Raw genomic sequence first — 42774 nt, forward strand, 5'->3', positions numbered from 1 at the left:
ATCAATAAAGAACTTAAACAGCTTAGCTATACAACTTCTCATGACCTCAGATCGCCAGTGAATAATTTAATTTCACTTTTCAGCCTTCTAGACGTTAACAAAATTTCCGATCCGGAAATTAGAGAGTATATTGAAGTTTTGAAAGTAACGACAGATAGCCTAAGCAACGTTTTAAATAATTCTGTTGATAATCTTATGCAGAGTGACCGGCTACCGGTTGAATCAGAAATTGTTAATATTTCGCAAAGCCTTAATTCTGTTCTGATCTCCATTAATTCTCTCATGGAAGTTTCCCGGGTTAAATTAACTACAGATTTTTCTGCGTTTGAAGAAATCAAATTTAACCGGGCTTATCTTGATAGTGTGTTCCTTAACCTCATAACCAACGCCGTCAAATATGCGCAACCGGCGGTAGAACCTGTAATATCTATTGTAACCGCGGATACGTTAGGAGTAAAACAACTTATAGTAGCTGACAAGGGTATGGGGTTCGATATGGCGCAAGTAAAAGATAAAATTTTCGGCCTGAATCAAAAATTTCATAATCATAATGATAGCAAAGGGATTGGACTTTACCTGGTGTACAACCACATTACTAATATGGGCGGAACCATTGAAGTTACAAGTCAGATCAATGAAGGGACGAAGTTTGTTATTTCCTTCAAAGAATAAATTAATTCATTCAAGGGCCTGGAAATCTAACCTCATCAAAAGGTCTTGAGACGTTCGCATCGCGCAGCTACGTCATTTTCTTTCAACCTATTCATAATATTAAATTCTGCGATGTATCAATTACACTAATAAAAAAATACAGCGTAATTTCTGTTAATTTTAGAATCAACTATTTTGATCTGCACGTATAATAATTGAATGAAAGAAATAAAATCGATAATTAAGGCATATGAAGGAATAAAACCTGGGACTGACGCAGCACTAGCAACGGTTGTACGGGTTGAAGGTTCTTCTTATCGCCGAACCGGTGCACGAATGCTTGTTCTGGATGATGGCTCCTGGACAGGAGGCATTAGCGGGGGCTGTCTGGAGGGCGACGCATTAAAGCGTGCGCGACTAGCTATAAATAATTCGAGGGCAACACTGATTACTTATGATACCACCGAAGATGATCCGCATCAAATAGGCGTTGGTTTAGGTTGCAATGGAATAATCGATGTACTCTTTACACCGTTGGATCGCCAGAACAAAAACAATCCCGTCGAGATTCTTAAATTATGTGTTGAGACAAGCCGGGAAGTACATATTTTACTAACAATTACCCATCTGGAGGGAGAATTTGCTGAAGTTCGAACAGGAAATGTTATAAAATACATTGGACCTGAAAGTCTGGCGGTTTTCAATTCAAAGGAGATCGAGAAAAAGATTTTTGATAAGGTCAGGGTTCAAATGTGTGAAAGCAAATCGGCGCCCGCACAATTTAAATCTGACAGCTGCCAGATTGAAATTTTCATAGAAATTCTTCCACCCGAGATCAACGTGATATTAATGGGCCATCAATATGACGTGTATCCAATTAGCCGATTGTTAAAAGAACTCGGCTGGCGGGTTAGTATTTGCGGTGATATTCTAAAAATAAATCCTCTAATTAGGTCATTTACAGATGAGATAGTGAGTAACTCTGAATTCCCTAACCTGACTATTGATGAACATACGGCCATAGTGCTAATGGCCCACGATTATAAAAGTGATAAGGGAAATTTATCCAGGGCACTGCTCACTTCTGCCCCAATCATAGGAATGCTTGGGCCAAAAGTGCGTTCAGAAAAAATATGGAAAGAGATAGCCGAAGAAGGAAATGCACTCAGCCAAACGGATATGGACCGAATTTACGCTCCGGTTGGACTGGACATAGGTGCAATTAATCCGGAGGAAATTGCCTTATCACTTGCGGCAGGTATTAAAGCTGCATTTTCAAAACGCGACGGCAGGTTTCTGAAACTCAGGGCCACTCCTATCCACCCAAGAATTTAAATTTATGAAAGCAAGCGAATTTCATTTCAAGGTTGAAAACTTCGCGATCATCATTCTGGCAGCAGGTAATTCCTCACGGCTAGGTAGTCCGAAACAGCTTTTAACTTATAATGGTCGGCCTCTTCTGCAACTCGCAATTGACAAAGCAAAAGAAAGCGGACCTGATAAAGTAATAGTGGTGCTGGGCTCCAGTAAGCAATTAATTGAAAGTAAAATTAGTAATGAGGGAATCATGATAGTGGAAAACCCGGATTGGGAGAGCGGCCTGGCCTCCTCGATAAAATCTGGGCTACGGGCTTTAAATAACATTCCAACCATCACTGATGCTATAATCCTGATGGTTTGTGATCAGCCTTTCGTAGATGCTAAGATTCTCAAAGAACTCCTATCCGAACAGGCTAAATCAGGACTTGCAATTGTTGGAAGCAGGTATGAAGACTGTATAGGCATCCCGGCTCTCTTTCATAAGTATATGTTCTCCGAGCTTCTCTCGCTGGAAGGTGACACCGGCGCAAAAAAACTATTTGAGAAATACAAAAAATTGACTTCTTTCGTTTCCTTTCAGCATGGTGGTATCGACATCGATACATCCGAAGATTATAAGAACTTGACTAAATAACCTAACTTTGTGTATGATTATAGATTCTTTCGGTAGGGCTCATAATTATCTGCGTATCTCACTTACGGATAATTGCAATCTACGCTGCTTTTATTGCATGCCGGAAGAAGATTACGAATTTACACCTGCTGCAAGACTTATGCAGCCGAAAGAAATAGAAACGATTGCTAGAATTTTTGTTCAGAATGGTGTCGATAAAATCCGGCTCACCGGCGGTGAACCGCTAGTCCGTAAGGATGCAGCTGAGATCATCGATCGACTATCCAAACTTCCAGTTGATCTTTCACTCACAACGAATGCAACAAGGCTACATGATTTTGCTGAAGTGTTAGTAAAAGCCAAAGTCAAATCCATAAATATTAGCCTCGATACACTTGACCCTGATAAATTTAACATTATAACCCGCAGAGACGGATTCCAAAAAGTGATAGATAATATACATTTAATGCTTAATCGTAACATCAAGGTTAAAATCAATGTGGTGGTAATGAAGGGCTTAAATGATAGTGAAATTTTCGATTTCGTTGCATGGACGAAGGAACTGCCCGTGCAGGTACGATTTATAGAATTCATGCCTTTTGATGGAAATCGCTGGAGCAGCAATCAGGTGTTTACCTGGAAGGATATGCTAAACAGGATCGAAGAGAAATATACACCGTTGCGTGTCCATGACGGTGTTCATGATACGGATAAGAAATATAGAATTGAAGGCCATAAAGGCAGTTTTTCGGTGATCAGCACCATGAGCTCCCCATTCTGCAGTGGCTGCAACCGCATGCGCTTAACTGCGGATGGGAAGATGAAGAATTGCCTGTTTTCCACTAGTGAAACTGACCTTCTTGCAGCACTGAGAAATAATGAAGACATTTTACCGCTTATCAGACTAAGTATTCATTCAAAAGCCAAAGAACTGGGCGGCCAGTTTACCAAAGATTTTGAAAAAATCCATACAGAAGACTTGAATAACCGGAGTATGATAAGCATTGGGGGATAAATCTTTGTTATGCCATTAGAGTTCATTTCAGTGACAGAAGCCCGGGAACTAATTCGCAAACACGTAATTCCCCTCATTCCTGCGAAAGTTGCACTAATTGACGCTGTAGGTCTTGTACTTTCTGAAGACATATATTCCAAAACCGACGTTCCGCCTTTTAATCAATCCTCGATGGACGGGTATGCTGTCAACTTCGACAGCTGGATCTATTTGGGAAAATTAAAAATTGAAGGGGAAGTACCTGCCGGGACATCTGAGAATAAAAGCCTGGAAGTTCAAAACGCCGTCAGGATATTTACAGGCGCCCCTGTTCCAGATGGTGCAGATACTGTTGTGATGCAGGAGAAAGTTACCTTGAGTGCAGGGAGCCTGATAATTGAAGATGAGAATTTGGTTAAAGGAATGAACTTCAGAGTAAAAGGGAGTGAAATAACAGCTGGAGCACTGGCATTGGAAAAGGACACAGTGATGAGCCCTGCGGCAATAGGTTACCTTGCTGGAGTCGGCATAAAAGATATAAATGTCTACCCTGCCCCATCTGTAAGCATTATTTTGACCGGTGATGAATTGCAAAATCCGGGAGAAACATTGGAGCACGGTCAGGTTTACGAATCTAATTCCTTTGCGTTAAACGCTGCTCTTAAACAAACAGGGATATCAAAAATTCAATTTTTTCGATCACAGGATAACCTCGAGACACTCACAGGCATTATTGCTGAAGCTCTATACAAAAGTGATGTTGTTTTACTAACTGGAGGCGTGAGTGTTGGTGATTATGATTTTGTAGTGCGCGCTGCGACAGCTAATGGGATAGAACAAGTCTTTCATAAAATACGGCAAAAGCCAGGCAAACCTTTGTATTTTGGTAAAAAAGGCAGACAGATAATATTTGGTTTGCCTGGGAATCCAGCCTCTGTATTAAACTGCTTTTATGAATACGTGCTGCCGGCATTGGGTCAGATGAGCGGACGGAAGACATTGTTAAAAAGCCTTAATGTTTTATTGAAGACTGCCTTGAAAAAGCCGGCGGGACTTACACAATTTCTTAAAGGATATTACGATGGGAATTCTGTAATTGATCTGAAAGCACCAGAGTCTTTTCGTCTCAGTTCTTTTGCAAAAGCAAATTGTATTATCAAAATGGAAGAGGGAAAGACAGAATTCGCGGAGAACGAGTTAATTGAAATCCATCTGCTGCCTGAATATTATGGATAACATATATCTATTCTATTGGCTGCTATTTGTTGTTGCGATGTTATACTCTTCTGTAGGACATGGCGGCGCAAGCGGCTACCTGGCTCTTATGGCTCTCTATGCATTTTCGCCGGAGATAATGAAACCTACAGCGCTTATTCTTAACCTTTTCGTTTCCCTGATTTCATTTATCCAATTCTATCGCGGTGAACATTTCAAATGGAAAATATTCCTCCCGCTGGCAATCGCATCTATACCTATGGCATTTATGGGCGGGCTAATCACCATGGAAGCGTTGGTATATAAAAGAATTCTAGGTACCCTTCTGTTTATCCCGGTAATAAGGTTTCTATTTTTTGCAAATATTCCCGATGAGGAGTTAAAGAAGTCCAATCTTATTTTGTCGGTTCTCATTGGATCTCTGATCGGCTTTATATCCGGTTTAATCGGTATAGGCGGCGGTATCATTTTATCACCTATACTTTTATTACTGAAATGGACCAATCAAAAGCAAACTGCAGCAATTAGTGCACTATTTATTTTTGTGAATTCCTTATCAGGATTAGCAGGCCAGATGACTAAGGGAATCAACTTGAGCCCGGATATGCTGACTTATGTCGCAGTAGCCTTCGCAGGAGGAATATGCGGTGCTTACCTGGGGGCTCTAAAATTTAATCAAAATATTTTAAAAAATACACTGGCCGTTGTTTTGATGTTGGCTGGCTGGAAGCTTATCTTTACATAAATGCGTGTAAAGATTTTAATATTTGGACAGTTAACGGATATCACTGGTGAATCGGAAATGTATTTAAATGAAGTTTCAGACATCGACGAGCTTATTAAAAACTTGGTTCAGAAATTTCCGACAATTGCAGATTCAAATTATGCAATCGCTGTTGACAATAAAGTGATTAGTCAGAACATCCAACTAAATGATAATTGTATTGTTGCACTTCTCCCACCTTTTTCAGGAGGATAATCGATGGCTCACAACCATAATCCACGTTATCAGCGTCAAACCACACTCAAGGAATTTGGTGAAATAAGCCAGGAAAAACTCACTTCTGCAAAGGTACTTGTTATAGGTGCAGGAGGATTAGGCTGCCCGGCTTTGCAATATCTCGCTGGTGCAGGAATCGGAACCCTTGGCCTGATTGATCACGATACCGTATCCTTGAACAATCTCCATCGTCAGGTATTATACTCTACAGATGATATCGGGCTTTCGAAAGCCGTCCGGGCCGCCGATATCTTAAGAGCGCTTAATCCGGAGATAGATATTATCCCATATAACGAGCAGCTGAATACCAGTAATGCGATTAACATTATAAGTCAATTTGATATTGTGTTAGACGGAACCGACAACTTCGCCAGCAGATATATGATTAACGATGCGTGTGTACTCACTAACAAAGCTCTGATATATGGCGCCATTTCAAGATTTGAAGGACAAATTGCCGTCTTTAATTGTGATAGTGGAGTAGAAATAGCAAAAACCAATTATCGAGATCTTTTTCCCGATCCCCCGGCAGAAAACGAGACCCCAAATTGCGCAGAAGCCGGTGTGATCGGTGTTTTGCCTGGAATTATTGGAACTATGATGGCAAATGAAGCGATTAAATTAATCACAGGGATAGGTACAACACTTATCAACCGTTTAATGACGTATAACTCATTGACCAATCAGGTTTATGAAATGGAGATTCTGCCGCGGGATAAATCACGTTCGCTTATTCCGGCGAATATAGCGGCATTTCAGAAGTGCAATTATGAATTGTTGTGTTTTACTCAAACCGCAGATCAGATTGATCTTAGTTTATTTGACCAAATGATGCAGGATCCTTCCGTATTATTCATCGACGTGAGAGAACTCAATGAAACACCTCTCGTTGAAGGGTTTAGTTACTTGAACCTTCCGCTAAGTAAGTTTGAAAGGACTTTAGATCAAATAAATGCTGAAACTGTGGTTCTATTTTGCCAATCCGGTAAACGAAGTTTAAACGCTGCCCGAATGATTTCAGAGCGCTACGGAAATTCAAAAAAAGTTTATAGCTTACAGGGTGGAATTCTCGCCTGGAAGAATCTAAGGAGAGTTTAGCATGTCAGACAGAAAACCAAAAAATATTTTTAAAGTCGGACCGATATCGGCATCGTTTATTGCTGAAAGCATCCAAAAACATAGCACGCAAACTACAATTGGTGGTCATAGCATTTTCCTGGGCCAGGTGCGCGCCGACGAAACAGAACAAGGAGTTGTATCGGCCATAGAATATACTGCATTTGAGGAAATGGCAATTGAGAAAATGCACCAGATCCGGGAAGATATATTTTTAAAATATCCGCTGACGTGTATGCATGTGCATCATAGTTTGGGTACAGTAGTCGCGGGTGAGATCTGTCTTTTCGTTTTTACTTCTTCAGCACACCGCCTGGCAGCTATAGATGCCTGCAGCGAGGCTGTTGAACGGCTAAAGGCTGAACTTCCTGTTTGGGGAAAAGAGATTATTGAGGGTGATAAATATAAGTGGAAAGTGAACAAATAGATCGGACAACTTATGAAAAAGTTTAGTGTCGAAGATTGGATCAAAACATATGAAAAATTTATAAAAGTTAGGTTTCTGTAAATAATCATTTATGTACCGCTCCCTGTACTACTTAATTGTATTACTATTTCCTCGCAAAGCTGATGTGTTCTTAATGAATCCTTGTTAGTAAACTGAGGGCTTCCACCAGATTTAACTGCGTGCAAAAAGTCAGCTGTAATCTGTTCAAAACCCCTTTTATAAAGCATAGAATCCCAGTCACCCGTCATTATATTCGTCTCGTCCCGATTAACATGGACACTCAGCGATGATAGGTTCAAAACAGTGCGTTTTTCATCAGAATTAAAAATTTCAACTCTTTCTTCGACAAGGCCCGAGTCCCTGTTCATAATTCCAATAGCAATATCCCCATTCTCGGCTATAATTTGAATCACAACATGATAAAGCATGCCCGCCTTTTTCATGCCCTTTACTGTAAGTTCTTTAACAGGATAAGGAAATAAATAGCTTAACGTATCTACAACATGAATAAAATCATCAAAAATAAAGGTTCGAATATCGCCGGGCAACGAAATTCTATTTTTCTGCATGATGACCATGTTAGGATTTGACAACTGCTTCAGATGGCGATAGGCCGGAGCATATCTTCTGTTGAAGCCTACCATGAGAATGAGCTTCCTGCTTTCAGCTAAATCAATTAACCGTTTTGAGGAAGCATAATCATAAGTGATCGGCTTATCAACATAAACATGGATATCTTGCATCAACAACATTTGAATTATTTCGACATGACTGCCGGTCGAAGTATGAACAAATGCAGCCTGAATACCGCTTTTCAAAATTGAATCAAAGTTCTGATGCAGATTCTGGATGCGGTATTGTCTGCCAATCCTGAAAAGTTTTTCGAGATCCCGGGTGTACAGGTGAAGCTCAAGTTCTCTGCTACATAATATTGGAAGATATGCCTTTTGTGCAATATCACCCAAACCTATAACGCCTATTTTTTGCAAAATTTCATAGTTTTAATTAAAAAAAATCACACACCAATACTCACTTTCGTAGGGTTTCCCGCTTTAGCACTTCCCAACCTTCCGGATCTTCACCACCAAGTACCCATACAGAAATACCCCTTAAATTATACTTTTTAAGGAGGTCAAGTTTTGGTTTTAGCGATTGTGCGTCCTCAATAAACAAATATTCAAATACCCCTTCGTTGTCCCACATGGCCCAATTTACCTGAGCTTTGTCGTGCCAAACTTTTTTCGCATTATTCTGTCCCAATAAGTGTTGGACCATCGGATATTTTGCGCTTCTGCCATTTGCAAAGCCCCCACGTTCTGTTGTGTAATCCGTAAACCAATGCACCGAATAATTTGGAATACCCATAGATAGCTTTTCTGGCTTTACACCTTGGGCAATGAGATATTTTATTACCTGCTCCATCCATTGAGGACTCGCAACGGGCCCGGGAGGGGTACGCCTGGTATGCTGATCATAAGTCATAATGGAGATGAAGTCGCCTATCTCCGATAAATCTTTAAAAGAATAACCGGCCCTCCAGTTCTCATAAAGGAAGAGGTGATAGGCACTGGGGCCACCAACATTTTCCGTAGCATGGACAAGGGCTGCAGATAGCTGAAGATTATTTTTATGAAGTGCTTCAGCTGTCTCTTTGAAATAAAGAGTAAAGTCAGCCATGTCCCGAATACTTAAACCTTCAAGGTCGAACTGCCAGCCATCCAGATCATATTTTTTAGCATATTCCAGCATCATTTCAATTGAACGTTTCCGTGCAACCGGGTTCGTTACAATATCGTGAAGCAACTTTTGATCAAACCCGCTATTAACAATAAGAGGCATAACTTTTACATTATTGGCCTTGGCCAGGGATAGCACCCTTGGATCAACCGATCCTGATAAGGTTCCTTCCTTACTAACTAAAAATGTTTGTGGACACACGATGGAAATCTGGCTCACATTAGTCCTGAAACTCTCAAAAGACTCAGGAGTGTTGACCATGTAAAACAAGTTCTCTGACCGGGTTTGCCCTTTAGCAGCATACACAGCGGTTAAGAAAACAGTAACGATAAGTAATTTTTTTAGCATGACAACAGGATTATTCTATAAATGTAATGATTGATGTTTATGTATACAATTGGGTTGGACGCTTGTGACCAATGGAGGCTTAAATGATTTTGGTTGCTCAGCCCAATCGAATATTTCGTATTAATTAGTTTAGATTATATTTGATCATTATTTCAGAAGACTGTAGCATTCAGAAGTATTTGGAGCGTAATTTTTAGTTAGCCAGACTGTACGTAGTTATTATGAATAATTACATTCCTGTATTGACTTATATGTTATTGAGTAATGACGGATAAACAGTAAATGCTCATTACCGGACTGGAGCGCTTAATTATTGTAAAGCCGGTCAAGTTATCGTAAATTGATAAAGAATAAGTTTAGTTATTATGGACACGGATTTTAACAGAATGGATTTAACGAAAGACCTAAGGCTGGCAGTGCTTATCGATGCCGACAACGTACCTTATTCGAACGTAAGACCTATGTTCCAGGAAATCGCAAAATACGGCACGCCAACATTTAAACGAATCTACGCCGATTGGACTAAACCCACGGTTTCAGGGTGGAAAAAAGTACTTCTGGAAAACGCAATTACACCAATTCAGCAATACAGCTATTCTACAGGAAAAAACGCGAGCGACAGTGCGATGATCATTGACGCGATGGATATATTGTATTCTGGAAAGGTTGATGGCTTCTGTATTGTTTCGAGCGACAGTGACTTTACCCGTCTTGCAACTCGGCTGAGAGAAGCAGGTATGAAGGTTATTGGCATTGGTGAAAAGAAAACCCTTATACCTTTTATAACAGCTTGTGATAAATTTATATACATCGAAATTCTCAAGGACAATGACTTATCTCCTGATGAAAGTCAACCTATAAAGAAATCAAAAAGCAATATCCGAAAAACTTCTGCGCCGTTGAACAACATTGATAAAGAGCTGATTAAACTTATCAGGGATAGCGTTTCCGATTTGGAAGATGAAAACGGATGGGCTTATTTAGGAAACCTGGGAAACTTAATATTGAAAAAAAAGCCAGACTTTGATTCCAGGAATTATAATTATCTCAAATTACTGCCTCTGATTAAAAGTCTGAATATGTTTGAGTTTGATGAGCGGGTAACCGGTAAGGGAAATATAAAGCATGTCTATATTAAGATCAAAGCTTAAGTTAAGAGGTATTATATATTAGCTGCTATTTCTAACGAGTAATTAATGACCTTAAACAAGTAGGTTATTTTTTACCGACAATTTTCCGACATTCACCGATAACTACAGTAAATTCGCCTAATATACATTTGCTTATGGCCTTTTATACATTAGTTTAGATACAAACTTATACAATATGCAAAATCTTAAAAGCTCCAGTCAAAAATCAGGCAAAGCTCTTGTGGGCATAATTTTACTTGGTGTGGGTTGTATATTACTACTCAGGACACTCGACATATTTTATATACCCGGATGGGTTCTGAGTTGGCCGGTATTGATGATTGTTATTGGCTGTTTTATAGGCTCCCGCCAAGGCTTTGATCATCCATCTGCATTCGTTCCGCTCATTATCGGAGTTATCTTTTTAAGCAACCGTATTCTTCCTGATATGGACTTAAGCAGATTTTTCTGGCCCTTATTAGTTATTGGTTTTGGTGTTTGGATGATCATGGGCAGGAAAACGCCTAAAATAAATAATTTAAGCTGGAACAAAAAAAGCCGTGAAGAATCATACTCTGTTTCTAATACGGAAACAGACACTGCTGGTGCGGGCCCTGGTGATCCCTTAAACCCTGATTTAGCTGCTTCTGCCCCATATCCCGAAGACCTGATAGAATCGGTTTCAATATTCGGCGGGGTTAAGAAGAATATAGTGTCCAAAAACTTCCGGGGCGGTGAAATCATAAATTTTTTCGGGGGCTCCGAGATTAATTTAATGCAGGCCGATATAAACGGCCGCATCAATCTCGAAGTAGTACAGGTATTTGGCGGTACTAAGATCATTGTACCTGCTAACTGGACAGTTCATTCCGAAATGGTGGCTATATTCGGAGGCATCGAGGACAAACGCCCTCCTCAATTAAATGTGGCGGCTGAGAAAGTTTTAGTAATTCAGGGGACATCAATTTTCGGAGGAATAGATATTAAAAGCTACTAAGGAATCCATACTATTTATCTACCAGGAAATTAAATATAAAAGAGGTGTCTCAGCATCAAGTAAGGCCGCTATCTAATTCCAGCTCTATTCTTTCAAGGAATAAAATCATCTTGATTGTACTTCAATGTATTGTGGTTTGTATAATAGCCCAGTCTGCAATATTATTTTGGTACGGCTTCACTCCTGCGACATCATTAATCGACGGATCAGTTAGCACGATACTGCTTGCTATTGCATGCTATCTAATTGGAAACAACCTTAAGTACTATAGGCCAGAGAAGAACCGATACTTGCTAATGCTGATGTACTGTGCGATATTAGCATCCATTTGGTTACTTGTTAACCACTGGATACTCGACTCACTTGTTTTAACTGATCCTCATTACGCTGAATTTCTCTACAATTCAATACCAGTAAGGTTTTTCCTAGGACTGTTAATCATAAGCTTAATGGCAATGATTAGTGTGGTTTATTACACCCAACAGGATCAAAAGGAAACTGAAAAACGCAAGATTGAAGCAGAAACTCTTGCCAGGGACGCTGAGCTTTATAATCTAAGACAGCAGCTTCAGCCCCATTTTCTTTTTAATAGCTTAAATTCCATTACAGCATTGATCGGAGGCCGGCCTGAGGAAGCGCGGAAAATGATCCACCAGCTTTCCGATTTTTTACGGGGAACATTGAAGAAAGAAGATCAGGCGCCAGTCACGCTGGAAGCTGAACTTGAACATCTTCAACTTTACCTTGATATTGAAAAGGTAAGATTCGGACATCGTTTATCTACAGAGATATCGTTTCATGAATCATGCAGATTAATGACCCTACCTCCTATGCTCCTGCAGCCGATTGTGGAAAACGCTATAAAGTTTGGCCTCTACGATACTACGGGGGTGGTTACGATAAGCATTTTTGCTGAATGTGTGGAAACTGAACTTCATGTTACTGTTCAGAATCCTTACGATCCGGATACTACCCGTCCGAAACATGGAACAGGGTTCGGACTGAGCGGAGTTAAGCGTAGATTACATTTATTATTTGGTCGTAACGACCTATTGGAAACTACATCATATACCCATATATTTACGACAATAGTAAAAATTCCTCAGGTATAAAAATGCGTGTTATTTTAATTGATGACGAACCACTGGCCCGTTCGGTGGTGATAGAATATCTGCAGTCGTGGCCGCAGATTGAAATCGTTCAGGAATGCAGCGATGGCTTTGAAGGCGTGAAAGCAATTGCGCAGCATGAACCAGACTTGATTTTCCTCGATATTCAAATGCCAAAGATTAATGGTTTTGAAATGTTGGAGCTTATCGACCAGCCACCATCGGTAATATTCACTACAGCTTTCGATGAATATGCGATCAAAGCCTTCGAAGAACACGCAATTGATTATCTCCTGAAACCATTTACTAAAGAACGGTTTGACAGGGCTGTCCAAAAATGGCTTGATACCAAACTTGGTAGTGAGGCCAAAAAGAACACCACTCAAATACTGGATAATATTCAAACTTCATCTCCAAAAAATGAGCGCGTTGTTGTAAAAACCGGTACTAAGATCAAGATTATTCCGGTTAACGATATTATTTTTCTTGCTGCTGACGACGATTATGTTAAGATTCATACTTCGGAAGGTTCATTTTTGAAAAACAAGACAATGGCCTATTTTGAAAAACTATTAGGCGAGGTTAACTTTGTACGCGTGCACCGTTCGTACATTGTGAAGATCGATGAGATAACCCGGATAGATCCCTATGAGAAGGAATCTCATTTAGCTATTTTGAAATCAGGTGAAAAGATTCCCGTGAGTAAAACGGGGTATCCAAAATTGAGGCACGTATTGGGTCTTTAATAAATTGACAATGGAGCTCAACACACAACTCACGATAGTAGTGTTTTCCACGCCTCGGCTACCTTCCCATCATCCAACAACTTGCGAGCATACTGATGCAGTTCTCGCTCGCGGTTAGTATAGTCTCCTATTGTAGCATCAAGGATTTGCTTGAGTTCCGGATCAGATTGGAATTGAGTTATCTCCTCATCTGAAGGTAAGTATTCAACATTTCCAAGCTGGCCTAAATTGTTTCCAGTCAGTATGGTGGAGTTTCGGATCGCGATGGGAATAGAGTCCACACCGATGCCAAGCGTTCTTACAGGCTTCTCAATCTGAAAAAGATTTTCTTTTGTAACCCGGCAGTACCAATCGCCCCCTAAACGGGCGACCAGATCTATTTTGGCCTGATCAATCTTGCCCTTATCGTCAAGAATTTTCCTTTGGATGTGAATGCGTTTTATTTCGGCAATCACGAGGTTTCCGGCTCCTGAATTTTCGCCCAGAGGGATAACCTGTTTTACGATACACTCCATCTGGACGGGAGATTCTGCCACCCTGGGAGGCCTAACAAGTTCGGACTTTAACTGAGTAAAGCCCGCTTTAATAAATTCATTTACTCCTTTCGGATATTCAACGCTTGCAAGGGATGTTTGCCTGACCATATCGTAGTTAACAATATTAACCACACACTCAGGTACCTCAAGAATGTTTTCAAGGCTATGTTTGGTCGTGTTGTCCCTCACTCTTCTCGCTGGAGAAAATATACAAACCGGTGGATTTGTGCTGAACAAATTGAAAAAACTAAATGGACTGAGATTAACATTCCCTTTTTTATCAATCGTAGAAACAAAACAGATTGGACGCGGCGCAATCGCATATTGCAGGTAGTTTTGCAATTCAAGAGTGGTAAGATCTGATGGGTTTAGGGACAGCATAGAAATGGATTAAGGAACAAGGATCAAAGAACAAAGACTGCCGATATCAAATATGAATATCGCTATAAGAACAATCTTCGATCTTTGCTCTTTATTCTTTGTTCTTCTTCAGTTTAAGTATTGACCAGTCCGTATCCACTTTACGAATTGTATTTGTCAGCCGTCCTAGTCCTGTAATTTCCATCTCAACGATGTCGCCGTCCTCAAGCCACTGTGGCTTATAAAACGGATCATTTAACAAGCCTGTACCATTCAATTCCAGAAAACAACCGGTACCAACCGTTCCGGATCCGATTACATCACCCGGCAAAATATCTACTCCATATGAACATCGTTCAATTATCTCTGCAAATGTCCAATCCATATCTCCCATAGACCCTGATGATACTTCTACCCCATTCACCCAGCACTTCATGGATAGATCATAGGCGTTGCCTGTGTGGCCAGGTTTTGGAGATATCCTAAATTTCTCAAGTTCATCCGGGGTTACCAGCCAGGGCCCAATGACCGTTGAAAAATCCTTTCCTTTTGCGGGGCCAAGGTTGAGAAGCATTTCTTCCATTTGTAAGGTACGAGCGCTAATGTCATTCATAATCATATATCCTGCAATATAGGAGTCAGCTTCAGTAGCCCGGATATTTCTCCCCTTTTTCCCAATTACAATAGCTGCTTCAAGTTCAAAATCCAGTTTTTCAAAATGGTCGGGCATGCATTCTATATCTCCAACTCCCTGTATCGCATTATGATTTGTAAAATAAAAAATGGGATACTGATCGAACTCCGGGATCATTTCCACCCTCCGGTTCTTCCTTGCTGAAGCAACATGCTGACGAAATGCATAGCCATCCCTGCAAGACGAAGGATGAGGAACTGGTGCTAGAATTTCGAAAAACACTTCTTGTTTAGCTTCCGCCTTGCCCGACTTTATATCTTCATTTACTTTTTTGGCCCTCACCATTAAATCATCACCACCACTCAAAAACTCATTCATATTATCGGGAATAATCTTATCACATGAATAAAGGTTATATATATGCCCTTTAATAAAAATACCAAGGTGTTCACGGTCTTCAGTTTTATAGGAAACAAGTTTCATAAATGCTCAATTTAATTAGCGGCTTAGTCAAAACTAATGATTTTGTAAGAAGGTTTAGGTGAAAAAGTCTTTTCGTAAGTAGTTTTTGGTTGTTTGTTGTTGATTATAACGTTGGATAGATAAGCCGTTTATAACGTGGGCCGGAAGTCTTTGCTTTTGATCATTGTTCATGGCTCTAAGAAAAAACTTTCATTAATAGAAAACGTTACCTTTACACTACCAATCATAACCAATCAATTCTAATCTATGCCTGTTTATCATACATTAGGATCCATTCCTCATAAAAGACACACCGTTTTTCGTAAACCGGACGGCAATCTTTATGCAGAGGAATTGGTCTCGACCGAAGGTTTTTCCAGTTTGTATTCCCTGGTGTATCATACTCATCCTCCGACTATTGTTAAGTCATTAGGCGAGTCATACTCCGTGGAACCGAAAATTGCACGGGAGAAGCATTTGAAACATACTAGTCTTATCGGCTTCAATATTAAGCCTGAAGATGATTATTTAGAAAGTCGTAAGCCAGTTTTGGTAAATAGCGACCTGCACATTTCTCTGGCGGCACCTCGTAATTCCATGGTCGATTATTTCTACAAAAATAGCCAGGCTGACGAGGTAATTTTCATTCACGAGGGTACAGGAACTCTTAAAACCGGCTTTGGTAAAATCAAATTTGCTTATGGTGATTACTTAGTTGTGCCCCGGGGCACCATATATCAACTAGAATTTAACGATGAAAATAACAGGCTCTTCATTATAGAGAGCTTTAGCCCTATAAGAACACCTAAACGTTATAGAAATGCCTGGGGCCAGTTAATGGAACACTCTCCTTTTTGTGAGCGTGACATTAAAAGGCCCGAAAACCTTGAAACAAACGATGAAATAGGAGATTTTAAAGTTCTAATTAAAAAACAGGGCCTGATGTACCCCTATGTCTATGGTACGCATCCTTTTGACTTTGTTGGTTGGGATGGATTCCACTACCCCTGGGCTTTTTCAATTCATGATTTCGAACCGATTACCGGAAGGGTGCATCAGCCACCACCCGTTCACCAAACCTTCGAAGGACATAATTTTGTAATCTGCTCATTTGTGCCACGTAAATATGATTATCATCCCCTGTCAATTCCGGCACCCTACAATCACAGCAATGTCGACAGCGACGAAGTGCTATACTATGTGGATGGTGATTTTATGAGCCGAAAAAGTGTTGTTAAAGGCCAAATAACATTGCATCCTGGCGGAATTCCTCACGGGCCACATCCGGGCACGGTGGAAAAATCGATTGGCAAAGAGTATACCGAAGAACTTGCTGTAATGGTGGATCCTTTTAAACCGTTAATGTTAACCGATTACGCGATAAGCATTGAAGATGAGTCTTACCACAAAAGCTGGCAGGAAAATGTAGAGTAGTATTTGCTTAAAAAACTTACGTTATGATAACTGAAAAATTAGAAAGTAAAGCCCATAATGCCGACTTTCTTCCTTTAAACGGAACTGATTATATTGAAATGTATGTAGGGAATGCAAAACAGGCCGCCCATTTCTACAAAACAGCATTTGGCTTCCAAAGTCTGGCATATGCCGGACCCGAAACAGGTGTGAAAGATCGCGCTTCATATGTGTTAATGCAAAATAAGATCAGGCTGGTCTTAACCACCCCCCTATTTCCAGAACATCCTATCTCTGAACAGCTCACAAAACACGGAGATGGTGTAAAAATTATCGCACTCTGGGTTGACGATGCCTACAAATCTTACCATGAGACAACTTCGCGAGGAGCCGAGAGTTATATGGAACCCCAAACCCTGGAGGACGAAAACGGTGTAGTCAAAATGAGTGGAATTTATACCTATGGTGAGACTGTGCATCTATTTATAGAAAGAAAGGATTACAGGGGTCTCTTCATCCCCGGATTTAAAAAATGGGAAAGCCATTATAATCCTGACGAGGCCGGCTTATTATATGTTGATCATTGTGTTGGTAATGTGGGTTGGAACCAAATGGACAAATGGGTTAAATTTTACGAGGACATTATGGGCTTCAAAAACATCCTTACTTTCGACGACAAGCAAATATCGACTGAATATTCTGCACTAATGAGCAAGGTGATGAGCAATGGAAACGGATATGTTAAATTTCCTATAAACGAACCTGCTGAAGGCAAAAAGAGATCCCAGGTCGAGGAGTATCTCGATTTTTATGGAGACGAAGGAGTTCAGCATATAGCGATCGCGACCAATGACATTGTTGACACCGTAACTAAACTACAGGATCGTGGCGTAGAATTCCTGAAGGTCCCTACGGTTTATTATGATGATCTGGAAGCTCGTGTTGGGAAGATAGAGGAAGATATTGAGCCTCTGAAACATCTCGGAATTCTGGTTGACAGAGATGAAGAAGGTTATCTTCTTCAAATATTTACAAAACCTGTTGAGGACAGACCCACTCTTTTCTTCGAGATAATTCAACGAAAAGGTGCTAAATCATTTGGAGCAGGTAATTTCAAGGCACTGTTCGAAGCTTTAGAAAGGGAGCAGGATTTGAGAGGGAATTTGTAATTCAGTTTTATTAGCTAACAGTGCTATCTTCTCCGTGTTTTAATCACGTATTTACCAAAATCATTTCTATAAAACCGTCAAAATAATATCTTTGTTAAAAACACACAGTTTGAAGAAACGAATAGCCATTTTTGCCTCAGGTTCCGGATCGAACGCACAAAAGATCATGGAGTATTTCAAAAAACATGATGAAGCAGAGGTTGCTATAGTGCTTACAAATAATCCGGAAGCATACGTTTTGCAACGCGCAGACAATTTTGAAATTCCATCGCATATCTTTGAGAAGCACGAGTTCACTAAAACAGATCATGTAGTCTTGTTACTGAGAAATCTTCAAATAGACTTAATAGTGCTTGCGGGTTTCCTTTGGCTAATTCCTCAAAATTTGCTTCAAGCTTTTCCCAATAAAATAATAAATATTCATCCGGCTCTTCTCCCCAAGTATGGCGGTAAAGGCATGTTTGGGGACAAAGTTCATCAATCTGTGCTCGATGCAAAAGATGAGGAATCAGGTGTTACTATTCATTTTGTGAACGAAAATTTTGATGATGGTGAAATTATTCATCAATCCCGTTTCCGTATTGAAAAGGGTGACGATATCGAAATGACGAAATTTAAAGGCCAACAACTGGAACACCTTCACTATCCGAGAGTAGTGGAAGGGTTGTTAAAGAAGATGAAGTCATAACTAATTGAGACTGGGGAATTACACCAGAATGCAATTTTCGTAGTTTAATACAGCAATCAATTTTCAACTCTCAATTTTCAACTCTCAATTCTCAACTCTCAATTAAAACTCTATCTTTGCGGCTCTACGTAAAATTTTTCAATGAGCCGCCCTGTTAAGATAAAAAACGCTTTAATTTCAGTCTATTACAAAGATAACTTAGAACCACTTATCCGTCAGTTGCATGCTGATGGAGTTAATTTTTACTCAACGGGTGGCACCGAAAACTTTATCCGTGATTTGGGCATTGACGTTATAGCTGTTGAAAACCTAACCGGCTATCCCTCTATTCTCGGCGGTCGCGTAAAGACACTTCATCCAAAGGTCTTCGGCGGCATTTTAAATCGCAGGGATAATAAAGAAGATAAAAACCAAATCGCGCAATATGAGATTCCTGAAATAGATCTTGTGATCGTCGACCTTTACCCCTTTGAGGAGACAGTTAGGTCGGGAGCAAAAGAGGAAGATATTATTGAGAAAATTGACATTGGCGGCATCTCCCTTATACGTGCTGCAGCTAAAAATTTTAACGACGTAGTTATTATCGCATCAAAAAACGATTATACAACTCTTAGCGATGTTTTAACAGAAAACGGGGGTTACACGATGTTATCGCATCGCAAATCATTCGCGCGCCAGGCTTTTAACACCTCATCTCATTACGATACCGCAATTTTTAATTATTTTAATCAGCAGGAGCCTCTCTCCGTTTTCAAATACAGTGAAACCAATGAAGTTTCTCTTCGTTACGGAGAAAACCCTCATCAAAAGGGTGTTTTCTTCGGCGACTTAAACGAGATGTTTGAAAAACTTAACGGAAAAGAGCTTTCTTACAATAATCTTGTTGATGTAGATGCTGCTGTTTCATTAGTTGATGAATTTGAAAAACCTACTTTCGCTATTTTGAAACATACTAATGCATGCGGCATTGCTTCAAGAGAGTCAATTCTCGAAGCATGGAAAACTGCCCTTGCATGCGATCCTGTTTCTGCATTTGGGGGTGTCCTGATTTGCAACCGCGGGATCGATGCAGTGACAGCTGCAGAAATTAACAATCTTTTCTTTGAAGTTTTAATTGCACCATCGTATAGTGTAGAGGCGCTTACCCTACTCACGGGCAAAAAGAACCGGATTATCTTGAAAAGAAACGAAATTAAACTCCCTTCGAAGCAATTCAAAACACTTTTGAATGGAATAATCGAACAAGATAAAGATCTGAAAATGGAGGGACCTGAAGAGATGATCCATGTAACGGAACGAAAACCAACTGAACAGCAACTTGAGGACCTGGTATTTGCGAATAAGATTGTAAAGCACACGAAGTCTAATACAATTGTTTTAGCTAAAAATGGTAGTCTAATTGCGAGCGGCATGGGTCAAACATCGCGCGTCGACGCTTTACAGCAAGCAATAGTAAAGGCTAAAGCATTTCATTTTAACCTTTCAGGTTGTGTAATGGCATCTGATGCTTTTTTCCCTTTTCCTGATTGCGTAGAAATAGCAGCAGATGCTGGTGTGGTGATGGTATTACAACCTGGCGGATCAATTAAAGACCAAGAATCAATAGATATGGCGAACAACAAAGGCATAGGGATGGTCACGACAGGAGTACGTCATTTTAAACATTAAATAGTAGCAAGTATCAGGTATCAGGTATCAAGACTCGGGGCCCGGACCGTTGCTGGTAACCGTCAACTAAAAACTAACCACCAACAACAAACAACTAAAAAAGAGTTTATCTTAGCATATATTTTCAGCATCTAACAATACAGCAATGGGTTTATTTAATTGGTTTACACAAGAGATCGCGATTGACTTGGGCACCGCAAATACTCTTATTATTCATAATGATAAGGTTGTTGTAGATGAGCCCTCGATAGTGGCTTTTGACCGCACTACAAATAAGGTTATCGCTATAGGTCGTCAGGCTATGCAAATGGAAGGCAAAACCCATGATAATATCCGAACTGTACGACCATTAAAGGATGGAGTAATTGCAGATTTCAATGCGGCCGAGTACATGATACGCGGTATGATTAAAATGATCAATAACGGCAAAGGATGGTTTTTCCCATCACTCCGTATGGTAATATGTATCCCTTCAGGCATTACGGAAGTAGAAAAACGAGCCGTTAGGGATTCCGCCGAAATTGCGGGCGCCAAAGAAGTTTATCTAATACACGAACCAATGGCTGCTGCAGTTGGCATCGGCATTGATGTTGAAGAGCCAATGGGAAATATGATTATCGATATAGGTGGAGGAACTACTGAAATCGCTGTTATTGCCCTCTCTGGAATTGTATGCGATCAATCTATTCGAGTTGCCGGTGATAATTTTGACAGTGATATAGTGCAATACATTCGCCGTCAACACAACATAATGATCGGAGACCGCACCGCTGAAAAAATAAAAATTGAAGTTGGTGCAGCCTTACCGGAATTGTCAGATCCTCCAGGTGACTATGCTGTGCAGGGACGGGATCTGATGACTGGCGTTCCTAAACAGATCACCGTTTCCTATACTGAAATTGCACATTGCCTTGATAAATCGATTTCAAAGATTGAAGAAGCTATTCTTAAAGCCCTCGAAATTACTCCTCCAGAGCTTTCTGCGGATATATATCAAACAGGAATCTATTTAACCGGAGGCGGCGCACTACTTCGCGGCCTTGATAAGCGCATCGCTGCCAAAACCAAACTGCCCGTTCACGTAGCTGAAGATCCCCTTCGTGCAGTAGTAAGAGGGACTGGGATCGCATTGAAAAATATTGGCAATTTCAAATTCTTAATGCAATAAGGTGTTGTGAGTGATAAGTCATAAGTACTAAGTTTGACTTCCCTGTTAAATTTGCTTACTTACAACTTATAACTTACCACCTATAACTCAACCATGCGTAACCTTTGGCTTTTCATAAGTAAGTACAACGCATTTTTTTTGCTAATCATTTTTTTTACCATTGCCCTTATATTGATGGTAAATAATAACTCTTATCAACGCGCTAGTGTATGGAATTCATCCAATCAGATAGTGGGAAGCACTTATGAACGGGTAAACAAATTTAGCAGTTACCTCGTGCTTGGAAAAACAAACGATAGCCTTGCTGCAGAAAATGCGAGGTTGAGAAACCTGTTAAAAGACTCGTTTTATAACGATAGTATTAAGAGGGTTACGGTCAGAGATACAGTTTTAAAACAACAATATACCTATACGGTTGCCAGAGTAATTAACCCTTCCATCCACCAAAAGAACAATTATATAACCATCAACCGGGGTAAAAAACATGGCATTGAAAAAGGAATGGGTGTTACTTCTGCTTCTGGAATAGTTGGGATAGTACTTAACGTGTCTGAAAATTTCGCAACTATCCGGTCTCTTCTGCACACTGAAACGAAGATCAGCGCCAGTGTGGATGGGAATATTGGCTCGCTTGTATGGGGCGAAGGAACCTTCAATCCCCGATTTGCCATACTGAAAGATATTCAAAGTCACCTTATTGTGAAAAAAGGTTCACAAGTAGTAACGTCAGAATTTTCTTTATTCCCTCCGGGAACTAATATCGGTACAGTTTCCAGAACCGGAGTAAAGGGCAATGACAGTTCTTTAGACATCGAAGTAAAGCTGGGTACCGATTTTTCTTCGCTACAATATGTATATGTTATCAATAACATGCTTTCCAATGAGCAATTGTCTCTTGAAGCTTCCAACAAAATTGAATGATGGGACGAGCATTAATTATCAATACCATACGGTTCATCCTCCTGATAGCCACCCAAGTTTTTCTCTTAAAAAATACAGGATACTACAATCTAAGCGTTCCTTATCTGTACATACTATTTATTTTACTCCTGCCTTTTAATATCCCCAACGGATTGCTCTTTCTACTTGCTTTTATATGCGGACTTACAGTAGATATATTTTATAACACCCTTGGTTTACATGCGCTTGCTTGCAGTGTGCTCGCCTTTGTGAGGGTCATATTTATAAGTGTAACCGTACAGCGGGATGGTTTTGATAATGAGCCGGAACCACGTCTTGGAATTATGGGATTCAGATGGTTCGTATTTTACACTGTTATACTCGCATTCTTTCATCACCTCGCATTGTTCACTTTCGAAGCTTTCAGAATTTCCGAATTTGGTTACACAATGATCAGGGTTCTACTGAGTACCTTACTAAGCTCTGTATTAATTCTCGTAGCAGAGTTTGTATTCTACCGGAAAAAAGTAAGATAGACTTACTTTGCTACCGATGATTTTCGATCTCTGCTCATTTCAGGAATATAGTTTAGTCCGGGCGTTAAATAATGCAGAAGAACCAGCCTCGAATAGCGGTAATTAAAAGGGGAAAGTATGATTACCGCCGGAAAGATTACAGCCATGTATAGCCAGGGGTTGGTCGTGTTTCCGGTAATAAGATATGCTAATAAACCCGCAGCGATCATTTGCAACACATTGAGGCCATAACTAACAAACATTGCGACGTAAAAATAACCCGGTTCCCGTTCAAATTTAAGGTTGCAATGCGGGCAGTTATCAAACATCTTCTGTGATTTAAAGCCATACATTGAATTTTGAAAAACGTCGCCCCTTCTGCAACGCGGACACTTCGAATTTACTAAGGCATACAATTGTGAGACTTTCTGAGTTGAATTATCCTCCGGCATTGATTTCATTAACATCCACAAAAGTAACTATAATAGATAATGCATGCGTATTGTTGTAAATATATGAGAGATAATTTGTGCTTTCACACTGAAAAGTTGGGAGGATTTAATGGGATCGAATGTTTTCGAAACCAAAAATGCTGTCTGACGTAGAAAATCATCACCATCCTATGCTTAATAACACTTTTCAACAATACTTTTACTATTTTTACAGGGTAATTCCAGGACTAAATCCCGCTCATTTTTTGTACGTTATTACTGATAATTACTCTCTTAAACCAAAGGATTAAGATATCGCAAAAATGAATAGTTTTTTCGCCAGAAAGTATGTTGTTCAGGGAATATTTATCGTTATAACGATTATTCTGCTAATGCGATTGTTTTATATACAAGTCATTAGCGATGAGTATATGCTTTCCGCTGAAAACAACGTTATTAGAAGATTGCCAATATATCCGGCCAGGGGGATAATTCTTGACAGAAAAGAACAGATTCTCGTGCAAAATGAGCCGGTTTACGATCTTATGGTAATACCGCGTGAAGTTACCGCCTTTGATACACTTGAGTTCTGCAAACTTATTGGAATCGACAAAGTGCGATTCAACCGACAATTCAAGAAGGCAAGGTCATATTCACCGTACAAAGCGTCAATCTTTGAAAAACAACTATCTGTACAGATCTATGCATCCTTTCAGGAAAAACTCTCGGACTTTCCAGGATTTTTCGTGCAAAATCGGACTGTTCGCCGGTATCCGGATAGCATAGGTGCCCATTTTCTGGGATATATCGGCGAAGTAAATCAAAATGCGATCGACAAATCGAACGGCTTCTACAATTTGGGTGATTATCTGGGAATTACCGGAGTAGAAAAATCATACGAAGACCTTTTACGAGGACAACGAGGAGTTCAGAATCTCATGGTTGATGCTCTTAACAGGCCCAAAGGCCATTATGCCGATGGTAAATATGATACACTTGCTGTCGCTGGAGAACACATGATTTCATCCCTTGACAAGGAACTTCAGAAACTTGGCGAGAAGCTAATGATTAATAAAATAGGGAGTATAGTAGCGATCGAGCCGTCCACCGGAGAAATACTTTCTTTTGTCAGCAGCCCGGGATATGATCCTAATTTAATGGTAGGGCGACAAAGAGGCAATAATTACATGGCACTGCTTGGGGATACATATAAGCCAATGTTCGTTCGCCCTATACAAGCTGAATATCCTCCGGGCTCAATCTTTAAAGTTGTGAACGCCCTGGTTGCACAACAATTTGGCTTAATCAATGAGAAAACTTTTTTCTTTTGTCCGGGAGGTTACAGATATGGAAGACGGGGGTGGATGCGTTGTACGCACGTCCACCGATCGATCGACCTTCGAGGATCCATTAGGGAATCGTGCAATACATATTATGGATACACCTACAGCCGGATGATTGATGATGCAGGAATGAGGCCCGTAAATGCTTACAAGAGATGGCGTAATGCTGTCTCTAAGTTCGGGATTGGAAGTCCGCTTGGAATTGACCTCCCAGGAGAGCGTAAGGGTTTGATACCCACTGATGAGTTTCATTCTAAGGCCTTCAAAAGCGATCGCTGGGGTTCACCCTTTACGATCTCCTTATCAATTGGCCAGGGACAATTGGGTATCACGCCCCTTCAAATGGCAAATATTATGGCTATTGTTGCTAACCGGGGTTTCTTTTATAAACCGCACCTTATAAAAGCTATCGGCGACAAAAAAGTGATAAAAGAAGAATATACCGTAAAAAATAGTGCTGGTATTGATTCGAAGTACTTTGAAGTAGTAATTCAAGGTATGAGCGAAGTCGTTAATCAGGGGTGGGGTACTGCTTATTACTCTAAAATTAATAGTATTGAAATGTGCGGAAAAACTGGCACAGTTCAGAATCCTCACGGAAAAGACCATTCTGTATTTGTAGCGTTTGCACCACGAAACAACCCAAAAATTGCAATTGCAGTTGTAGTGGAAAATGCTGGTTTCGGAGCAACCTGGTCTGCACCAATAGCAAGTTTAATGGTCGAAAAATATCTTAAAGATTCTATTTCAAGGCCCAGGGCTTACATGGACAGGCTGATTGAAGCAAACCTTTTACCAGGATTCACTATTAAGCCAAAGAATCCCAAAAAAGTTTCTTCCGACAGCGTAAAGAATAAGGGGCAAACTCCGAAACAAGTTTTGCCAGTAAAAACGACAAGATGAACAATCAGCGGAGTCTATTCTTCAACGTCGACTGGTTCATTATATTGACCTACCTTGCATTGTGCATTATTGGCTGGTTCAACATCCATGCTGCAGTATATGATGCAGATAATCCAAGTATTGTCGATCTTGATACTAATTATGGAAAACAATTAATTTTTATTGTATCAGCTGTAATTATTGGCTTCATCATATTATTATTGGATGGAAAATTCTTTAATGCCTTTTCGCCTATCTTTTATGGCATAACACTCCTATTACTTGTATTGGTTTTAATCATAGGGAGAAACGTGGGTGGAAACCAGGCCTGGATTCCGATAGGCAATTTCAGGTTACAACCGTCCGAGTTTGCGAAGTTTGCAACCTGTTTATTGCTTGCACGATACCTTAGCTCAAGTACGGTTAAAGTTCAAGAAATCCGGACTCAAGTGGTTGCTGCATTTATCATTTTAATTCCTACTGCTCTAATCTTATTCCAGCCGGATGCCGGTTCTGCGCTAACATTCAGCTCGCTGATCCTGGTTCTCTACAGGGAAGGGCTTTCAGGTTATTTTCTGGTTATCGAAGGTCTCTCGATTTTACTTTTTATCCTGACCGTTCTTTACAATAAATATTATGTTATTATAGGTGTAGTGGCTTTCGCAGGATTTCTTATCTATCTTTTCCGGAAAAATCGAAAGATGATAACTGTTTTTAGCATCGGACTTTTGTTTTCAATTGTTTTTGTATTCTCAGTTGATTTTGCATACAACAGCATACTCAAACCTCATCAAAAGAACCGCATAGATGTTATTTTGGGTAAAGTAAATGATCCCCGCGGAGTCGGATATAATCTAAACCAATCAAAAATAGCCATTGGTTCCGGTGGACTATGGGGCAAAGGATATCTTCAGGGTACTCAAACAAAGTATAATTTTGTCCCTGAGCAAAGTACTGATTTCATATTCTGCACAGTCGGCGAGGAATGGGGATTCGCTGGATGTTTTGTTGTTATCAGCCTCTACCTGTTTCTACTTTTACGGCTGGTTATTATTGCAGAACGACAACGCTCTCCTTTTTCAAGGATATATGGGTATGGTGTGGCATCTATTCTGTTCTTCCACTTCTTCATCAATGTAGGCATGACTATCGGACTTATTCCTGTAATTGGAATTCCTCTTCCGTTTTTAAGTTATGGCGGTTCCTCGCTATGGAGTTTTACAATACTGTTATTTATTCTGCTTAAGCTGGATTCGAACAGGATGGGAATTATTTAACAAAACGGATATTAAGTATCTCATAAAACTTGTCTGTAACGTCCTGCTTATCAGCCCAATTATTTTTCACGGCATAGTTTTGCTGAAGAAAATTATCAGCCGCTTCAAAACTGTCAAAACGGTTTAAAAGCTCCAGTGCTTCACTATATGCCAGGCTATAACCATTAAAAAGGTCCCGCACGAACAAAAGCTTATCGTTAAGGCTGATCATAGCTTTTAGATCTTTAGCTTTTGTTAAATTAAATTGTCCTGCAACAGTCTGGTGGGAGATATTCCTGGAAAGCAAATCGTTAACAGTTGGTGCCAGATTATCCTCCATGTTTACCTTCACTGGGATGTCGATTGTTTGTTCAGATATCATCACTTCTTTCAGATAAATATCGTCTTCCTGAGATTCTAAACTTACAATATCTAAGTCTTTTATGTTTTTATCGTCAGCTTCTTTAACGTTCGTAGAATCAGCCAGGTCTTCCTCAACTGGTATCTTAAGCCTTGTCTTCTCGTCGATCACCCTTTTCTCGTCATCAGTTAACGGCTGGTCAAAAAGTTTATTAGATTGTTCTTCCTGAACTTCAAATCTTAGTTCGGGTTCCGTCGTCGTCTCAACCTCTAACTTCCAGTCTATTATATTCTTCACTTGTTGTCTTTCGGGCAACGGATTGACTATTTCTGAGTCAGATTGATCGCTTCTTACTTCAGGCTCTTCATCTGATATATTTTGATTTTCTACCTTTGTATCATTCAATTTAACCAAAATAGCGAGGTGATCAGAAAGGAAATTCGCATTAGCCGAAAAAAGCTCTAACTCTAACTTGTTAAGATTATCCGGACTTTGTGAGAGATACTCAAATTGTTCGTTCAACTCAGAAAGTATTCCCCCCACTTTTTTTAAGATTTCTTTCTTGTTCATCATTTTAATATTGCTGATCAGATCTAAAATTTGCTTAACCAAGCCTGAGTTCACCATTTCAAAGATAAATACAATAATTAATAAAGGTTAGTAATTTTTAATCCCTAATAGTTTGAAAACATCTTATCCAGCGACTGGAACTGCATTCATATCCTACGCATTATAGGCCAATAAAACCTAAATTAGCTAGCACTTAACAAAAGTCGTAATCCACTTATAATTGCTTTGCCTTGCGTCAGATAGGTTCATAGCATTTAAAAACAAGTTAAATTCAAATGAAATTCAGATATTAGACCACATAAACTAAGGGGATAAAGAATACGATGTTATTCAGTGAGCACAATTTTAAACGAAGAAAAGAACTCGGCGGAAGTATAGAAGTTATTTGTGGGTCCATGTTCTCAGGAAAGACAGAAGAGTTGATCAGAAGACTCAGAAGAGCCCAGATTGCAAAACTGAATGTGGAAATTTTTAAACCGAAAACCGACACTCGTTACAACGAGATGTCAGTAGTGTCTCATGATCTAAATTCGATACACTCTACCCCGGTCGAGAGTGCACATTCCATCCTTCTTTTAGGTGCAAATACGGAAGTAGTCGGAATTGATGAGGCTCAATTTTTTGATGAAGAACTTCCCGATGTATGCAATAAACTTGCTAACCGGGGTATACGTGTTGTAATTGCCGGATTAGACATGGACTTTCAGGGAAAACCTTTCGGCCCTATGCCCGCGTTGATGTCAATAGCCGAACTAGTAACCAAGGTTCATGCAGTTTGTGTTCAATGCGGAGGCCCTGCTACTTATTCCTATAGAACTGCTGCCAGTGATGCTAAGATATTGCTTGGTGAAAAGGAAAGTTATGAGCCCAGGTGCAGAATATGTTATAATTCTACGTCAGAAATTTAAGTAATAAGAACTTTCCGGTTTTTACTCTATTTCGCTACAATCAGTTTAAGTGATTTCTCTTTACCCTTAAATCTCATTCTGTATAAATATATCCCAGCCTCAAGATTCGAAGAGCTAATATTTATACTATAGGAACCCGTTGGTAAATTTGCATTAACCAGTTCCTGTAATTGTTGGCCTGCCGTATTGTAAAGTATTATGGAGGTAATACCAGTTTCGGCAATGCTAAAATTGACTGTAGTAAAATTAGTTGAGGGATTGGGAAAATTCTGTTCAAGAACAAATCCCTCTGTAGGTATTAAGGTGCTCCCCTGAATAGCTTGGTCGTATTTTTTCTGAGCAGCCTGGGCACTTGTCTCAATATCTGCCTGACTGTCTCCTGCAATAAATGCAAAACCTAATTTAACGGAGCCGTTAACTGGAATGGTAAGCGGGCCGTAACCACTAACAAAAAAAACATTAGTACCGTTTGTAGTCGACTCACCCAGGGATAATGCTTTAATTCCGCTTGAAATTGTTTCATATTTCTCAGCAATATTAAGCCCCCCCCCGCTCTGCGCGGGGTCTCCAATTATCTGATCTGACAGGGGATAATAGGCTGTTCCAAACTCTGAATTTAAAAGCTTCACCCCAGCATAAATTCCATTTCCAATCTTAGGATATACTAACCCCAGCCGGTTCGTGGGATCAAACTTCGTAACGTCTCTTCCGGACACATCAACATCCCAATCGGTGAGCAAACCAGCGTAAACACCACTCAGTATTGCACTACCAGTATTTCTAATTTCATATTCCGCTATAATGTACTTATCGTCTGGCACCGTGGCGAATGCTGTTTGGCTATGTCTTACCAAAAGGTTTAGCCTGAGGGGGTTGGCAGAATCATCAAATTCGGATCGTCCCTTAAATGCTACCAGATTATCATCCACTTTTGCAACTCTTACCGTCTTAACGAAGTGTTCATCTGAACCACCCCGATCGTTTCGAGCATTGTTGGAAACCTTTACAGATGAGCTCCCTATCATTAGCGAGGCTTCATTTAACAGTTGCTCGTTCAAATACATAAAGCCAAGGCCATTTGTGCCTTCAGGGCCGCTAAATCCGATCCGGCCATTACTGCTTATAGTTGTTGCAATTTTATTTACTGTAATATTCAAATAATCCAATGCAACCCGGATAATAAATGATTCGGCATCATTATATCCTCCAGCGGCAGTGTAAGTCAGTTTAAAAGCAACCTGTTCATTATCTGAAATTCCAGGTTTAATAAATACTCTAAATGCACCCACCATTGTCTGAATCTGTGATGTGCCTAATGTTGCAATATTGATCTGCTCATTGATAACTTGGACGTCGGGGTTATCAGAACTAAGTTTTACGATAATTCCAGACGCAGGTGAGAGGAAATTCTTAAGGTCAAGAAATATTCGTAATGTATCACCTGGGGGAATTGAGCCACGGCCTTTATCAAGAAGTGTTATTTTTTGCTGACGGATAGAGGGCGGAGTTTCAGTTACCGCTCGAAAAACATTTAACCTTCCTTTTCCAAGTAACCCTTGAAAATTTGTGTTCAACGCATCAATATTGTCCGTTGTAACCCTTATCTGTTCCCTAACCTGGCTCATGTCAAATTGAGGAAACCGACTTTTGACCAGAGCCGCCGTACCAGACACTAAGGGAACTGAAAAGGAAGTTCCCCGTGCTATTGTATAATTGTTGCGATTACCTGTAGAAAATGTTTCCCCTGGTGCAGTGAGAGCAATATGGGGGCCGTAATTAGAAAAATTGCTCTTCCTATCTGAGTTATCAACGCTAGCCACGGCCATTACTCCGGAGTAAAAAGCAGGATAATCAGCATCAAGGGATCCTTCGTTTCCGGCTGCAACAATAACCAAACAACCTTTTGCTATTGCGTAATTTATAATATCTTGTCCATAAGCTCCCCCGGCAGGGCCACCCCAAGAACAATTAATTATATTTGCACCGTTATCGGCCGCATACTTAATTCCTTCATAGCCCCGGTAGATTGCAGTTGCATTATTATCTGCCCCAGCCTTTACAATAAGCAATTTTGCATTAAATGCAACGCCGCTTATTCCAATTCCGTTATCAGAAACGGCTGACGCCAGACCACTTACCCGCACGCCATGGTCTGTTGAATCACTTTTAACATCCGGATCGTTATCTTCAATCATTGTAGTGAAGCTGGCCCCTACCAAATCCTTCCCAGGGAGCAGAAGGTTCGCTCTAAGATCCTCATGGTCCAGATCAGATCCGGAATCGACAATAGCAATAATAATCCCTGAAGAATTTCTGACCACGTCCCAGGCGAGGTCTGCTTTTATTTGCCTCAGATAATTCTGCGATGAATTATAGAGCGGATCATTGGGAACATAAGAAGTATGATAAATATAACTTGGTTCGGCATAATCTATAATGGGACTAAGTAAGATTTCATTTATAACGGTCTCTATGCCAACGTTACCACTAAACTTAAATTCATAAATACGATCAATTCCTACCGTAACACTATTGTCTGTTGGTAGTATCTGCCTGTTTGATGAAAGTACAGAACCTTTGAACAATTGCCTGACCTCTTTGAGGTTAGCCGACTTTATACCAAGTGTGTTAGAATTTAGGGTTCTGGTTGCAGCTTTTATCTGACTTAAGGTACTACCTTCCCTAAACTTGATAATAACAGTGTTCGGTAAATAGTTTGCAGCTGAAGTTCCTTTCGGGAAATTGAATCTCCTAGCGACGGTACCCGTATGTCCTTGTCCTTGAACTGCTAAAACAGAAGAGCAAAATATTAGCAGTAAAAGTATTTTCATATAGAGTCGTTTCTCAAAAATAGTAAAAACACCTCAAAAGTAAATATAGATAACAAGCTTCGCCGCCATTTATGATTAAGCATTGTAAGTATTTATCGAAAGAGTAAGATTTATGAAACTTTAAAAGTAGCTATATCGTATAGCTATGTATTAGCTACAAAAATTAGGTGGTACTTGAAAAACTGAACAGAGTGTTATGCGTAAATGATAATGATATCACATTATTTATACTAAAGCGCGCCCTGACCAAGTCTAATTTTGCAGAAAAGATTAACGAAAAAAAGGACGGTCTTGGAGCGCTTAAATATTGTGAGCAATTGATTGCTGATAATGCACACAGCACTGGAGATTATCCCAAAGTGATTTTTCTTGACCTTCACATGCCGGTGATGGATGGCTGGGAGTTTCTGGACAGGTTTGCAAGTGATATTTGGCCCTATTTCATAGATACAAAAATTATTATTACTTCTCAATCCATTGATGCTCAAGATTGCTTAAGGGCAAAAGAACATCCGTTTATTGCTGATTTTATGAAACAACCAATTACGATAGAATATCTCACCAGGCTTCATGAAAGCCTGGCAGAAATAATCTAGCGAATCCAATAATAAGTCTTAGTGGGAAATACTGGGTTCGAACCAGCGACCCCTACCTTGTCGAGGTAGTGCTCTAAACCAGCTGAGCTAATTTCCCGTGTTATCCAATTTTCCGATATACCTTCGTTCAAAATCTCTGCAATATAACAGTATATTTCTCAAGTTCTAAGCGCCAGCCCAATTTATGTCGTGCCCAAACTAAACTTTTACGAAGGCTTATTGTTGGTTATTTTATCGACTAAACCACTAAAGTTTCACAGCATGACCCTAGAGAAATATGTTAAAAAGAGAGATTTCACCAGGACCTCTGAACCAAAAGCAGGTAAAAGCGAAGACAAGGAAAAGCTACGTTTTGTAATCCAGAAACATGACGCGAGCCGTCTGCACTATGATTTCAGGCTCGAGATGGAAGGTGTACTGAAAAGTTGGGCGGTACCAAAAGGTCCATCTACCGATCCAAAAACCAAGCGGCTTGCTATGATGGTAGAAGATCATCCCTATGATTATAGATTGTTTGAAGGTACAATACCCCAGGGTGAATATGGAGGGGGTACCGTAATTGTTTGGGACGAGGGGACTTATGAACCAATAGAAAACATAACAGGGAAAAATAAGCAGGAAAAACATCTTCTAAAGCAGTTAAAGGATGGGTCGCTAAAAATCAAATTGCACGGAACAAAACTACAAGGAGAGTACGCCTTGGTTAAGACAAATGGTATGGGAGAAAACGGCTGGCTCCTTATCAAACACAAAGATGACTTTGCCTCTACAGCTGATATTACCAAAAAAGATAAATCCATATTATCGGGTAAGACTATCGAAGTCATGGAGAAAACCAGCGAAAAGGTATGGAACGAAGGGCATGAAAAGCTTACTGAAAAATCCAGTGTAAATTCGAGCAAGAACGAAAACAAAAATACGGATGTAATTTCAGATAATCCAGGGCTCAGCACTGAAAGTATTTTAAAGAAGGCGAAAAAAATACGGATACCAACAGGAATTAAACCTATGCTTGCCACATTGGTTGAAGAGCCCTTCGACGATCCTGATTGGGTGTATGAGGTAAAATGGGATGGCTATCGTACTTTGGGGTTTATAAATAATGGTGAGGTAGATCTTCTATCAAGAAATAATAAAAGCTTTAATGATAAGTTCTATCCAATCGTAAAGAGTCTCCAAGCCTGGAACATTGACGCGGTGGTGGATGGTGAAATAATTGTTTTAAACGCAAAAGGAATATCTGATTTTGAAAAGCTCCAGAATTGGCGGAGTGAAGCAGATGGAGAAATAGTTTTCTACGTGTTTGACCTCTTATGGTATCATGGGAAAAGCTTGATAAATATGCCCTTAAGTCAAAGACAACAAGTCCTTAGGGACGTACTACCCGTCGAAGACGACAGTATCAGGCTAAGTAAGGTTTTTAAAGCAAACGGCGTTGATTTTTTCAACGCTGCTGAAAAAATGGGCCTTGAAGGTATTATTGCCAAAAAAGCTGAAAGTACCTACTCGCTAAACGTCCGTTCCAGGGAGTGGCTTAAGATTAAGGTCAGTAAGCGGCAGGAAGTAGTTATAGGTGGGTATACCAAAAACGAAGATACCACTAAATTGTTTAGTTCCTTATTATTAGGGGTCTATGAACAAGGTAAGTTTCAGTATGTTGGAAAGGTGGGGACCGGGTTTTCGTCAAAATTGCAAAAAGAAATGCTTGACGAGTTCAAGCCGCTGATTCAAAACAAAAGTCCATTTTCGGCAGAGCCTGATTATAACAAGGCTTCCCGATTCCGCCCAAATCCTCCTAAGGCTAAAGCAACCTGGCTTAAGCCGGAATTGGTTTGTGAAGTAGCTTTCACCGAAGTAACAAGTGATGGAGTGTTCCGCCATCCCTCATTTCAGGGGATGCGTTCAGATAAAAAAGCTAAAGACGTAGTTCGTGAAATTGCTCAGCACACAGAATCGATAGTTCATGAAGAACGAGGGTCGGTTCACCGGGAGGCTGTAAAACCTCCTCAGAACAGCGCTAGAAAAACCCTCCTTAATCCTAAAGATGAAACTCAGGTCAGGAAAATATGCGGGCATGAACTGAAATTTACTAGTCTTAGCAAGTTGTACTGGCCCGAAGATGGGGTTACAAAGCGGGACATGTTTAATTTTTACTACCAAATCTCAGAATACATTTTGCCCTACCTTAAAGACAGGCCACAGTCCCTGAATCGCTTTCCGGGAGGCATTCATGGGAAAAGCTTTTATCAAAAAGATGTAAAAGGCAAATCACCCGATTGGGTTAAGACTTTCCCATACGTTAACGGAGAGGGCGAACACAAAAAATATCTCGTGGGCGACGATGAGGCAACTCTACTTTGGATGGCTTCTCTGGGCTGCATCGAAATGAACCCCTGGTTCAGTAGGATTCAATCGCCTGACCAGCCGGACTATTGCGTTATTGATCTGGATCCAGACAAGAACACATTTGATCAGGTTATTGAAGCCGCGCTGGAAGTTAAAAAAGTTTGCGATGCTATAGATGTGCCCTGTTTTTGTAAAACATCCGGTTCAACTGGTATACACATTTACATTCCCCTATCCGCAAAATATTCTTACGATCAATCACAGATGTTCGCCCGGATAATTGTTAATATTGTACACAAGCAACTTCCAAAATTTACAAGTCTGGAACGAATGATCGCTAAACGAAATGGGAAAATGTATCTTGACTTTCTTCAAAATCGCCCGGGAGCTACTATTGCAGGACCATATTCCCTCCGTCCGAAACCGGGAGCAACTGTTTCAATGCCCTTACATTGGGATGAAGTGAAACCTGGGCTAACCATGAGAGATTTTACCATATTCAACTCTCTTAGTCGCGTTAAAGTTGAAGGAGATCTCTTCAAAGGTGTGCTGGGAAAAGGAATTGACCTTGAAAAGGTAATTGAGAAAGCCCAAAGCATATTTGATATATAACCCGCTACTTTCTCTGAGCTTTCAAAAGCTCCTCATATACATAGTCTAAAACTCTTGCTCTTAGATTGACTTTTGAAACACCATAAGTCTTGTTATCATCCGGGTATACCCTGTTTGTTAAACAGATATAAACCAGATTATACATCGGGTCTACCCAAACGTATGTTCCGGTATAGCCGCTATGCCCATATGCTAACTCTGATGGATATCCTTTGTCTGCTTTTTGCTCTGCATCGGTCATTCGTGCAAAACCATAACCCCTTGGGCTAACTTTCGACTGCTGTGACGTAAATAAGTCTACCGTAGCCGGATCAAAAAACTTCTCGCCGCCATAAATACCCTTATTCAAAAGCATCTGGTAGTAAATCGCCAAGTCGTTCGCATTTGCGAATAAGCCAGCATGTCCTTGAACTCCACCTGCCATAGCCGCGCCCGGATCGTTTACATAACCTTGTACAAGCATATTTCTGAACCAGTTGTCATTTTCTGTTGTTGGCACAATCCTGGACTTTTCAAAACGATTGCGAGGCAAATAACCTGTGGACTGCATCCCTAAAGGAAGATAAAACTCATTCAGAACATACTCATTCAATCTCCTGTGAGTCACCTGCTCGATTACTTCCTTTAACATATACATGCTCACATCGCTGTATACAAATTTTCCCCGCGTACCGCCATGAGAATTGAGCGTAACTGGCCAAATCACATCTTCAAAATAATTTGCACGCAGAAAATAACCATCGGCCACCTTAACGGGATGGGCATCTGATGAATCTCTACTCATATCACCCGGTTTCAGCAATTCAAAAAATTTAATGTAGGGGTAAAATCCCGCCTCGTGAAGTAATGCTTCTTTGATTTTGATATCCTTTTTATCAGGGATATTTCGCGTCGTTGCTACATATTTACTAATTAGTGTGTCTAGTCCAATTATCTTTCGGTCGTACAAACGCATAATTGAAGGGGTTGTAGCGGTGACTTTTGTTACGGAAGCTAAATCATAAATATCGTCCAACCTTGCTGGACTAGCGCCTCCGTAAGTGTGTGACCCATAGGCTTTGTTGAAGATGACTTTACCCTCTTTAGCAACCAGTATTACTGCTGAAGGTGCTGAGTAGGCAGCTATGCCTTCTTTGACAATAGCATCAATTCCAGCAGTAAAATTGTTGTTTAAAGCCACTGCTTCAGGGCTTGAGTAGCCCAGACGGATCTTCTTTGTTTCAAAGCCTGTTCCCTTCTTAAATACTGTACTGTAATTGGTGTCAAGCTTTCCCTTTGCTTCGACTCCCCCAAACAAAACTTGTGCACTTACCGAGGCAGATTCGTTTGTCTGCCATTTATTCCATATTATCGGCGATTTCAGCTTTTCTAATTTGGCTAATTCAGACCCCATTCCAGAGAAAACTAATACAACATTGCTTTGCTTTTCCAGATCAGCTAGAAAACCCATCAACGCTTGATTGAAGTAGCTTCGATCTGACAATTTCAGAATCACCGTATCAAAAAACTTGAGTTTCATATGCAAGACATTCAGTTCTGCGGGAGAATTAATGATGTCGGCACGAAACGAAGTAATATTCCAGTACTTGCGGGCAATACTGTCAAAAACAGCTGAACTTCCATATCCTAAGTCGACGCTGGCAATTTTGAGCTTACTCACGTTTTTAAGTGGGATCACTCCCTTGCTATTATTCAATAACACAGTACTGTTTTCGGTGGCATTCCAACTGGCGGAATTACCTTGATCCTGGGCTTTAACTGTGTAAATGGCGAAAACACAAACAAGAATTAAAATCTTTCTCATAATTATCGGTCAAAAAAAGAGAGGAACTTTTGCTCCTCTCTTTCTGGTATCTAAGATAATTAAATTGCTGGATCTGCCGGAGTATTCGGATTATTTATCCGCTCCTGATCAGGATACGGATAGAATACCCGATTGCGCTCCGAGTTATTGGCTGGGGGAGCTGGACGATTAAATCGTCGTGTATCTTCCCACTTCAATCCGCTGAGATACAATTCAGCACAACGCTGTCTGTAAACTTCTAAAAGGAGATCCTCTTTGGTAACAGGTCCTGAATAGTTTGGAAGACCGGCATTTACTCCGAAAAGATCACCAGCTGCCTGAGTCCTAACTTCATTGATCAATCCAAGAGCAGTAGCCAAAGAACCGTCTGTTCTTAACGTAGCCTCCGCTTTGATTAATTTGATTTCATCAGGCAGATAAACTGGAATTGTAGTTGTCTGTGCCGCGGCAAATCCTGCTAAGGTGACGACCGGATCTGAGTTAATAACAGACCGTGGAGTAGTAAAATAAAAAGTTAAGCGTTTATCGGATGCATCAAATAATCCAGCTGGAAGCCCAAAATTTTCCCTCGGGCTATACGATCTGGTTACATTATAAATTGTGTTTAATGGATTCGGACTTAAAGTAGTGTAGGTGAAACTCGACTTTTTAGTCAAATCTACCATATTGGCACTGCTCAAAGCTTGCGCATAATTACCGGCTATTAAGTTTATTCTTGCCTGCACAGCGTACAAGGTATTTCTTATATCGAAATCAGGTCCGGCAACCAATGTTGTAAAAGACGCTGAAGGAGCATTTGCGGAAATGCTCGTTATTCCCAGCCCAATTAGTCTCAAGGCCTCAGCAAAGACTTGCGCCCTGGGAACAAAAACTACCGCCGCTGTTGTGCTGCTATTCAGGTTAGCTTGCTCGAATGTGGTTGCCAAATTTGTCAAAGCCATTGCTTTGAAAAGGTACGCTTGAGCCATAATACCACTAAGTAATCCCGGTTCCAGACCTGCAACCGACGGCGCATTGGCTACCAGGTTTTCGCTCATTTGCATTTGGCGCTGCATGGAAGACCAGTAACCAAGTATATTACCGTTCGCACTCGGAAGCGCTGTACCTCCAGCTTCGAGCTCCAGCGTATTCGTAAAGGTTGCTACACCTTTGGTCTCTCGGGCTGTTACAGTAGGTGCAAGCATGACGTTGCTAAGTCCATTTGTAGAATAGTTTTGTCTTATCCCTATACTCAGGGCGATTATACCTTCTCTTGTATTCAGCACCTGCTTATCAGTTGCCGAATTAGGGTTGGTTTGATCAAGCTCACAAGAAGATACAATCAAAACCAATGAAGGAAAGAGATACTTATATATAAAATTCGTTTTCATCTCAATTCAGTTTATTTAACGTTAAAAAGTATAATTTAATCCAACAGCGATAGTTCTCGGGATTGGAACCTCCACAAAGTCGAATCCACGAACTGCCGTGCTTTGTCCGGCTGCATTAGTTTCTGGATCCCATCCTTTGTACTTGTCGATTGACAATAGATTTCTCCCTGACACGGTTACGCGTAATGGTCTATTATTCAAGGCCTTTAGGCGAACATCGTAGGTAGCTGAAAGCTCTCTGAATTTCAGGTAAGATCCATCTTCTATCCAATTTTCCATGATACCGAATACAGCAGCTGAAGTACCTTTTTTAACTTCGCCCCTTAATTCTGGTTCATAACCTTTTAGTCCGCCATAAAAATCACGATCTCCAACGCGTCTTGTAAAATTGAAAACGTCATTACCATAGGACGCATCCCATTGCATTCTTAATGAAAGGCTATTGCCTATAGAAAACTCATTAGTAAATGAGCCTGTCCAATCCGGGTTAGGATCGCCAATTACCCGAGGCTTATTTCCGCCTGTAGGCTGTCCGGCAGTATTACGGCTCCTTTGTTCTGGTTGCGGGAAACCAGCAGTGTTCAGCAGTAAGTTACCTGATGCATCCCGGGCAAATGCCGTTGCGTAAAACGCTCCCAAAGCAAACCCGTTAACAGCAGCAACCTGACCAAAGCCACCTGGGAATGTAACCACACCACCAGGAACATCAGTAACTCTGTTTTTCACTTTGGAAAATATCAAGGTTGAATTCCATTTGAAGTTGGAACTTTGAACAGGAACACCTCTTAGCATAATCTCAAGTCCCTTATTGGTCATGTTACCAATATTCTGGAACTGAGTTAGATAACCTGAGGAAGGCCTCAAAGTAACTGGAAGGAGCAGATCCTGAACTGCTTTATCGTATACAGATATTTCAAGTCCTAATCTGTCGTTCAGGAAGCTAGCATCTAAACCAACCTCTTTCTCGGTCTGACGCTCTGGTTTAACATCCGGATTACCGAACTGGGATGGTGCCGAAAGACCAGGCAGGCCTGCAAGTGAAACGTTGACGTAATTACTAAAACGGTCATAAGCACCAATCGCAGTTAAGTTCCCTGATTGTCCATATGACGCACGGATTTTCAGGCTTGGAATAATTGATCCTATAGAAGAATTTTTCCAAAAGTTTTCTTCAGAAAGGATGTAGGACCCACTCAATTTTGGATAGGTCTGCCACCTGTTCGCTTCACCAAATGATGAAGAACCATCTCTTCTTATTGCTCCAGTTAAATACAACTTATTGGCAAATCCGAAGGTTTGTTGTACATAAAATCCCTGAATGTTCAGTGTTGATTGAGCATCGCCTGTAACTATTGCTGCTCCACTTGAGGCAGATTGGCTCACCGGACTTAGTTGTCTACCGGTAATACTATTCGAATTAATCCGTTCAGTTTGAAGAGTTCCTCCCAACGAGGTGGTTGATTCTAACCATGAACCAACTTTCGCCCGGTAAGCCAGATTCAGGTCATTGTTTAATAAAAGGCTTATCCTGTCTGCTTTTCTAGCATATCCCGTTGTGTTTTCTGGCGTGGTGTTGCCAATCGGAATAAATGCGGTAGCTAGTTGGGTGGCATTATCGAAACCCAGAGTATAATTAATCGACAAATTTTTTGTGGGTTCGGCTGACAAAGTAACATCGCCAATAAAGCGGTTTGTCTGTTGATCGAAATCAAAACGATTAATAGCTTCTAAAGGATTGGTCCTTAACAGGAATGAAGGAGCCAATGATGGATATACACCTGTTGTTGCGTCCGGTTGGGGATTAATAAAGTTGTTTCCGAAAATAAAGCCAGTTAGCGCACCCCATGCAGAATTTATACCACCATTTGGAAGCTCAGAACTCGTGCTTCTGCTGTAACTAATTCCAGTACTTAATTTAAACACATTGTTAAACCTTTGATCGAATCTCATACGTGTAGTAGTTCTTTTGAAATCCGTATTTTTAATAATACCGTCGTTGCCGAGATAGCCGGCACTTACAAAAAACTGACTGTTATCTGATCCGCCAGACACTGAGACGTTTGTTTCCGAACCATATGCAGTTTCGAAGATCTGCTCCTGGAGATCATAGCGGGTTACCGGCACCTGGCTTAGATCTGATGCGATGGTATTGGTAAAACGAAAAGGATATTCGTTAAACTCAAGTTTCTTTCGTAATGAATTGCTGCGGAACTGGGTGGAAACATTAATGACCGGAGCGCCCGATTTTCCTTTTTTAGTGAAAATCTGAACTACGCCGTTACTTGCTCTTGAACCATAGATCGCCGCTCCCGCTGCACCCTTTATAATCTCTATACGATCGATATCAGCAGGATTAATATCTACAAGTCTGTTTTGACTGTAACCTCCTAAATCAACAAGTTCGGCCGAACTATTATTAATAATGACTCCATCTATAATATACAATGGGTCACTTGATCCCGAGATTGTACTGTTTCCACGTAAACGAACACTTATACCGCCCGCAGGGTTGCCTGAGTTCTGTGAAATTTGCGCACCCGAAACCTTACCAGCCAAAGCTTGGTCGATTGAGGTTGCGGCACTTCCCTCAAGTTCTTTTGCTGATACCGTGGAAATTGCATTTCCTAATTGCCTTTTACTTGTTGCAACTGTGGTTCCTGTAACAACAACTTCGTCGAGGTTTAATGCATCCTCACTCAATTCTACGTCAAGAACTACAGGACCTTGATTTAACGAAATTGTACGAGCCACGGACTTGTACCCGGCATAACTAACAGAAATTGGATATGTTCCCTGGCTGAGTTCAACATTTAACGTGTAGGGACCATTTACATCAGTTGATGTTCCCTGATTGGTACCCGTAAGTCTGACTGCTGCCCCAATTAAAGGCTCCTTGTTTCGTGCATCCGTGATTACGCCCTTTATGGTGTATCTGGGAGTCTGTGCTACTGCAATCTGGCAACACATAATGGCCAAAACCACGAGCAATTTAGGCCGTTTTCTTAATGTTTGTAACAGTTTTTTCATTCTTACGATTTTAAGTGATTATTCTTAATTAACACTTTTATTTAGGGAAACTAACTTTTCCCATTGATACTGTAGGTACACCCGGCGTATTTCCAAAAGGCGTAGTTCCTCCTGCCACTGCTTCATTTGCGAGCAGGGCAAATAATACGGCCTCTTTTGCATCCGGATCAATTCCCAGATCTGATGTGAATTTCAGCTTTCTACCAAAGTACTCTTCCACATATTTTACAAGCAAAGGATTATACATTCCTCCCCCGCTTAGGTATATTTCGAAATCACCGCGCCCTTCTACTGATTTCGCTATGGCCATTATAATACCTTTCGCAGAGAAAAGTGCAAGGGTTGCCAGCACATCTTCATTTAGCAGGTCTTTACGCCCCGAGTGCTCTATGGCTTTATTTAAATACTCCATACTGAAAAGTTCAGGACCGGTAGTTTTAGGGAAATCAGACTTATAAAATGGATGATCAAGCAATTTCTCTAAAAGTTTCTCATTTACTTTACCACTTGAAGCGATCTCTGCATTTTTATCGAAATACTTCCCGGGATAATTGAGCTGTATAAATTGATCCATTAATGTATTTCCCGGGCCAACATCCGACGAGAAAAACCCTGTTGAATGACTTGATGGAAGAAAAGTAAAATTTGCAATGCCTCCAATATTCAACATAATTCGGTTCTCAGTAGCACTTGAAAAAATCAGATAATCGCCGTATACCGCCAGTGGCGCACCTTCTCCGCCAGCGGCTATGTGCTTCTGCCGGAAATCACTTAAAGTAATGATGCCGGTTTTCATAGCCAGATGATCTGCATCCCCAATCTGCAGCGTCGCGTTTGGATAGCCCGAAATTTGATGCTGACTTGAGGGAGCGTGGTAAATGGTTTGACCATGACTAGCGATCAAGTCAACTTCATCCGCAGAGATTTCCCAGTCATTCAAACACTCTATTATTAACTCAGCATAGTAGGTCCCTATCACTGCATTGAGCAATGTAATACGCTCAAGGTCGGCAAACTTTTTAGCGAAAATCGACTTTAGGTTTTCTTTGAATTCAGGTTTATACTCCCGGGTAGTAAAATTCTCAACTCTAACAATTGTTTCAAGGCCACTACCCTTGAACTCACACAATGCAATATCTAAACCGTCAAACGAAGTTCCTGACATTAAGCCGATGATTTTTCTGCTTGGCTTACCTGCAATATGATAGAGGTTCTGAATGTTAGTGTTCATCGCCTTGATAGTTAAAAGGAAAGACTTTATTCACGCAAAAATGATGATTTTCAGTTGTAAGTAAATTGAAACTCACCTCATGCCCGGTGAATACCTAAATATAGCAAATTACGGTAAATTCAAAACAAGATCCTCGATTCTTATCAAAAAATATCGTACCTTACTAGGTCATTTCCTCCAAGCTCCAAGCTCCAAGCTCCAAGCTCCAAGCTCCAAGCTCCAAGCTCCAAGCTCCAAGCTCCAAGCTCCAAGCTCCAAGCTCCAAGCTC

36 protein-coding genes and 1 tRNA gene are annotated in these 42774 nt (G+C 40.5%); 25 read left to right on the forward strand and 12 right to left on the reverse strand.

Features of this window, described 5'->3' with window-relative positions:
- The 9 genes from ACLL8Z_RS03185 to ACLL8Z_RS03225 form a co-directional block, all read left to right on the forward strand.
- On the forward strand, positions 1 to 672 hold a 672-nt coding region (locus ACLL8Z_RS03185; protein WP_411273308.1), incomplete at its 5' end, for a sensor histidine kinase.
- A 198-nt stretch (positions 673 to 870) separates the two neighbouring features.
- Positions 871 to 1986: an XdhC family protein gene (locus tag ACLL8Z_RS03190; RefSeq protein ID WP_411273309.1), complete on the forward strand. Its 1116-nt coding sequence runs from the start codon at positions 871 to 873 to the stop codon at positions 1984 to 1986.
- A gap of 4 nt (positions 1987 to 1990) precedes the next feature.
- Complete coding sequence (locus ACLL8Z_RS03195; RefSeq protein WP_411273310.1) at positions 1991 to 2605, forward strand: NTP transferase domain-containing protein; 615 nt, start codon at positions 1991 to 1993, stop codon at positions 2603 to 2605.
- Positions 2606 to 2618: 13 nt separating this feature from the next.
- Complete coding sequence (gene moaA / locus ACLL8Z_RS03200) at positions 2619 to 3599, forward strand: GTP 3',8-cyclase MoaA (protein WP_411273311.1); 981 nt, start codon at positions 2619 to 2621, stop codon at positions 3597 to 3599.
- A gap of 9 nt (positions 3600 to 3608) precedes the next feature.
- Complete coding sequence (gene glp / locus ACLL8Z_RS03205; RefSeq protein ID WP_411273312.1) at positions 3609 to 4814, forward strand: gephyrin-like molybdotransferase Glp; 1206 nt, start codon at positions 3609 to 3611, stop codon at positions 4812 to 4814.
- Complete coding sequence (locus ACLL8Z_RS03210) at positions 4807 to 5538, forward strand: sulfite exporter TauE/SafE family protein (protein WP_411273313.1); 732 nt, start codon at positions 4807 to 4809, stop codon at positions 5536 to 5538. The genes glp and ACLL8Z_RS03210 overlap by 8 nt, the downstream gene beginning before the upstream one ends.
- The gene (locus ACLL8Z_RS03215; RefSeq protein WP_411273314.1) at positions 5539 to 5772 is read left to right on the forward strand and encodes a MoaD/ThiS family protein; all 234 of its coding nucleotides are present in this window, start codon (positions 5539 to 5541) and stop codon (positions 5770 to 5772) included.
- Positions 5773 to 5775: 3 nt separating this feature from the next.
- Entirely contained in the window at positions 5776 to 6891 is a 1116-nt protein-coding gene (gene moeB, locus ACLL8Z_RS03220; RefSeq protein WP_411273315.1) for a molybdopterin-synthase adenylyltransferase MoeB, read from the forward strand.
- Position 6892: 1 nt separating this feature from the next.
- Positions 6893 to 7336, forward strand: coding sequence for a molybdenum cofactor biosynthesis protein MoaE (locus ACLL8Z_RS03225; RefSeq protein WP_411273316.1), 444 nt, complete (start codon positions 6893 to 6895; stop codon positions 7334 to 7336).
- Between the two features lie 89 nt (positions 7337 to 7425).
- On the opposite strand, the gene ACLL8Z_RS03230 is transcribed toward ACLL8Z_RS03225, so the two are convergent.
- Both ACLL8Z_RS03230 and ACLL8Z_RS03235 read right to left on the reverse strand, forming a co-directional pair.
- Positions 7426 to 8346 carry a Gfo/Idh/MocA family protein gene (locus tag ACLL8Z_RS03230; RefSeq protein WP_411273317.1) on the reverse strand — a complete coding sequence of 307 codons (921 nt, stop codon included), beginning with the start codon at positions 8344 to 8346 and terminating at the stop codon, positions 7426 to 7428.
- A 40-nt stretch (positions 8347 to 8386) separates the two neighbouring features.
- Positions 8387 to 9442, reverse strand: coding sequence for a glycosyl hydrolase family 18 protein (locus ACLL8Z_RS03235; RefSeq protein WP_411273318.1), 1056 nt, complete (start codon positions 9440 to 9442; stop codon positions 8387 to 8389).
- Between the two features lie 365 nt (positions 9443 to 9807).
- On the opposite strand from ACLL8Z_RS03235, the gene ACLL8Z_RS03240 reads away from it, so the two are divergent.
- The 4 genes from ACLL8Z_RS03240 to ACLL8Z_RS03255 all read left to right on the forward strand — a co-directional run bounded on the left by ACLL8Z_RS03240 (position 9808) and on the right by ACLL8Z_RS03255 (position 13424).
- Positions 9808 to 10593: an NYN domain-containing protein gene (locus ACLL8Z_RS03240; RefSeq protein ID WP_411273319.1), complete on the forward strand. Its 786-nt coding sequence runs from the start codon at positions 9808 to 9810 to the stop codon at positions 10591 to 10593.
- A 175-nt stretch (positions 10594 to 10768) separates the two neighbouring features.
- Positions 10769 to 11569 (forward strand): LiaF transmembrane domain-containing protein, encoded by an 801-nt coding sequence (locus ACLL8Z_RS03245; RefSeq protein WP_411273320.1) that lies wholly within the window; start codon positions 10769 to 10771, stop codon positions 11567 to 11569.
- Positions 11570 to 12018: 449 nt separating this feature from the next.
- Positions 12019 to 12681, forward strand: a complete 663-nt coding sequence (locus ACLL8Z_RS03250) for a sensor histidine kinase (RefSeq protein WP_411273321.1) — start codon at positions 12019 to 12021, stop codon at positions 12679 to 12681.
- A 2-nt stretch (positions 12682 to 12683) separates the two neighbouring features.
- Positions 12684 to 13424, forward strand: a complete 741-nt coding sequence (locus ACLL8Z_RS03255; RefSeq protein WP_411273322.1) for a LytR/AlgR family response regulator transcription factor — start codon at positions 12684 to 12686, stop codon at positions 13422 to 13424.
- A gap of 29 nt (positions 13425 to 13453) precedes the next feature.
- On the opposite strand, the gene ACLL8Z_RS03260 is transcribed toward ACLL8Z_RS03255, so the two are convergent.
- Positions 13454 to 14341: a flavin reductase family protein gene (locus ACLL8Z_RS03260; protein WP_411273323.1), complete on the reverse strand. Its 888-nt coding sequence runs from the start codon at positions 14339 to 14341 to the stop codon at positions 13454 to 13456.
- Positions 14342 to 14432: 91 nt separating this feature from the next.
- Positions 14433 to 15437, reverse strand: a complete 1005-nt coding sequence (locus tag ACLL8Z_RS03265) for a fumarylacetoacetate hydrolase family protein (RefSeq protein ID WP_411273324.1) — start codon at positions 15435 to 15437, stop codon at positions 14433 to 14435.
- 246 nt (positions 15438 to 15683) lie between these two features.
- Between ACLL8Z_RS03265 and ACLL8Z_RS03270 the strand changes: the two genes are divergently transcribed.
- The 7 genes from ACLL8Z_RS03270 (at position 15684) to ACLL8Z_RS03300 (ending at position 22958) form a co-directional block, all read left to right on the forward strand.
- Complete coding sequence (locus tag ACLL8Z_RS03270) at positions 15684 to 16850, forward strand: homogentisate 1,2-dioxygenase (RefSeq protein WP_411273325.1); 1167 nt, start codon at positions 15684 to 15686, stop codon at positions 16848 to 16850.
- Between the two features lie 23 nt (positions 16851 to 16873).
- Positions 16874 to 17998, forward strand: coding sequence for a 4-hydroxyphenylpyruvate dioxygenase (gene hppD / locus ACLL8Z_RS03275; RefSeq protein ID WP_411273326.1), 1125 nt, complete (start codon positions 16874 to 16876; stop codon positions 17996 to 17998).
- Between the two features lie 109 nt (positions 17999 to 18107).
- Complete coding sequence (purN, locus tag ACLL8Z_RS03280; protein WP_411273327.1) at positions 18108 to 18686, forward strand: phosphoribosylglycinamide formyltransferase; 579 nt, start codon at positions 18108 to 18110, stop codon at positions 18684 to 18686.
- 141 nt (positions 18687 to 18827) lie between these two features.
- Entirely contained in the window at positions 18828 to 20354 is a 1527-nt protein-coding gene (purH, locus tag ACLL8Z_RS03285) for a bifunctional phosphoribosylaminoimidazolecarboxamide formyltransferase/IMP cyclohydrolase (protein ID WP_411273328.1), read from the forward strand.
- 145 nt (positions 20355 to 20499) lie between these two features.
- Positions 20500 to 21522, forward strand: coding sequence for a rod shape-determining protein (locus ACLL8Z_RS03290; protein WP_411273329.1), 1023 nt, complete (start codon positions 20500 to 20502; stop codon positions 21520 to 21522).
- A gap of 93 nt (positions 21523 to 21615) precedes the next feature.
- Complete coding sequence (gene mreC, locus ACLL8Z_RS03295; protein ID WP_411273330.1) at positions 21616 to 22443, forward strand: rod shape-determining protein MreC; 828 nt, start codon at positions 21616 to 21618, stop codon at positions 22441 to 22443.
- The gene (locus ACLL8Z_RS03300; protein WP_411273331.1) at positions 22440 to 22958 is read left to right on the forward strand and encodes a rod shape-determining protein MreD; all 519 of its coding nucleotides are present in this window, start codon (positions 22440 to 22442) and stop codon (positions 22956 to 22958) included. The genes mreC and ACLL8Z_RS03300 overlap by 4 nt, the downstream gene beginning before the upstream one ends.
- 2 nt (positions 22959 to 22960) lie before the next feature.
- Here ACLL8Z_RS03300 and ACLL8Z_RS03305 read toward each other — a convergent pair whose 3' ends face one another.
- Complete coding sequence (locus ACLL8Z_RS03305; RefSeq protein ID WP_411273332.1) at positions 22961 to 23266, reverse strand: DUF983 domain-containing protein; 306 nt, start codon at positions 23264 to 23266, stop codon at positions 22961 to 22963.
- 425 nt (positions 23267 to 23691) lie between these two features.
- Here ACLL8Z_RS03305 and mrdA point away from each other — a divergent pair, with 425 nt between their 5' ends.
- Both mrdA and rodA read left to right on the forward strand, forming a co-directional pair.
- Positions 23692 to 25614 (forward strand): penicillin-binding protein 2, encoded by a 1923-nt coding sequence (gene mrdA / locus ACLL8Z_RS03310; protein WP_411273333.1) that lies wholly within the window; start codon positions 23692 to 23694, stop codon positions 25612 to 25614.
- On the forward strand, positions 25611 to 26870 hold the full coding sequence (rodA, locus tag ACLL8Z_RS03315) for a rod shape-determining protein RodA (RefSeq protein WP_411273334.1): 1260 nt from the start codon (positions 25611 to 25613) through the stop codon (positions 26868 to 26870). The genes mrdA and rodA overlap by 4 nt, the downstream gene beginning before the upstream one ends.
- Here rodA and ACLL8Z_RS03320 read toward each other — a convergent pair.
- A complete protein-coding gene (locus ACLL8Z_RS03320) occupies positions 26863 to 27837 on the reverse strand; it encodes a hypothetical protein (RefSeq protein ID WP_411273335.1) in 975 nt (324 codons plus the stop codon). The two genes, rodA and ACLL8Z_RS03320, sit on opposite strands and share 8 nt — an antisense overlap.
- A 266-nt stretch (positions 27838 to 28103) precedes the next feature.
- Here ACLL8Z_RS03320 and ACLL8Z_RS03325 point away from each other — a divergent pair, with 266 nt between their 5' ends.
- The gene (locus ACLL8Z_RS03325) at positions 28104 to 28688 is read left to right on the forward strand and encodes a thymidine kinase (protein WP_411273336.1); all 585 of its coding nucleotides are present in this window, start codon (positions 28104 to 28106) and stop codon (positions 28686 to 28688) included.
- Between the two features lie 26 nt (positions 28689 to 28714).
- Here the strand turns inward: ACLL8Z_RS03325 and ACLL8Z_RS03330 are convergent, their stop codons facing one another.
- The gene (locus ACLL8Z_RS03330) at positions 28715 to 31519 is read right to left on the reverse strand and encodes a S8 family peptidase (RefSeq protein WP_411273337.1); all 2805 of its coding nucleotides are present in this window, start codon (positions 31517 to 31519) and stop codon (positions 28715 to 28717) included.
- Between the two features lie 167 nt (positions 31520 to 31686).
- Between ACLL8Z_RS03330 and ACLL8Z_RS03335 the strand changes: the two genes are divergently transcribed.
- Complete coding sequence (locus tag ACLL8Z_RS03335) at positions 31687 to 32115, forward strand: two-component system response regulator (protein WP_411273338.1); 429 nt, start codon at positions 31687 to 31689, stop codon at positions 32113 to 32115.
- A gap of 22 nt (positions 32116 to 32137) precedes the next feature.
- Here the strand turns inward: ACLL8Z_RS03335 and ACLL8Z_RS03340 are convergent.
- Positions 32138 to 32212: transfer RNA gene (locus tag ACLL8Z_RS03340), tRNA-Val, on the reverse strand.
- 164 nt (positions 32213 to 32376) lie between these two features.
- Between ACLL8Z_RS03340 and ligD the strand changes: the two genes are divergently transcribed.
- Complete coding sequence (gene ligD / locus ACLL8Z_RS03345) at positions 32377 to 35073, forward strand: DNA ligase D (protein WP_411273339.1); 2697 nt, start codon at positions 32377 to 32379, stop codon at positions 35071 to 35073.
- Between the two features lie 4 nt (positions 35074 to 35077).
- On the opposite strand, the gene ACLL8Z_RS03350 is transcribed toward ligD, so the two are convergent.
- The 4 genes from ACLL8Z_RS03350 to ACLL8Z_RS03365 are packed head-to-tail and all read right to left on the reverse strand — an operon-like array spanning position 35078 to position 42505.
- Entirely contained in the window at positions 35078 to 36877 is a 1800-nt protein-coding gene (locus ACLL8Z_RS03350; RefSeq protein WP_411273340.1) for a serine hydrolase domain-containing protein, read from the reverse strand.
- A 59-nt stretch (positions 36878 to 36936) separates the two neighbouring features.
- The gene (locus ACLL8Z_RS03355) at positions 36937 to 38247 is read right to left on the reverse strand and encodes a RagB/SusD family nutrient uptake outer membrane protein (RefSeq protein WP_411273341.1); all 1311 of its coding nucleotides are present in this window, start codon (positions 38245 to 38247) and stop codon (positions 36937 to 36939) included.
- A 21-nt stretch (positions 38248 to 38268) separates the two neighbouring features.
- Entirely contained in the window at positions 38269 to 41274 is a 3006-nt protein-coding gene (locus ACLL8Z_RS03360) for a SusC/RagA family TonB-linked outer membrane protein (RefSeq protein ID WP_411273342.1), read from the reverse strand.
- A gap of 37 nt (positions 41275 to 41311) precedes the next feature.
- On the reverse strand, positions 41312 to 42505 hold the full coding sequence (locus tag ACLL8Z_RS03365) for an anhydro-N-acetylmuramic acid kinase (protein ID WP_411273343.1): 1194 nt from the start codon (positions 42503 to 42505) through the stop codon (positions 41312 to 41314).
- Between the last annotated feature and the right edge of the window lie 269 nt (positions 42506 to 42774).

It is taken from the genome of Daejeonella sp. (assembly GCF_046590655.1).
Classification (GTDB): Bacteria; Bacteroidota; Bacteroidia; order Sphingobacteriales; family Sphingobacteriaceae; genus Daejeonella.

Excerpts from the sequence above, each read along its gene's own strand:
- ligD (WP_411273339.1), top strand. The coding sequence starts at position 32,377 with ATGACCCTAGAGAAATATGTTAAAAAGAGAGATTTCACCAGGACCTCT.
- ACLL8Z_RS03305 (WP_411273332.1), bottom strand. The coding sequence starts at position 23,266 with ATGTTTGATAACTGCCCGCATTGCAACCTTAAATTTGAACGGGAACCG.
- ACLL8Z_RS03355 (WP_411273341.1), bottom strand. The coding sequence starts at position 38,247 with ATGAAAACGAATTTTATATATAAGTATCTCTTTCCTTCATTGGTTTTG.
- moaA (WP_411273311.1), top strand. The coding sequence starts at position 2,619 with ATGATTATAGATTCTTTCGGTAGGGCTCATAATTATCTGCGTATCTCA.
- ACLL8Z_RS03360 (WP_411273342.1), bottom strand. The coding sequence starts at position 41,274 with ATGAAAAAACTGTTACAAACATTAAGAAAACGGCCTAAATTGCTCGTG.
- ACLL8Z_RS03320 (WP_411273335.1), bottom strand. The coding sequence starts at position 27,837 with ATGGTGAACTCAGGCTTGGTTAAGCAAATTTTAGATCTGATCAGCAAT.
- ACLL8Z_RS03300 (WP_411273331.1), top strand. The coding sequence starts at position 22,440 with ATGATGGGACGAGCATTAATTATCAATACCATACGGTTCATCCTCCTG.
- ACLL8Z_RS03225 (WP_411273316.1), top strand. The coding sequence starts at position 6,893 with ATGTCAGACAGAAAACCAAAAAATATTTTTAAAGTCGGACCGATATCG.
- ACLL8Z_RS03195 (WP_411273310.1), top strand. The coding sequence starts at position 1,991 with ATGAAAGCAAGCGAATTTCATTTCAAGGTTGAAAACTTCGCGATCATC.
- mreC (WP_411273330.1), top strand. The coding sequence starts at position 21,616 with ATGCGTAACCTTTGGCTTTTCATAAGTAAGTACAACGCATTTTTTTTG.
- rodA (WP_411273334.1), top strand. The coding sequence starts at position 25,611 with ATGAACAATCAGCGGAGTCTATTCTTCAACGTCGACTGGTTCATTATA.
- ACLL8Z_RS03235 (WP_411273318.1), bottom strand. The coding sequence starts at position 9,442 with ATGCTAAAAAAATTACTTATCGTTACTGTTTTCTTAACCGCTGTGTAT.
- ACLL8Z_RS03260 (WP_411273323.1), bottom strand. The coding sequence starts at position 14,341 with ATGCTGTCCCTAAACCCATCAGATCTTACCACTCTTGAATTGCAAAAC.
- ACLL8Z_RS03250 (WP_411273321.1), top strand. The coding sequence starts at position 12,019 with ATGGCAATGATTAGTGTGGTTTATTACACCCAACAGGATCAAAAGGAA.
- ACLL8Z_RS03215 (WP_411273314.1), top strand. The coding sequence starts at position 5,539 with ATGCGTGTAAAGATTTTAATATTTGGACAGTTAACGGATATCACTGGT.
- ACLL8Z_RS03190 (WP_411273309.1), top strand. The coding sequence starts at position 871 with ATGAAAGAAATAAAATCGATAATTAAGGCATATGAAGGAATAAAACCT.
- glp (WP_411273312.1), top strand. The coding sequence starts at position 3,609 with ATGCCATTAGAGTTCATTTCAGTGACAGAAGCCCGGGAACTAATTCGC.
- ACLL8Z_RS03240 (WP_411273319.1), top strand. The coding sequence starts at position 9,808 with ATGGACACGGATTTTAACAGAATGGATTTAACGAAAGACCTAAGGCTG.
- ACLL8Z_RS03290 (WP_411273329.1), top strand. The coding sequence starts at position 20,500 with ATGGGTTTATTTAATTGGTTTACACAAGAGATCGCGATTGACTTGGGC.
- mrdA (WP_411273333.1), top strand. The coding sequence starts at position 23,692 with ATGAATAGTTTTTTCGCCAGAAAGTATGTTGTTCAGGGAATATTTATC.
- ACLL8Z_RS03325 (WP_411273336.1), top strand. The coding sequence starts at position 28,104 with ATGTTATTCAGTGAGCACAATTTTAAACGAAGAAAAGAACTCGGCGGA.
- purH (WP_411273328.1), top strand. The coding sequence starts at position 18,828 with ATGAGCCGCCCTGTTAAGATAAAAAACGCTTTAATTTCAGTCTATTAC.
- ACLL8Z_RS03330 (WP_411273337.1), bottom strand. The coding sequence starts at position 31,519 with ATGAAAATACTTTTACTGCTAATATTTTGCTCTTCTGTTTTAGCAGTT.
- ACLL8Z_RS03210 (WP_411273313.1), top strand. The coding sequence starts at position 4,807 with ATGGATAACATATATCTATTCTATTGGCTGCTATTTGTTGTTGCGATG.
- ACLL8Z_RS03255 (WP_411273322.1), top strand. The coding sequence starts at position 12,684 with ATGCGTGTTATTTTAATTGATGACGAACCACTGGCCCGTTCGGTGGTG.
- ACLL8Z_RS03270 (WP_411273325.1), top strand. The coding sequence starts at position 15,684 with ATGCCTGTTTATCATACATTAGGATCCATTCCTCATAAAAGACACACC.
- ACLL8Z_RS03245 (WP_411273320.1), top strand. The coding sequence starts at position 10,769 with ATGCAAAATCTTAAAAGCTCCAGTCAAAAATCAGGCAAAGCTCTTGTG.
- ACLL8Z_RS03350 (WP_411273340.1), bottom strand. The coding sequence starts at position 36,877 with ATGAGAAAGATTTTAATTCTTGTTTGTGTTTTCGCCATTTACACAGTT.
- ACLL8Z_RS03365 (WP_411273343.1), bottom strand. The coding sequence starts at position 42,505 with ATGAACACTAACATTCAGAACCTCTATCATATTGCAGGTAAGCCAAGC.
- moeB (WP_411273315.1), top strand. The coding sequence starts at position 5,776 with ATGGCTCACAACCATAATCCACGTTATCAGCGTCAAACCACACTCAAG.
- hppD (WP_411273326.1), top strand. The coding sequence starts at position 16,874 with ATGATAACTGAAAAATTAGAAAGTAAAGCCCATAATGCCGACTTTCTT.
- ACLL8Z_RS03265 (WP_411273324.1), bottom strand. The coding sequence starts at position 15,437 with ATGAAACTTGTTTCCTATAAAACTGAAGACCGTGAACACCTTGGTATT.